The organism is Mucilaginibacter sp. P5_A6 (assembly GCF_056400585.1).
On record NZ_JBFUKZ010000008.1, the window covers coordinates 230,687 to 288,357 of the forward strand.

The following is a 57,671-nucleotide window of genomic DNA, read 5'->3' on the forward strand; positions in this document are numbered from 1 at the left end:
ACCAGGCCGCTCTCAACCATGTTTTTTGATAAAAGGATCATGTTTTTAATAGCCTCGGGATTTGATATGCCATGGCCAACAACAACGGGAGCATTTACACCCAAAATAGGGCTGCCACCGTATTGTTCATAGTTGAACCTATCGAAAAACTCATCCTTAAACTGTTTTTTGCGGGTGATAACATAAAACGTTTCGGCAAGCTTTAATATTACATTGCCTGTAAAACCATCGCACACAAAAACATCGGCCCCTTCGCTAAATAAGTCGCGTCCTTCAACATTACCAACAAAATTAAACAGCTTGGTTTCCTTCATTAAAGGATAGGTGGCCTGGCAAAGAATATTACCTTTCTCTTCCTCTTCGCCAATGTTAATGAGTGCTACACGCGGGTTATCAATATTATAAACCGCCTGGGCAAATAAGCTGCCCAATATGCCAAACTGCAATAAAACTTCGGGTTTACAATCGGCATTGGCGCCTACATCCAACAAAATACCCAAACCTCCTTCAAGTTTGGGTACAATAGTGGTCATTGCAGGGCGCACCACACCCGGAATAGTTTTTACACTAAACATAGAACCAACCAGCATGGCACCAGTGTTGCCAGCCGACGAGAAAGCCTGAATTTGTCCCTCCTTAAGCAGCTGTAAACCAACCGAAATACTCGAATTTGGTTTTTGCACAATAGCTTTTGTAGGGTGTTCGCCCATGCCAATCACTTCGGTTGTATGTACAAACTCGAAATGATCGGGGCTAACATTATTTTCCTGAAGAATAGTAGCAGCTACTTCTTTATCTCCAATAAGTACCAGTTTTTGGTCGGCAGATAAAGCCTTATAAGCTTCGATTGCTCCTAAAACAGTTGCTTTGGGAGCAAAATCACCGCCCATAATATCTAAGCCAATCTTCATTTTCAGAAAATAAACTTATGCTACAGCTGCTTTCTCAATAAGTACTTTACCGTTATAGTAAAGGTTACCATCAACAGTATAAGCTCTGTGCGGCAAATGTATGGCACCTGTAGTTTGGCAGGTAGTTAATGATGGGGCTACAGCTTTGTAATGAGTTCTGCGCTTATCTCTTCTTGATTTGGATATTTTACGTTTTGGATGTGGCATGATCCTGTTATGTTTATTATTTATTTATTTTTTTGAGTACATCCCACCGTGGGTCTGTATGCTCGGTTTGTTCTTCGTTTCCCGAAAGGTTTTTCAACTTTTCGAGCATTTCTGTATCACAATATGGGGTGTTACCCTCGTTGTCACATACCGATATAAATGGCATGGCAACGTTTATATATTCATATATTAACCCCGCGATATTGATCTCGTGATCATTTTTGCTAAGGGTGATAATCTCGTCATCCTCATCAATTGGCTCCTCGCTAAATTTAGCTATCTGTTGTTCGGTAATATCCAGCAATTGTGGATATTGGGCCAAACACCTATCGCAGTTTGCATCAACAGTGCCTTTGATCACAAAATTCAGAATGATCATTGTTTCCTGTTTATCCAAATCTACGGAGCACTGCAAGTTAGCCTTTTTAACCAGCGAATATTCAAATTCGTTAAAAAAAGCGTCATCAACAGTAAATTCAAACTGGTGTTTCCCCAGCTTAAGTCCTGTAAAAGGAATCGAATATGTTCTAAGCGATTTCAATGAGCAACAATTAGCCCGCAAATGTAGGGAAAAATACGATAAGTGGAAAGTGTTTTTTTCTTTTTGAGATGAAAGGCAAAAGGTGAGGATAAACCCATGTTTTTTGCCGCGCGTTAAAACGTTGGCTCCAATGCTGTAAAACCAATTTTATCAACCAGTTTACCTCAAAGCTGCTCCGCGATCTACAAGTTTTATTGAATTAATCCATCCGGCTTTATCTAAGCTGCCGCTGTTTTACACCGGGAAATCGTTTTTAAATTATTTAAAGGGTTAAACGCCAGAAAAAGCTATTAAATGAAATGGTTTGGCACCGAATATTGGCCATAGCGATGGGTTGACCTGGAGTGTTCGAAAGAAATAAAAGGGCTGGTGACTGCGCGATCCCTTAACTGGGAACTGGGAAAGTTGCGGTTAAATAGGGGAATCATCCGGTCTGGAACCTAAAAAGGTTTGCCTCTTGATAGCCGCTCTTTTTCGTCTGCTGTTACGGTTTTGTTGCGTTTTTGATTTTATGACAATTCGCAATCAATTGATTGTTAGATAGATGTTGTTTTTTACTGTTTCACCTGTTGCGAACGCAACAGTTTGGATATATAAAAATGGATACACACTGTAGCACCCGGAAAAAATCTTTCGGACACTCCAGGTTTCAAACGCATCGTTGCTTATGAAAAATAAATTATGGCGAAATATCTGCATACTCATTCACCTGTGCATTTATTTTACGCTCTTTTTTAGCACAATAAAATAACCCGCTATAAAAACAACCGCTCCTACCGCCAGGCTTACAAATACATCTTTAGTGAACACATCTATTTGTATTTCCGTTATCCGCTTGTCTCCGTGGCGCATCATGGTAGTTATAGCCACCATTGGATGCGAATAAGGAAAAAGGTAACAATACTCCCAGTTTTTGGATGCTAAAATTACACCCGTTATAGTACAAACAAAACCAATACCCATTGGCTTCAAAAAATCCGACCAAAGTAAGCTCAGCAGGAACTGTATTGATAATATACCTAATGATGATAAAAACAGCTTAAAATACATTTCTGCAAGTTGTTTCTCCATATGGTAATTATCAAACCTGAGGTCGGGCTTTACCACACTTAATAAATTACCAAAGCCAATGGTGAATAGTACAAATAGTGCAAGCGTTAAAAATATCAGGAAAATAGCATAGGTAAACTTAGCCCCATATACAGACCATCTTGATATTGGCAAACTAAATAAGCTTTTCCATATATCTGATTTATGTTCGACACTATTTACGGAGTACGCAATAAAAATGGTAAACATGGGCAACAGTAACGAGCCCATTATGCCCATTATAGCGCCGGCAAACTGCACCCATAGCATCATTGGAGACGCACCCGCAAGCTTTTCACTTTTAACAAGAAATCCTACAAAAAGCAGGGAGCATATGAGTAATGGCAGTAAAACAGAGGCCCAAAATCCCAAAGTTTTGCGGCTCTTATAAAACTCCGACCGGAACGATAATATAAATCCTTTCATATGGTTCAGGCATTTTGGGTAATATCCAAAAATAATCGCTCAAGGTCTTTTTGCTGCTTACCAATGCTGTATATAGCGTAGCCATTGCGGTGTAGTAAGGAATTGATTTCGGCGGTTTTTTCTTTACTTACATATGTTACATACAAGTATTTATCGGTAACGTCGGTAACCTTAAAACCGTTGCGGGTAAGTAAATTTGCGGCATCTACTGTATTATCGGCTTCGATGCATACCAACGGCTGGCTCAATGCCTGCAACTCGGCTATGCTTCCCTGAAAAAGCAGCTCGCCATTATTAATGATACCTACGTGGGTGGCCATGCGTTCCACTTCGGCCAATAAATGGCTTGATATAAATACGGTTTTGTTATGTTTAGTTACCAGTTTGATGAGAAGCTCACGTACTTCAATAATTCCGTTGGGATCAAGGCCATTGGTCGGCTCATCCAATATAAGAAGCTTGGGATCGGCAAGCAGGGCCAGCGCAATGCCCAGGCGTTGTTTCATACCTAAGGAATACTGCCCTGCTTTTTTATCGGCAGCATTGGTAAGCTGTACCAGGGCCAGCATTTCGTCAACCCGCTTTATGGATACCTGCAACAGCAGGGCACGATTAAGTAAATTTTCTTTCCCGCTAAGATGAAGGTAAATAGCCGGCTGCTCAATAAGCGAACCTATTTGTGATAGTATATTGATGCGGTGGTGTTGAATATCCTGTTCAAATATGCGGATGCTGCCACTTTGTACTTTTAGCAGGTTTAACAGGAGTTTGATGGTAGTGGTTTTCCCGGCGCCGTTTGGGCCAAGAAAACCATATATGCTTCCTTCAGGAACTTGCAGGCCCAATGATTTAACAACCTGCTGATCGCCGAAGTTGAAAGATAATCCTTCGGTACGGATTACCATACATCGTTACTTTTTGCTATAGAGCAAACAGTTTTAACAAGGGTTATACCTTTGTAAAACAACGAGGTAGCATGTACAGCTGAATTCCCCATTATGCATGATTCCTTTTTTTGTTCAAACTGATAGCTTACCCCTAAAATTAAGGCAAACATTACAGGTATCAGTAACATGATAAAAGGATTTGAATTTTTGATAAGCGTTTTCATTGCAAGTGATTTGATAGAACAAAGAAATACTTATTTCGTCACCCGCTAAAAAGTATTAGACCAACACACAGAGTTTATAGATGAACTGTTTTTTTAACACTTTAACCGGTTCATCGATCATAAAAGCCGGTTCATCGACAAAATAAATTACTATATATAAATATCCACTTGTATAACAATCAAAATATTAAATTACATGCCATTACCACTGGTATATTATAAGGTATTTAATCACAGCAATGCAGGATTCTATTTCAACAGATAAACAAACCCGTATAACAAAAACAGCCTGGCATATTTTCTGGCATTTACTTTTTTGGCTGGCCATGATCTCGTTTTTCGTGTTCCTGGCAACCCTCAATGATCACTTGAATACCAAACAACTGCTGGTTATATTTTTATTATACCCTGCAATCAATATCAGTTTGTTTTACCTTAACTTTCTTGTATACATCCCACAATTCCTTGATAAGAAACGTTACTGGGCTTATGCCTTTGTTATCGTGATCACTATTGTTGTTTATGGTATTGGGAAATATGGCATGGGCCTGCTTTTTAAGGATATTGTACTTACCCGTATGAAAGGTCAAACCATCAGCTTTACTGCCTATTTTTTCAGTACGGTTTTTGCCAGTTTGATATTTGTTTTCCTGAGTACTGTACTCAAATTTACAACCGACTGGTTCATGAACGAACGCATCCAGCGCGACCTGGAAAATCAACGATTGAGCGCCGAACTGGCTTTCCTGAAATCACAGATTAACCCCCACTTTTTGTTCAACTCGCTAAACAGCATTTACTCGCTTGCCTATCAGCGATCTGAAACAACGCCCGAAGCGATCCTGAAGTTATCAGAAATTATGCGCTATATGCTGTATGAGTGTAATGACAACAAGGTTGATTTGAGTAAAGAGCTCCAATACCTGCACAACTATATCGACCTGCAAAAGATCCGCTTCGGGAATAAGGCATTTATTGACTTTAAAGTGATGGGAGATGTAACCAACCAGCAAATCGTCCCTTTGCTGCTTATTGCTTTTATCGAGAACGCTTTTAAACACGGCGTGGCTAATGATGTAATGACGCCTATAAAACTGCTCATTAATGTTGAGGAGTGTAAGCTTCACTTTTACATTCAGAATAAAAAGCATACCCATAATCGTGACGCCATAGGCGGCATAGGTTTAACTAATGTGCAAAGGCGACTTAATTTGCTCTATCCCGGAAAATATACTTTAAATATCAGGGACGAAGCAGACACCTATACTTGCGAATTATCTATAGTTTTATAAGATAATAACCAAACCATGAACCAGTTAAAAACCACCTTACTTTTCATTTTGTTAGCCGTATGCGGATACAATGCTTCAGCTCAAAATGACCCTAAACTTACTGAAGTATGGGATCCGGAACCGGCTGTAGTATTACCGGGTGTAGGTAATAAAGCTCCATCGGATGCTATTATACTATTTGATGGAAAAACCCTTAACGAGTGGACCAATCAAAAAGGAATGCCGCCAGGCTGGACGATCAAGGATGGCATCCTCACCGTTAAGCCAGGCAGCGGATCTATCATCACCAGGAGAAATTTTGCGGATTGCCAGCTGCACATCGAATGGCGTACGCCAGCAATAGTTAAAGGTGAGGGCCAGGAGCGTGGCAACAGTGGCGTGATCATGCAAAGCCGTTACGAACTGCAAATATTGGATAGTTATAAAAACCGCACTTACTCCAACGGGCAGGCAGGCTCTGTTTACAAACAACACGTGCCTTTGGTTAATGCCTCGCTTAAACCCGGGGTTTGGCAAAAGTATGATATCATTTATACCGCTCCGCGTTTTAACCTGGATAGCTCACTTAAAACGCCTGCATACATCACTGTTTTGCATAATGGCGTATTGGTGCAAAACCATGTGGCAATAAAAGGCACAGTAGCGCATGTTGGTGAGCCTAAATATACCAAGCATAATTTTGCACAACCATTGTTATTACAGGAACATGAGTTCCCGGTATCGTTCCGCAACATATGGATCAGGGAAATCAATGTACAAAAATTGTTTAACGGCAAGGATAAAACAGGTTGGTATACATTTTTGGATACGCTGGGTAAAAACAATGATATCCATAACAACTTCGCGGTGGAAAATGGTGCAGTGCACGTAATGGGCAAGTACTTTGGGTATATGAGCACCTTAAAATCGTACTCCAATTATTACCTCAAAGTAGTATTTAAGTGGGGCACCAAACAGTACTTTCCACGCCAGAAAGGCAAGCGTGACGCGGGCATTCTTTACCATTTTGGATTAATGGAAAAGGATACAGTTTGGCCGAAATCAATAGAGTTTCAAATACAGGAACAGGATTGCGGCGACTTTTGGTGCGTAAAACATACCAATGTAGATTCGCCAAATAAATGGGAAGTAGCATGGGACCAGAAGCATGTTTTCCGCACGGCAGATTTTGAAAAACCCCGCGGCGAATGGAACACCCTGGAGATCATTTGCAACGGCAACCAGATAGAACATTATGTAAACGAACACCTGGTGAACTGGGGTACAGGTTCGGTGGCCGAAGGACGGATCCTACTGCAATCAGAAGGGGCCGAGATCTTTTATAAATCGGTAGAGTTAATGCCGTTTTAACAGGAATAAAAAAATTTAATTTTTAAATCATTTTAACATTTATTTTTACAGCATGATCAGATGCCTGGTAGTTGATGATGAGCCTTTAGCGCTGCATATATTGGAAGATTATATATCCAAAATGCCATTTTTGCAATTGGTGAAAGCCACAACCAATCCTATTGAGGCCCTTACACTGGTACAGGCAGGCAATATCGACCTGGTGTTTTTAGATGTGCAAATGCCGGAGCTTACCGGCATACAGTTTTTAAAAATTGCCAATGGCAAGGCCAAAGTGATATTAACAACCGCATACCCGCAATACGCGCTTGAAGGATATGAATTGGATGTGGTTGATTACCTATTAAAACCAATAGCTTTTGACAGGTTTTTTAAGTCGGTACAAAAAGCGCAAACTATTATACAGCCGGTTACCAAAACCGTTATCCAGTCGGAGCCCGCGCAACAGGATGATTTTTCGACAGACTTTATCTTCGTAAAAACCGAGCATAAAATACAAAAGGTTTACCTGCACGATATTTTGTTTATTGAAGGCCTGAAAGATTACATATCCATATTTACCCCTGCCGAGCGCATCATTACGCTGCAGGGGATGAAAAAGATGGAAGACGCCCTGCCAGAAAAGCATTTTGTAAGGGTACATAAATCCTACATCGTAGCCTTAAACAAAATTGACAGCATCGAACGTAGCCGCATCCAGATAGGGGAAAAGATTATCCCGGTAGGCGACACCTACAGGGATGAGTTTTTTAAGATCATTGATGATAAGAATGTTTAGCCCCCTAACCCCCTTAAGGGGAACTATGGTGGTTAGTCCTAGGACATGAGTACGGGGTTTTTCCAAGAAAAACTTTCTTGTCGTCCTGAACGCAGTGAAGAATCTATTGTTTGCCATGCTTCTTCGCCCGGTAAAGTCTGCGAATAGATCCTTCCCTGCGTTCAGGATAACAAATCTTTAAAACGTTATTTCCATTAGGAGTTTTGCTAAATTTTATACTTGCAACAAGGTGATGGTAACACCTTGTCGCTTGATTCAAAATTTGCACATCTGAAATTTACACATCTGAAATCCGCACCCTACTCTACCTCCACGGTAAGCTTCTCGCCTATTTGCTGGCGCCACATGGCATAGTAAAGGCCTTTCTGAGTTATAAGGTCAAGATGCCTTCCCTGTTCAATTATACGACCTTTTTCGAGCACATAAATGCAATCAGCGTGCATAATGGTTGACAGGCGATGGGCTATCAGGATAGTAATATGATTTTCCAGTTCGGATACGTTGCGGATGGTTTCGGTGATCTCTTCTTCGGTTATAGAATCTAATGACGACGTAGCTTCGTCAAACACCAGGATATCTGGCTTACGCAACAGCGCACGGGCTATGGAAAGGCGTTGCTTCTCTCCGCCGGATACTTTTACACCACCCTCACCAATTACGGTGCTCAGGCCTTTATCAGCCCGGGCCAGCAAGGTTTGGCAGGCTGCACGCTGTAATACGTTCATGCACTCCTCGTCGGTAGCATTGGGGCGTACAAACAGTAGGTTCTCACGAATAGTACCCGAGAATAACTGAGTATCCTGTGTAACAAAACCTATCTTTTCGCGCAATTGGTCAAGATCAATCTCTTTACTTAAAATATTGTTGTATAAAATATCCCCTTCCAATGGTTGATATAAGCCCACCAGTAATTTTACCAGTGTAGTTTTCCCGGAGCCCGAAGGACCAACAAAGGCAATAGTTTCGCCGGTATTGGTTTCAAAGCTGATGTGGTTTAACGCGTTGCGATTGGCCGTTAAGTGCTTAAAAGTAACATTACTGAAGGTTAAGGTATTCACCTTTTCGAGTAATACCGGCTTCTCAGGTTTTTTGTCAATAGGCGTACTCAAAATCCCCTTAAAGTTGCCCAGTGATACTTCTGCTTCGCGCCAGGACAGGATCACATTGCCTAATTCCTGCAAGGGGTTAAACAAAAAGAATGAGTAAAATAAAAAGCTAAAATATTGTCCTGGCGATATGGTGGTTTTGAATATGAGCATCAATAGTACAACCACCATTACACTGCGTACAAAGTTTACCGTTGTACCCTGCACAAAGCTCATGCTACGTACGTATTTTACTTTCTTAAGTTCCAGATCAAGGATCTTATAAGTAGTGTTATTCAGTCTTTCTATTTCCTGCTTGGCCAGGCCGAGGCTTTTTACCAATTCGATGTTCCTTAATGATTCGGTAGTTGATCCGGCAAGGGCTGTAGTTTCTGAAACAATCTTTTTTTGGATTGTTTTTATCTTGCGGCTCATGGCCATGCTCACAAAAGTGATGATGGGTATAGCTGCAAAATATACCAGCGTTACCTGGTAGCTAACACTTACCGAGTACACAATAACAAATACCATCCCGATAAGTGATACAAACAATATGCTGATAAATGCTGTAATAAACTTTTCACAATCCAACCGAACCTTCTGTAATATGCCCAGTGTTTCGCCGCTACGCTGGTCTTCAAAAACCTGGTAAGGTAATTCAAGCGAATGACGCAGACCATCGGCGTACATTTCGGCACCTACCTTTTGAGTAATAATATTGGTAAAATAATCCTGGAAGTTTTTTGCTATGCGAGATACCATGGCCACGCCAATAGCTGCACCAACCAGCAACAATACCTGGTGCAGGTATTCTTCATATTGAAGACTGCTGCGTTTCTCAATAACACGATCAACAATACGGCCGGTTATCCATGGATCAAGCAATGAAAACCCAATATTCATGGCAGCAAGAAAAAGCGCCATAACCACTATCCAGCGGTGTTTTTTCAAATAAGAAAGTAATATATTCATGTTTCGGCAGTAAAAATAAAAAAAGGGAATGGCTAAGTAGCTCATTCCCTTTTAATTTGACATAAGGTTAATATTAAACCGTCATGATATCTTTTTCCTTAGCATCTGAAAGCTGATCAACCTTGATAATATAGGCGTCGGTCAGTTTTTGAATTTCAGCCTCGCCTACTTTTATCTCATCTTCAGATACACCTTCGGTTTTTAATTTCTTAATCTTTTCGTTGGCATCTTTGCGGATGTTACGAACAGCTATTTTACCGGTTTCGGCTTCGGCCTTTGCTTTTTTTACCAGGTCGCGGCGGCGTTCTTCAGTTAAAGGCGGAACGTTTATGCGGATAATGATACCATCATTTTGGGGGTTAATACCAAGATTGGCTTCTTTAATGGCTTTTTCGATAAGCGGTAGTAATGATTTCTCCCAGGGCTGTACTATAATAGTGCGTGCATCAGGAGTATTTACACTGCCAACCTGGCTTAATGGAGTTGGTGAACCGTAATAGTCAACCATCACATCATCCAGCATAGATGGATTGGCTTTACCGGCACGTATTTTATTTAATTCGCTATCGGCATGATCAATGGCCTTATCCATGGACGCCTTTGCTTCAGTTACTTGTTTTTTAATGAGTTCGCTCATCGGTTTAAATTTTTCACAAAAATAATAAAATCTATCATTTTACCGCCACCGGATATGGTTAATCGGTTAGCCCCGGTAAAGGTTTGTCAATTAACGCACTTATTGCTGCTATGTTTTTAATAACAAATGTTAAATTACTTTTTTAATGCTGATTTTGTATCTATCCTAAAAGTCCTTATTCAAAACTTTTTCCAGCTCGGCAAAGCTGATATTCATTTTTACACGCCCCTGTTTGGCATATGATATTTCGCCTGTTTCTTCGGATATGATAATGGCTGTCGCCTCGTTAGCCTCTGTTACACCGATTCCTGCACGGTGGCGTAGTCCAAACTGTGCCGGCAGATCGGTCTTTTCGGTGAGCGGCAAAATGCAGCTTGCAGATTTAATCTTATTCTCAGATATTACAACAGCCCCATCATGCAGTGGACTTGTTTTTTGAAAGATGCTTTCCAGCAGCCGTTTGGAGATTTTGGCTTCAACAACCTCGCAGCTGTTTTGGTAAAACTGCTCATCATAATATTTTGCAAACACAATGAGCGCCCCGGTACGCGTTTGCTTCATGCTTTTACAGGCATCAATAATTGGTTTTATGCGAGCATAATTATTTTTCTCTACTTCTTTTTTACCAAAGAAATACTGCCACCAGGCCTTATTGCGCTGCAACGACGCATTCTTACCCACAAGCAGCAAAAAACGCCGTACCTCTTGCTGAAAAACCACAATAACGGCAATGATCCCTACATCAACAAATTTGCCTAGTATAGCAGTAAGCAGCTTCATATGCAACTGGTTAACTACCAGGTTCATGGCAAATATCACTGCAAAACCAATAAAAATATTGGCGGCTATGGTGCCCCTGATGAGGTTATAAAGTTGGTAAATGATAAAGGCAACCAAAACCACATCCACTATATCGAAGATCGTGATCTTTGGAAAGTTGAGAAAAAAGGAATGCATTTACGAAGTTAATAAGTTTCGGGAAGTTAAAAAGCGGTTATTTATCACCCAGATACGGCCCTCCAACCACGCCCCAGCCCCATTTCGGCATTGACGCATCAATTTCCTCAGTTGTTTCATCCATTTTTGAATTAATTACAGCAATACGGGTACCCCACTCCAGGTATGCCAAAAATGCCGAGCGAAATTCAGGGTCATCGGGCAGCAACAGCTCATCGGCGGTTTGCAGCAATAGTTCCATCCAGCGTTTACGGTGTGCCTCGGTGAGGTATTTCTGCAAGTGTTTGCTTATCATAATAAAATGACTTCCTTCCTCTTCGCTGTATATTTTAGGTCCACCCAAAACTTCCGCTACAAAGTGTGCCACATGTAGCCTGTGCTGCGCCGACATATGTTTAAATACGGGCTCCAACAATTCATCGGCCAAAACTTTGTCGTAAAACTTATCAAAAAGTGTTTCGAATGCTGTCATTCCACCCGCCCACTCAAAAAGTGAAGGAACTTGTTTATGATCTGTTGCCATACGTTTAATCCTGTTAGTACATGATAAAGTTAACAGAGATCAACAGAGATACACCAATAAATTTTAAATAAGGTGTTAAACGAGGTTTTATGTATTCCGTTCGGTTGTAAAGCGTACCAGTTGCTCCAACGCTTTGTGCGAGTCACTATCCGGAAAAGTGTTCAGTATGGCAAAAGCCTCGTCCTGGTATTTTTTCATTTGGGTTTCTGCATATTGCAGACCACCCGTTTCGTTCACAAATTTAATGATCTGGGCAATTTTATCCGGTTCATCATTATGGTTCTTAACCAGGTTGATGATTCTTTTCTTTTCGGACGACGTAGTATTTGCCAACGAGTAGATTAGCGGCAGCGTAACTTTCTTTTCCTTGATATCAATGCCAAGGGGTTTACCCACATCATCAGTACCAAAATCAAACATATCATCTTTAATCTGGAAAGCTATACCTATTTTTTCACCAAACAAACGCATTTTCTCAACCACTTCATCACTTGCCCCTGCAGATGACGCCCCACAGGCACAGCAGGAAGCAATAAGTGATGCCGTTTTTTGACGGATCACCTCGTAGTAAACCGGTTCGCCAATATCCATCCGGCGAACTTTTTCTATCTGCATCAGCTCACCTTCGCTCATTTGCTTCACTGCGTCTGACACAATTCTAAGCAACTGGAAATCATTATTTTCGATAGAAAGCAGCAATCCCTTCGACAGGAGGTAGTCGCCTACCAAAACAGCTATTTTATTTTTCCATAAAGCATTAATGGAGAAAAAGCCGCGGCGCTGATAGGAGTTATCAACCACGTYATCGTGTACCAATGAAGCGGTGTGCAGCAGCTCTACAAGTGCAGCCCCCCGGTGGGTCGACTCATTGATGCCACCACAAATTTTGGCCGCGAAAAACACGAACATAGGCCTGATCTGTTTGCCCTTACGTTTAACAATGTAATGGGTAATACGATCAAGCAATGGTACTGAGCTTTGCATAGAAGACTTAAACTTCTCCTCAAACGCATCGATATCAGCAGCGATAGGTTTCTTAATGTCGTTGATGCTCAGCATTTAAACTAAACAAGCTTTATAGTGTAAAACTGCCTTGTGGCAATATGAGGCAAACATAAGCTAAAATTGTTTATCTGCATTGGCACGAAATATTTTTTACGTTAATTAAACCTTTGGTCTTACCTATTGTCAATATAGACGAATGCCATAATTTTTAAGTTGAGTTAAAGTTTTCGTGCGAGCGGGCCCTGTAAAAAGGACCCGCTTTTTTATTACCGGCGAATGCAATAATATTTTACCTTTGCAATCCATTTAACAAACCGGAGAGGTGTCTGAGTGGTCGAAAGAGCACGCCTGGAAAGTGTGTATACTTCAAAAGGGTATCGAGGGTTCGAATCCCTCCCTCTCCGCTGATTTTGATATCAAATTATGTAAAAGCCTGCAAATCATATGATTGCAGGCTTTTGTTTTTTTATCAATACTCAAAATATCCACCGAATCGCATATAAACAGTGCGTAATTAGGTGAGTAAATTTTGAGATATTTAAACTCACCGAATTAGTCATATCTTTTTGACTATCAAGATGTTCAATACTTAAACATCTTGATTATGATTAGCTGCAAGCTTAGTTTTGTTTCACTTTTAATGTTATTTAACATGAAAACTAATTTCAGCTTACTCTTCTATTTGAAGAAACCAAAAAACTACACAGACGGCCCCGTGCCGATCTATCTTCGTATTACCGTTGCCGGTAAACGGTCTGAAACTACAACAGCACGAAGCTGCGATCCTTTACAATGGAATAGCAAAGCAGGGCGGTTAAAAGGAACCAAGGAAGCTTCCAGAACCTTTAACGCATACCTTGACCAGTTACAAGCTATGGTGTATGACGCGCATCAAAGCCTTACGGAGCAAAAAGCAGCCATTACAGCCGAACGGCTAAAAAGTAAACTCACCGGTAAAACGGAATCCGTCAGGATGATCCTTGATATATTTAAGGACCACAATGCACAGGTGGCAGCTTTGGTCGGTGCCGATTTTGCAAAAGGGACATTAGAGCGTTATCAAACCTCTTTAAAGCATACTTCCGAATTCATCAAATGGAAATATAATACCGCTGACATCGATATCCGTGACATTGATCATGATTTTATTACAAGCTATGATTTCTACCTTCGCTCTGTAAGAAAATGCGGGAATAATTCAGCAGTTAAATACCTTAAAAACTTTAAAAAGATTGTTCGGATCTGTATTGCAAGCGGTTGGTTAAACAGTGATCCTTTTGTCAATTACAAAGCGAAAGTTAAAGTAGTGGACAGGGTATTTTTAAATAATGAAGAATTGCAGCGAATGGTTGTTAAGCAATTCGCAACCGAACGTTTAGGGCAGATCAGGGATATTTTTCTTTTCAGCTGCTACACTGGACTATCTTACGCTGATGTATTTAAGCTTAAAGCGTTTGAGGTCGTCACAGGTCCTGACTGTGAGAAATGGATCAATACCAAACGGCAGAAAACAGCTACACCCACACGTATTCCCCTTTTACCATCGGCAATTGCTATCCTGAATAAATATAGTGATTCTCCGATTTGCGAAAATTCAGGGAAAGCACTTCCAGTATCCACCAACCAAAAGATGAACGCTTACTTAAAAGAAATTGCCGACATCTGTGCCATTACTAAAAAGTTAACCTTCCATATTGCACGGCACACCTTTGCTACGACGGTTACACTTTCCAATGGTGTACCTATTGAAAGTGTAAGTAAGATGCTGGGTCACACCAACATCAAAACGACCCAGCATTATGCAAAGATCCTTGACCTTAAAGTCGGTCAGGATATGTCTAAATTAAGACAACTTTATTAATAGCCCCCTACCCAATACCCATGAAGGCTCAAGCGGCTTCATGGGTATTCATTATATTCTTAACCAACACAAAAGGGAAAAACGAGATCAATCGTGTTCCCTTGGCCGATAGCTTACAGAATTAAACACTTAACGAAAATGAGCAATCAAAACAATGATATAATCGATTCGCTGGAGGAAGTTACCGACAGGTCAACCGAACATAGCAAAACGTATAATGACCGCATAGCCAACATGGAGAAGAACATTAATAACTATCCAAAAGTTTATTTGCCGGATTATACTTCCCAATTTGAACAGATCAGCGTGAAACTGGATAAGCTGGTTAACCGTCAACCGGATAACAAATTAGAAATTGCTATAGACAATTTGGAGAAAAAACTTGATAAAGTGCTTAAATCCTCTCCTGAACAAATAAAACTGAAAATGCTACTTGTTTATTTCGGCTTGGTTATCACAGCCGCAATTTCTTTCGGATTTGCATTGGCTTTAAAAATACAGATCAATGCGTTGGCAGGGTTACTACAAGAACAACAAGGCAACATAAGTAAGCCAACGCCTGTCCAATCTCAATCCAATAATATGAGGTTTCCCCATGGGGCAATTCAGCACAAAAAAGCGCTTCAGCATCACGCTATTGTTAAACAATAATTTGTAAAATCATGTATAAAACACTAAATTTGAAAGAGTTCATCGGTCAGGATACATTTAATATTGTTTACGACGAACAACAAAAGGCAACCGCTGTTCTTATTCCTGTGAGCCATTGGCACCCAGCAAAGGCGGCGGAACTACAAATTCTAATGGAGCAACTAACTTACATACCAGTTTTTGAATGTTCTTTAAAAGAGCTGGAAGAACGGTTGTGTCCTGAAATCCAAAATGTAGAAGCCGAAAACACTCATTTGGGTCTCTATAACGTTTATGAGGCAGCGGGAAATCAAGAGTATAATAATCACGTTATTCGTGAATATGCCGATCATCGAGAGTTGGTTAAAGTAAATACCACCACAGGTGACAGCCAGATAGTCAGCAGGAGATTTTAATGGAACAGCCGGAACTATTTGTTTTTGCCGGGCCAAATGGCGCTGGTAAAAGCACGCTGTCGTCCTCCATGGTACCACCTGGTACTCCTATTTTTGATGGCGATAAAGAATTTATACTTCTAAAAAAGCAATTTCCAGGTTTAGACAGCGGTAATTTATATGACGCAGTTAACGGGCATGTATTTTCGGGCTGGAAAGAAACCATGCAAGCCAAAAATGCAACCTGTGCTTTCGAGACGAACTTTCGAACAGAAGATATCATGAAATCAGTCAATGAATTTAAGCTTAAGGGCTATAGTACCCGATTATTTTTCTTTGGCTTGGATGAAATTGCTATGTCTTTTGAGCGCGTACGTTTAAGGGTAGCTAAAGGAGGGCACGATGTATCGGCAGATAACATCAAAGCTAATTATGAGCAGTCATTAATTAACCTGCAAAAATATTACCATACTTTTGATCAAGTTATCTTAATGAAAGCCGCATCTAAGGAAAAGGGACAAAATATTTCGGTATATCTGAAATATGCTGATGGTAAACTTGTCGAACAGGCTCCTAATTTACCGCAATGGGTTAACCGCATCGTTCAAGACATGGGAACATCCATGGAGAAAACGCAAGAGCAACAACGTATAGTAAAACCCGAACAGGATCAGAGTCCTGGGCGTTCATTAGGTAGCGGCGGCATCAAACGTTAATTTGCGAGGGTAATTATATGTGCCGTGCACCTCTTCTTCAACTGCACGCACTCAGTCATATCACCGCTTAAACAACCGGGAGCTTAAAGCATGAAAAGTGTCAAGGGCCGGCGATAGCCGGTTTATATACCCTTGACACTTTTCATGCGTGAGCTAATTTTGTGACCGCGGTGCTGTGACTAACCGATAACCCGCGGGCGGGAAAGGCAGGTGTGTATGAGGAACGAATACACTCCTGCACGTGCGGCGGCGAGACTGGCGGCGTAATGAAACCCGGAGCGCAGCGCGTGGTGTAATGAAGCCGCCTGCCGCAGCTGCATGGCCACTTTTATATATCAAAAGGACAAATATCTTTTCTATAATAACTCACTGCTTCAATGCGAGATCTGCTGGCCCTGGTATTTTTTCTTTCGTTTTTTCTTTGCCTCGGCCTCGCTTTCAGGGACAATATTAGCACCTCCTGTATACATCGGTTCCAGCATCACTTCTAGGAAGCTTGCGGCTGTCTTACCCGCTGCCGATAGCATATTCGCTGTTGTCGTAAATAAGCCTTCCGCAACTCCCTGAGCGAGTTCATTAGCCACCGACCTGCTTTTGTAATTTTGCGAAGCTCCTTCGGCCAACACACCTAATTGTTCCCGCTGTGATAGCTCCCCGTTCTTTTGAACATTGGCATATGCCATCGTATCTTTTAACTGCCTGTCAAATCCAAACAGGCTGTCGAAAAGAGATTCTCCGCTCTGTTTGAATGCTACCCGGTCAAACTGCCCCATCTTTTTAGAATGCTCTCCATTTTTTCCTCTTGAGGTGTTCATTGGGCTAAGCTTGATCTTATTGGTTATATCCTTACGGCTGACAATAACCTGCACATGCATCTGCTCACCCTCTTTACGTTCGCCCCGTTGTTTTAAACCTTGTTTTACTTCCGGATCAGTATGGCTGTAGTAACGGTAGTTTTCCAACTTGGCGAACCATAACAAGTCTTGGTTACTGTTCACACCATCCCGGTTAAAGTTTTTTGCGTAGGCATCCATCACCCTGACCGCAAAGCCTTTCATATGTTCTTTAGCACTTTCTTCGCCATACTGTTCTTTCAGAAACCTGATCTCTTTCTGGCTCGGGCTGATATTGATTAAGAAAAACTTAGCATCGTCTTTACCCAGCTTGGCGACATTACCATCTATGGTGCGCATGACCTCATAAGGCTCGATTCTGATCTGCCTACCATTGAACCAGTATTCAGGTTCCTGCTTATGATCAATCCTGTTTTCTTTTTCCAGGTAATTTACTAGTCCCGCGCTGCTGCCTTTGTTCGCTGCTTCTTTGCTGTCCGTGATATTGATAAACATAAAGCCCCCTAACCCCCTAAAGGGGGAATTAAAATATATGATTAAAGTAAACTTACCTGCGATCTGGTAACAGCGATCAACTCATCTTTTTCCCTGGCCGATGTCATCATCCCGAAAGCCTCCCGTGATTTGATGTAACCATCAAAGATGAACAGGAATTGTTTTTTCAGGTGTTCCTTACTTTTTTGATTTTTCGAAATCGTTTCCATCAGCGCATCCATTCCGGTTAACTTTTGCGCCATCACGTGCTGATTATTTAGCAAATCCGTATTCGCCTTGAGGATTTGCGTATTAAAACGTTCGATGATCTTGGCTTGTGATACAGATACCCGATCCATTTCTGTTTTGATCGGAATGAGCAACATATTCTCCTGGCTTTTGATAAAACCGATATACTGCTGGTGATTCTTCATCAGCGCATTTTTTAATAACTCATCATTCAGGTCCAGCGGGTCTTTCTTGCTTTTATAAAAGTAATCGACCATCTGGATAAACACCTGCCGCTTTGTCCTGCCCAGTTTAAGGGCGATCTTTTCAAACTTCTGATCTACCGTAACCGGGTATCTCACTGATCTTACATTGATATCTTCCATGCTATCCTTTCATATTGACGGCATAGCTGTTTATACAGTCATGCCTTTATTCCTATATACAGGATACCGCCGAGTATCCTGTTTTCTTTTATTTCACAGGCGGAAACGCCCTAAAGTATCCCCGGAGGATACGTAAAACCCCCGTAGCGAAGCGTAGGGCAAGCAAAGTAGGGCTCTGCCCAACTTCCGCTTGCTCCCTTCGCTTTCGCAAAGCGACCGCCGCTTTCCCTTCCTCATTTGCGAAGCAAATCATTACCGGTGCAGCCAAGGGCTGCACCGGATTGATATAGCTGGATATCTGTCTATCCATATATCGGAATAACCAGTTATTCCGATATGCAGCTATTTGTATAGCCCGGTATACAGATATACCGATACAAAGTATCGGGCTACACTTCCCAACCGGCTGGCCAGTATACCTGGCTGCCGAGTTTGGGGTGGTATGATGGCTCATAGCGGATGTAACCATATTCATCGAGTTCTTTGATACACTTGTGATACGTTGCAATTGACGCGACCTTGGAAAACGCCATAAGCGTTTTCCGGGTCACACTGAACGGGCTTGTAAAACCGTTCCGCTGCCAACAGACAAACAAACCTGTAAACAGGCTAAGATGCGTTGGCAGCAGCCGGTCGTCTTTTTCCATGCGCCTGACCAGGCTGGCATAACCGGCCAATTCTTTAACAATTTCCTTCTGCAACTTCATTTGCCTTCACCCTCCAGGATCTCGTTGATGTCTTCCAGTTTGTAATACATAATACTACCTACTTTGGTAAAACGCAGTGTTCCATTAATTCGTAGGTTCTGAAGTGTGCCGGGCGAGATGCCCAACAGCTTCCGCACTTCGACGCTCCTCAGCCATTTCTTAGATTGCCCTTGTCCGGGCTGCATCAGCTGTTTGATCTCCTTCAATAACTCTCCTTTAAACTCCCTTAAATCCTCCTTAGTGATCAATTCAATTGCTGTCATAGTTGATATTTTTTTCGTGAATAATTCTTGTCCAAATTTGGGCAAGCGCTATTTTATTAATTGGGGACTTTAATAGGGTGACCCCAAATGTTTGTATATTAAATCTTGTTTAGTTTCGCACCGTGATAACCTCCTTTCTTTATTAAACCCGTTCAGCGGAACAATAAAATACCAGCCACTAAATACAATGGTTCAAAAATGAGGGCTAAAACAGCAAAATGAATGACCATTGGAGGCGTTTGGTCACGAATGAAAAGACAAAAGCCTATTTTTTAGGCTTTTGTATAATTTTGAAGAGTTTGTCTTTTTCGGCGATGATCGTGTATTTCGGAGGTGGGTTTTCCTTATCGGCCGGGAAATAATTCTGAGCGGTGCCTATAGCAATAGGTTTATCTCCGTTTAAAAAATTCTTGGCGATCAATTTATACCAGGGGCTTGCCGTTTGGCTGTTTACCAATTTATTATCGTTCGGCAACTTCAAATCCCTTATTTGATCAATCAGGTCAATGAACACCGGCAGGCCGTCCTTGCTGATGACGATCTTTTCACCGGCTTCATATTTAATGTAATCTTTAATCTGGTTCTCCAGTTCTTTGATTTTTGCTTCTAACTGGTCAATCTGTTTATTTTTATCAGCGATAACTGATTCCAAGGGCTGTGTTTTGTGCCACTGATCAATACTTTCCAGGTATGCCAGAAACGCTTCCAGTTTGGCGGTAAATTTCAATCCCTGGGCGGACGGCTTAAGCCCTTTGTAGAATTTAATCCTGGTATTTACAATATCATAAACATGATCGAAAAAAGCCTCTTCCTGTCCGGCGTTTCCCTCAAGGTAGTGATTTAACTGGTAATTGTAAAACGTAGCGTACTCATCTTTTTTGATCTTATAAATCTTATTGACAAGGAAATTTAAACCGAAAATCCTGTCTGTAAATATTAGCCAACCGATATCATACCGGTGAGGATTTAACTCAAAGCGACCGCGAAACTTGAAATAGGTATCCGATATCATAAGATTATTATACGTTTTTAATAAACAATATATTATAATTTGGTTTATCAGATTTCATAGCAAATATTAATTATCGAAAGGGTTCGATCCCCTTTGCGTTAAGACAATAGTTGTTTTCCGGATTTTGGTTCTGTCGAGAGGGTATGATTAACAGACAGAAATACGTCGACAAAACTTTGTAGAAGTATTGACGAATGTCAAAATTTGATTTCATTCATTACGCAATCGTGGTTTCTATAATGTAAATATTAAAGCCAAGACTTGGCCTTAATTTATACGGCAATGCATCGTTATCAATTGGCTATCGGTAAGGGGGATATTTTGGCAGATCGCGAAATGTTTGAGTATGGCCGAACGGGGTGGTTTTTTCTATAAAAATTTAACAATAATCGTTGTTTAAAGCACTTTGAAAGCTATTTTTTAGACTGTCTCAAAATAGCTTTTTATAAAGTAGATACTTTTCGATTTTTCAGAACTTTTTGATGTGTTCTTCGCTTAATAGGGTAAGAAGGCATAATCATTTTTCAGATAATTGGTCGCCATTTAATCATTTAAAAAGGGATAATCGATATAGACTTGTTCTCCGCCACCAAACATACTTCCCTACCGGACAGTTTTCGAATGCTTGTAAATCATTTTTAGATTTCATCTCATTGATATTCAATATTTCTAACGTTTCAGTAAGTACCTTACCATCAGGTAAGTACTTGTGTAAACGTAACTCACAGCATACATTTACACAACCACTTAAGAAAAGAGAAAATGAAAGTAAAACTAATAGCAGCAATACTGTTTTTTGCGGTAAATCTAACTTGTGTACAGGCACAAAAAGTAAATCATTCTCTAAAAAATAAAAATAGTGTTATGAAACAAGAAGAAGACAACAAGAAAATAGCTAGCACAGCTTACCAAAGAATTTTTGGGGATCTGGATACTTCTGCGGTTGATGAGTATATGAGTAAGAATTTCTTACAACATAACCCAACAATAGCTGACGGCCCGGAAGGAGTAAAGGCTCTTGTAAAAATGCTTATCTCTAAAGGCATATCCCACCAGAAAATTGAGTTTAAACATATTGTTGCAGATGGCGATATTGTTATCCTTCATTCACGGTATGAAATGGCAGGGAAAGAATCAAGGTTTATTGATATTTATCGTTTAGAAAATGGAAAATTAGCCGAGCATTGGGATGCTATGATGCAGATGCCAGACAGGCGTGCCAATAACAATCCGATGTTCTAAATTAAATTCGAATTTCTGTAACTTACGACAATAAGGGGATAAAAAGGTCCCCTTATTGTCGTTAATAAGATTAACTGCTTAATCAATCCTGAACACAACGGATGTCGAGAACGCCATGTTCGATGGGCAGGTGACAGACAGCCCTTCAGCTTCCTGTTTCCATTGCAGTTTACCGTTATAACCCAACAGGGTCACAGATTTAATTTCCTTGGTAAGATGCTTTGAATCTGTTCCTAATGATCTTATCATCAAGCGTGTTCCGGGTAAAGGTACTGTCATGCAAAAAGCATACAACGCTCCATTTTTACCCCTGGTAAAACGAAAGTCCTGAGGACCGAATTTAAATTCAGCCTGCCTGTGTGTCAATGCCCCTGGGGGCAGCATCTTCAACTTGCCATTCACTTGTTCTCCTTCACCAGGGATGGCCCACGCATAGCTTCCATAAACGGCCTCGCCGTTACGGCGCATCCAAACACCCACTTCCTTTAATAGCTGCTGGCTGCCCTTATTCAGTGATCCATCGGGCAAAATCGAGATACATACTGCCGCGTTTCCGTCGCGGGCTATGGCCTCTATAATATAACGGATTACCATGCCCGAGTCATATGTAAATCCAGGTTCGTAAAACCAGTCGCCTACCGGCGCTTCTGCTATCCAGGGTTGATCTGTTTTTATATTCGCCGGAATTCCGAATTCCTCGGTATTTACTGTGCCATTTGTTTTATCGCGGAATTTTACGATGCTAAATGTGTTTACCGCCCCGCGCTTTTTAAGCGTACGGTTATAATAATCAGCAATAACCGTTTGCATGGCATCGGCTTTTAACCCGGTGCCTGTTCCATTACCTGTAAATGGCCCTTGAACCGTGCCGTCGGTGTAAATAAAATCCGGGTCGTAATGTTCTACCACATCCATCATCCTTAATGCCCATCGAGTGGCATACCATTTGGCATAGTCCAAATGATTATTGAAAATGCCGGCTGGCGGTGGGTTCCATGGAGAAGCCGCTTCCTTTTCAACGCCTTTGTATTCGCGCAGGTCAATTCCGTAAAGTAAACGCGGATCATATCCTTGCCACCATTTGCCTTTACCATCGGCTAAGGTGAGGTTACCATCGTAAGGAATGCCTTTTTTTTCGCCAACTTTGTCGCTCCCAAACGCTGTTTGCCACCACCACCAGGTATATTCGTGATGGAAAGTTACTCCATAACGCATACCATTTGCCCGGCAAGCTTTAGCCCATTCGCCAATTATATCGCGCTTGGGGCCAATATTAACAGAATTCCATGGCTGATAACGCGAATTCCACATATCATAATTGTCATGATGTACGCCCTGAATCACCAGGAACCGGGCCCCAGCATCTTTATATATCTTAGTCAATTTAGCAGGGTCAAGTTTGATAGGGTTCCAATCACGAAGCACTTCTTTGTATCCAGCTTCGGAAGGGTGACCATATTTCTTGAGGTGATTATTATAGGCTTTCGTCCCCGGCGTATAAAGCCTGCGCGCGTACCAATCGCCGCTTTCACCTGCCGCTTGCGGTCCAAAGTGAACCCATATACCAAACTTCGCCTCACGAAGCCAATCGGGTTCGCCTGGATAATTCTTTTCAATCGATTCCCAGTTTGGCTCAAACGGCCCTTCAGCAATAGGAATATCCAATTTAAATTCAGGAAACGATTTCCAATCTCCCATGGGTACACTATCAATTGGCAATCGCGCCGGAATGGCCGGAAATGGGGGGAGCTGTGTTTTTGATGTAGTTTTTGTTTCCCACTTAACGTTTTGGGCGCTTAGTTTAAATGACGCTACCACGATAAATAAAACAACTCCTAAAATTCTGCTCATAATTAATTACTGATTATTGTTATTTAAAAGTGGATTTTCCACGAAATACAAAAGCTATTCATTTAAATTCTTTAATCTGAAAAAATGATTTTCTTGAAATTTAGACAATACCCGGACAACAATCCCGTGGCTAATCCTTTTATTAAAGTTCTTCTTTTCATACGATTTTTCCTAAAAAGCAACATCAGGAAGGTGGCCCTGAAAAGGCCACACTTCCATCCGCTGCCGCCCTCAGGGCTACCAATTAAACCAAATTTATTACCTAATAACCCGGATTCTGCTTTAAATTAGGGTTAATCTGAATTTCTGATTGAGGAATTGGCCATAACTCATTTTTCCCGATAATAAAGGCCCGTTTTTTGTACAGATAAAAGCCATTAGCATCTACCGGGAATTGCGTGTAAGTTGATGGTGAATTAGTCAGTTTCATACCTGTAAATTGACGGTTGTTTTCTGACCCGATTATCCCCCAGCGTAAGCAATCATAATATCTAAGGCCTTCAAACGCAAATTCTATATGGCGCTCTCTTCTTATAATCGTACGCAATGCATCTTTATCTGTAGTGGTTACGGCCGGCATTTTTACAGCGGCTCTTCCACGCACTTTATTAATAGTTTGATCTAATAACGACTGCGTGATTGGGGCACCTGACTCCAATTGCGATTCCAAATAGCCTAAAAGCACTTCAGCATATCTGATGATAGGGAAGTTATTGCCATCGTTACTTACGTTACCAAGGGTGGGATCATCCTCAAGGAACTTATAAATTGCATATCCGCTCCACACACCCGGGTATTCGTCAAGCCTATCGGGCTTATTGGTCCCCGGATCCGATGAGTAAGAAGCACCCCTGAATTTAGTACGATTGTTGATCATGACAGTAAAATCTAACCTTGGGTCGCGATTATTGTAAGGGTTATTTTTGTCATATAATGGAGATTTGTCAATCGTCGAGCCATCCATACATTCATAATCCTGTACAAGCTCATTGAAAGGAGAGTATTGGTGCCATCCTCCCCAAGTCTCAGGTGTTAGATATTGAAGTAAGGAATGACTATAAGTGTTTTGAATATACTGCATAGACATAATGACTTCATGGCTTAACTCACCTGCATTCAAAAATAATTCACGGTATCTTGGATCTATAACATAGTAACCAAAATTAATGATGGTTTGGTAACTTTGAGCAGCGTCCGTCCATTTTTTCTCTGCCATTTGTAAACGGCCAAGTATGGCCAAAGCCGAGGCAGCAGTCATGTGTCCCTGCTGCGAATCTGAAACACTGGGTGGCATAAGCACAGCGGCAGCCTTTAACTCGGTCTCGCAAAAGGCATATACGCCTGCCTGGTTAGTTTGCGTATTGCTGTTGGACTGCTCAACTGTTTGTACATGCTGTATCAACGGTATGTTGCCGAAATAGAGCGCGAGGTTGAAATAATTATAAGCCCTGATCGTACGCACTTCACCAATCATTACGTTTTTTGCGGTAGCGTCCATAGTCACACCGTCTATGTGATCCAGAAAATTATTACACTTGGTAATTTGATTATAGGCCCCAGAATAGTAGGAACCGACAAAACCATATGAAGCATTCAGGGTGCCGTCAGTAAAATGGTCTGGGATCGATTCTTTTTCCGAGCCATCACCTGCCATCAGATCGAGGTTTACCATTGAAGTACCTGCCCAGAAATTGTAACCGGTATATCCGGCTCCTGAATTATATACACCTGCAAGGGCCAGCTTTGCATCTGATGCTGATTTCCAAAAAGAAGCATCTGATAATGCGGATAAGGGCTGTTTATCTAAAAGATTTTTCTGACAGCTTGAAAATGAGCATGCAATAACTGCTGCTATAATTAACCATGTTTTGCTTCTGCCGAAGCAGAATTTAATATTTTTCATTTGTGTTGAATTAATGATTTAATAAAACAGCTTAAAATTTAAGGTTTAAACCAAAGGTGTATAATTTGGTAAGCGGGTAGTAGGAAGGCCCGTCATTATATCCTTGTGGCACTTCCGGATCAAATCCAGGGAAGAATTTTTTCCATGTATACAGGTTTTGCCCGCCTACAAATAGTCTTAAGCGTGCAACATGTAACTTTTGTAAAACGCCATTGCTGAATGAGTAACCTATTTGTGCATTCTTAAGTCTTACAAAGCTGGCGTCCCTGATAAAGAAAGTAGAAGACTGTACGTTTTCGCTTCCCTGGCTTAAATTGGTAATTTGCGGATATTTGGCATTTGAATTTGGATTGGCAGGAGTCCATGCATTATCAACCTGCCATTGCTGTATATTACCACCATTGTAATAAGCAAAAGTATTATAATAGCTTATTTGCCTTGAGAAACCGGCTAAGCCCTGAAACAGCGCCGATGCATCAAACCCTTTGTAAGAAGCATTTAATGTAAGGCCGAATGAGTATTTGGGATTAGTATTTGCAATGATTTTGCGATCGTTGGTGGCATCTACTTTACCATCGCCATCGAGGTCTTTAAAGCGGATTACTCCAGGTTTGCCGGCAATTGGCTGGGTTGGATAGCTGGCAACGTCGGCTGCATTGGTAAAGATACCATCAGCCACATAGCCGTAAATGGTATTAAGCGGTTGGCCAACAAATAAGCGGGCTCCTATATTTTGCTGTAAATCGCCGGCTATTTTAGTTACAATGCTTTTAGCATAGGAGAAATTAGGCGCTATGCTAAAATTAACCTGGCCAATATGGTCGCTGTATTTCAGATTGGCTTCAAAACCGGTATTGCGCATAGAGCCCGCGTTACTTGTCGGAGGATTTAAGCCCAGCGTAGCGGAAGCCGGTACCACATATAGGATCCCGGTTGTTACCTTATTGTAAAGTTCTATTGTTCCGCTAAGTTTGCCTTTAAATAAATCAAAATCCAAACCAATATCGCTGGTAGTAGTCGTTTCCCATTTGATATTTATATTAGAAAGATTTGTTAGCGCAGCCCCTGGAGCACTAACACCACCAAAAGTATAGTTTTGGCCAAGTGATATTAAGTTTTGGTAAGGATAATTTGGTACTGCCTGGTTACCTAAACTACCTGTTGAAGCACGGAATTTAAGCTGATCTATCCAGGTGAAATTGTCTTTAATAAATGATTCTTCAGATACTCTCCAACCTACTGAAACCGATGGAAAAAACGCGAACCGGTTAGATGTCGGAAACCGCGATGATCCGTCATTTCTAAAACTGGCTTCCACAAGGTATTTGCCTGCAAAATCATAATTAAACCTTCCAAAATAGGATTGCAAGGCATTTTGAGACCCCGAACCGCCATTTTGCTGATTTGTGGAAGCACCCACATCCAGTTGGTACAGTAAATTATTCGGGAAGTTATCCCGTGAGGCAGAGAAGCCCTGGTTAGCCTCATTTTCCTGCTGATAGCCGGCAAGAATAGAAAAATTGTGCTTTTTATAAGACCGGGCATATTTTAATATGGAGTTCAGGGTAACAATAGATCCGTCAGCGTTACTCTGGTTAAGGTTATTAGGCCCGATATAGGTATTTGCATCAAACTGAACTGTTGGATAGAAAGATTGAGATTGATTGTTATAGTATCGATAACCGGCCTGGCCACTCAAGGATAATCCTGGAACAATTGTCCAGGATAAACTAACGCTTCCTAAAAAGTTTTTGCTTGCAAATTTAGAGAAAGACGGGCTTGCCAACCAACCTTCGGGGCTAAAAGCGTCCTGGTGACCAAACGTACCGTCAGATTTTAAACCAGCGTAGGTATTTGGTTCACGGGCAGCATAACCAATAATACCGTTTATGCCGCCACCGGCACCAATTGGCTGTGTATTATTTTTAGAGAAGCCTGATAAATTAACCTTTAAAAGCAGGTTATCTTTCAGTTTACTATCAATATTCAGCAAAAAATTGTAGGTTTTGGCATTAGTTTCTGCCGTGATACCGTTCTGGTTACGGTAGGTTGTGGAGAACAAATAGGTGCTTTTCGCATCGCCGCCTGAAAAACTCAAATTGTGATCTGTTTGAAATCCGTTGCCAGAATTCAAAAGATTCTTTAAGTGATACACATTTGGAAAATTGTCGGGGTCTGCTCCACCCTGGTATTTTGCAACCGTTGCGTCTGACTGGCCGGTTAATTTCGCATAAGTTGCAGAACTAACAAATGTTGGCAGGTCGGTAGCGTTTTGCCATCCAAAATAATTATTGTAATTAATAGCCATTTTTCCACTCTGCCCACGTTTGGTTTCTACCAAAACAACGCCGTTAGATGCACGGCTACCATAAATAGCAGCGGCAGAGGCATCTTTTAAAATGGAAACGCTTTTGATATTATCAGGGTCAATATCATCTAACGAGCTAACAGCTAAACCATCCTGTAGGATAAGTGGCGCACTTCCGGCACCAAATGTACCGATACCGCGAATGGTAATACCGGCAGCATCGCCACCCGGACGGCCACCACCCTGTTGTATCTGAACACCGGTAACCAGGCCGCTGAGCACCTGCGATCCTGATGTGAATGGCCTGTTTTCGATATCTGCGGAGCTTGCGGTTGCTACGGAACCGGTGACGTTTACCTTCTTTTGTGTACCATAGCCCACAACAACAACGTCGTTTAAAGACTGATTCATCTCTTCAAGCACCACGTCAATATTCTTTTGATCATTTATAGGAACTTCTTTAGTAGCATAGCCTACTGATGTAAATACCAGTATGCCGCTATTTCCCAAAACCTTAATGGAATAGGCACCGTTGGAATTGGTTACAGCACCAGTAGACGTTCCTTTCAGTTTGACGGTAACTCCCGGTACCGGCTGCCCTTTTTTATCTGTTACCCTGCCCGTTATGACAATTTCATTTTTAGTTGTTGCCGGCGAGGGCTGCCTTTCTTTAATGATTATCGTATTCTTATCGAGAAATACATAAGTCACAGGCTGATCCTTAAAACAAGCATCTAAAACATCTTTTAAAGGCATGTCCTTAACAGAAAGTGAAACGGGCTTAGTTTCATTCAGCATGTCGCTGTCATACAAAAAATTATACCCGCTCTGCTTGCGCAGGTCCTTAAAAACGTTTTGTAATGAGGTGTTTTTTACATTTATACTGATTTGTTGTGCGTACGATGATGCGCTTACATGCAGACAGGTGGCTATCAATACGATGATGGTAAGTTTCATGACACACAGGAATTTATTTACCGCACAGGAATTCCACCTGTATGGAAATTCAATAGAATCTTTATACATTTGAATAGGGTTTATTAAAATTGGTTAGTCGATCAATTCATGATATATCCTTTAAATTGCCCGCAAAGGCATGCTGACCGGGAGCGCTACAACGCTTCCGGTTTTTATTTAGAAGATATAATGATTTTAATTGGAGATAAAAGTACAGTTATGGCATTACGGTAATCCTCCTTCCTTCAACATTAAAGTGAACAGATCCTGTTAATTCAAGTGCTTTCAGCACGGTTCCTACATTTTCGTAACGGGATACGGAACCGCCAAAATTTCTCCTCATCATCTTTTCGCTAAAAGCAACATCTACATCATACCATCTGGATATTTGCCTCATGATGGTTTCAATACTCTCATTGTTAAACGCAAAGAAGCCGTTTTTCCAGGCTGTTTCATCATCTACGTTTACATCCTTAACCTCAAACAATGAGCTTTGGTTATTTAAGACTCCCTGTTCGCCTGGTTTTAAAACTGCCTCGTGCCCATTCTTGAATAATCTTACCTTTCCTTCCAGCAGGGTGGTTTTGACCACTTTTTCGTTATCGTAAGCCATTACATTAAAATGTGTCCCCAGTACCTGCACTTCTAAGCCATTTACAACTACCTTAAAAGGTTTAGTTGCATTTTTTGCGACTTCGAAGTACGCTTCTCCTGATAACTCAACTTTTCGATCCTTTCCGGAAAAGCTAGTTGGATATTTCAGCGCAGTAGCAGCATTCAGCCATACCTTTGTTCCGTCGGATAACACGATTTGGTATTGCCCTCCGCGAGGTGTAGTAACTGTATTTTGATCCGGTTCATTAATGTCGGGTTTTTTATTGCCGGCAGTTCTATTGTCTTTGTACACCAGCAATCCTTCTTTGGTTTTACTGACCTGAACACCTGCTTGCGTGGCGATTTCCCCATTTTTTATATCGTTAAGCACAACAACAGATCCGCCGGCCATAGTTAGATAGGCTTTATTGCCGCCGGGGCGTATTATTGACTGGTTATGCCTGGCAATTAAAGGCGGATTATTTTTTGAATGGTATTGCAATTTCCATATTAACAATGCCGAAGAAACACAGACAAAGAGAACCGCGGCGATTTTCAACCAGAAAAAGACCGGAGCCCTTCCAATCTTTGTTTTTGATTGACTCCGTTTAAACTTGCTGTAAACATCAGCATATATAGCTTTCTCATTACCGAGATCTGGATCCCATTGGTCATCCGGAAGTATCATATTGTCCTGGTAGTTATCCAGCAATGCTTTTTCTTCTGCTGAACACGCTCCGGATAAATACTTTTCGTATAAAGACAGGTATTCCTCTTTGGTCATCGTGAAATGATAATTGTTGGGTGGCTTACAATCATTAAGTGTAGATTTAACAACCAATTTCACACACTTTTAATTTTATTTTTTTAGAGGTGAATGCTGCGGTTATAATTGATCGCATTATGCTATATTCTTACAACGTCCCGTACCATTAAGGTAACTAAAAATATGAGTGACGACTTTCAAATAGCAATTCCCTTTTAATGCATTTATCCGGCTTAAAAAGTTCAAGAGGAGATAAGAAATGTAAAGTTTTTATTAATTTTATCCAACCAATTATATGTCTAAAAAGCATCTTGAGGATTTTGAATTATGGGAGTTCATTCGTACAGGTAGCGAATCGGCTTTTGACGTGCTGTTTAAACGCTATTGGATAAGTATGTACAAATTAGCTTACAGCTATCTGAAGGATCCGGAGGTTAGCAAAGAAATTGTCCACGATGTTTTTATAAGCATTTGGAATAGAAAGGAAGACCTGGAGATCCACTCATTCCGTAACTTCCTGCTTACAGCTATCAGGTATGAAATATACAATCGTATGAGGTCTGCAAAATTGCAGGTCATTTACACTCCTGACTACGCAAATGCGGACTGTTTGTTTGATCAGAATTCTGGTGATGAGCGTATCCAGCAACAAGAATTGGAGCAAGATTTAAATCAATATCTGGAGCAACTACCCAAGCGGTGTAATCTCATTTTTCAGATGAGCAGGAATAAACATTTAACCAATGACGAAATCGCAACTATCCTGGGTGTATCTAAACGAACTGTAGATAATCAGCTTTCTTTAGCAGTAAAACATTTAAAAACCTGTTATAAAAGTCATTCAAAAACTGCTTTTATGGTCTTATTTGTATTGCTATCATCAGCAATATTTGAAGGGTTTAAATTTATCTTTGCATCTTAGAAATTATTTGATGATGCATTGTAAGCTCTTGTTTGCTAATGAGTTCATGCTGGAAGATTGTGGGGTAAATGACTGTACCATTATTATCTAATTACTGCGATATAGGTGTTGTTAGCTAAAATTGAGTATACAAAGCTAACTGCGAAACATTATTTATCGCCTAAGAATCTCGATGTCTTATGTATTGATTGAGATAACCTTTTTCTATGCCCATTTTTTTGCTTAACCGGTAGCCAATGGCTACATATGCCCTGTTTTGATCAAAAATTCGGCCGTTAACTTTGCTTTTATTCCGAGCATTAATAAAAACCTCATTTTGGAGGCTGATAAAAGGCCCTTGGGTAAAAAGGGTATCGTGCCTGAGGGAGATAACCGCACGTGCAAAATACCGGAAACGCTGCGCAAAATATTGATCGTTTCGCAAGGTAGTATTACCAACAAAACGCTGTTCCAGCCTCAAACGGTGTTGTAATATGGTTGCTTTACCCAGTTTTTGATTAACAATAAATTGCTCCCAGATCCTGCTCTCTGGCCGAAAAGTAGGCGCTCCGTCCGCATTTCTGCCATTGTTAGCAGCGTAGGCATATCCCAAAGCTGCTATTTTATTGTTTGCAAAGTAATAGTTAACAGATGGTCGCAGAAGGATGTTACGCAAATAGTCGTATTGATCGGCTGACCTGAATTGAGCATCAAATGATGCTCCCAGCGTTCGGAGAAACGCTGGGTTGAAATAATGCCCCCCAGCCCGAGACATGGCTCTCCTGCGCTGATAGTTTACAAGGCACCCAAAGAAAACTTAGCAATAAAAAGAATCTAAACTTCATTTTCATCGTCGGTAAGGCTTATTTAGATTTCTTTTCCGGAAGATCGTGCAGGGTTTCTTTTAAGAATTCTACTTTTCCGGTGTGAATATCATAAACGGCGCCTACGATCAGTATCTCGCCTTTTGAATATTTTTTATGCAAAATAGGATCTAAATTCCTGAGGGTATTTACCTGATCAATTACATTTTGTCTTACGGCATTATTCACTGGATCACCTGGCATGTGTGCAATCTTGGCTACAGCAGGTTTAATTTCATTTATTAAAGTAACTATGTGGCCGGGAACATCTTCTGGTCTTTGCACTGCAGCCGCCACAGCTCCACACTCAGTATGTCCTAAAACAACAATTAACCTGGTGTATAATTTTATTACCGCATACTCCATACTTCCATAAGAGGCTGCCGATGATACTTGCCCCGCCGTTCTGATAATAAATAAATCACCTACACCCTGGTCAAATACAATTTCATTTGGCACGCGTGAATCAGAACAGCTTACAATGGTTGCAAAAGGTTTTTGACCAAAGCCTAATTTTTTAATGGTTTCAGCATCCTGCCTCGGGCGGATGGATTTGTTTTCGACAAACCTTCTATTGCCTCCCATCAGCTTTTTTATAGCTACTCTTGGTTCAGTAAATGCCGAATCTCTATTTACAATATAGTGATCCGCCCGCCATTTTAAGGAGCCGGGAGCTGATTGATCATGCTTTTTGATGACGGCTGATGATTGTACGTTCTGTGCATCTGCAAAATAATGCAGCGTAAACAATGCAATGATTACAAGTAGTAATTTTTTCATTTAAATAGGTACTAAAAGAGATTTAATGTGTGTTTTTTGCTAGTTAGGCGAAGAAGTTTAAGGCTACACTTATACTATTGAATTGAGATAATTTAATCCTGAGTGTAGGTATCGATAATTGTAAGTACCGTAATTATTCAAATAGGAGAAAGTGTCTCGTGGACTGGAAAGAATGGTACTCAGCCTGCAATGAAATACCTGCGTAGTTTTTTTCAAAGATAAAGAGCATCCTTTTGAATGTTCTTTATCTTAAAAATCCATCATTATTGAATACATGGAAAAAATTATTTCCCCCAAAAGTTATCTTCCAGCTCCTGGTCATCAGAAAACAACCATACACCTGTTATCTTCCCTTTATTTACTTCAAAAAGGTCTATTCCTGTCATATCGATGTTCCGGTCCTCAATTGTACCGCTGAAGCGAACTGGCAGTGCGGCCATATTGCCGTTGACCATTAAATTGCCGTATGGCTTCAATTCAAAAGTTCCCTGGGTTGCTTCCATCATACCACCGAGCATTTTTCCGATCGCCTCGATTCCTGATTTTACTCCTGAAAATTTGTGGGATCCTGGTTGATGCCATTGTGCGTTGGGACTAAAGAATGAAAAGGCAAGGCCTACATCGCCTTTTCCTAAGGCCTCCAAATAAGCTGAAATTATTTCCTTTGGCATCATAATATTTGATTTTTTTTAATGTTTACTTTGCAAAGTAATGTGATATCTTACTTTTGCACAAGTACTTACTTACCGGTAAGGTACTTACCTATAGGTTAGATATATTGATAATCAAATGGAAGAAACTCCAAAAATAATCATGCAGTCGGATATAAACTGCCCGGTTAGAAAATCTTTAGTATTGTTGGGTGGCAAATGGACGTTGTTAATACTGTTCCAGATAAATGAAAGGACTATCAGGTACGGCGAGTTAAAAAGATGTATTCCTGGAATCAGTGAGAAGGTGCTAATTCACGAATTGAACGTCTTGGTGGCAAATGAATTTGTTGCTAAGAAGTCGTACGCGGAAGTTCCCCCAAGAGTTGAATACCGACTGACCGACAAAGGGTTGAATACTTTGCCAATCGTAGATCAACTTGCAGCTTTCGGACTGCATAACCTTTTCTGATATTTAATTTTTAATAGCTATATATCAATTTCATCGCTCCGCAAATCTCTTCTTATTTAACTTTGCCGATGTAAATTTACATGAGAAACACAGCGGGTACAGTTGGTTCCCCGATATAATTTTAACTAAATCACGCAAACTGAACGCGACAATTACTTTGAAACTAAGACTCGACACGGCTGACTGGTTTTTAAACGGCGTAATGATATTTAGGCACTAAAACTACGTTTGGCTTTTCTATATACAAGGCAGGTCTGTAAGTTACGGAAGTGCCCGGATCCGGAATGAAAAAACGGTGTCAAATTCAAATTCTATTTTAGGTGAATCTTGTGGAGTATACACGCCGAATGTGTTTGTTGGCGACGGGAGCAGACCTTATCAGAGAACTACAGAAATCCACGAAGCTCAAAGAGGATGTCAGTTATAGTTAAACCAAAACATATATTTTGCAAACAATTATAAATAACTATTTTCGTCGAGTCAATTGTAAACGAAACCAGTAAATTTCATTTTGGCGATTTTAATGATTCGTTTCAGTACACTTGTGATGTATTGAACGCAATTAAGATCGTAGTAATTATTGCCAAACCGGAAATAAAAGGCGACCTCTTTTATTCACTTTATGTTTAAAACTTTATAAGCCATGGCGTCCATTTACGGAGCTTTTGATGATCATCAACTTGCTGATCTTTTAACGTCAGATGATGAGGCTGCATTCGTTGAAATTTATGAACGCTATTGGAGTAAGCTTTATATAGTGGCACGAAACAGATTAAATGACTCCTGCGAAGCAGAAGAAGTCGTTCAAGATATATTTTACAGCCTTTGGCGGAATCGAAGGTCGTTCGAATTGATAAAGGGATTTGATAATTATTTTTTATCAGCAGTAAAGTTTGGCGTAATTAACCGGTTATCAAAAAAGGCCCGGCGAGTGACTTATTCTCAGGAGATTGCTGAAAGGGCATCAGAAATTGATGAAAGTACAACTCACCAGCTGGACTTACTTGACCTTCAACAACACATACAAGTATCTTTAAGCAGTTTACCTGACAAATGCAGGGAAATTTTCAACTTAAAGTACGTTCAGGGATATTCACAACGACAAATTGCCGAGGAACTGACAATTTCCGAAAAAACAGTAGAAGCTCATTTATCAAGGGCCCGTAAAAAGCTCAAGGGGACATTTTTTCATATCTCATTATTCCTTATCTCAATTTTTCTTTTGTTCTCGCAACAGTAATATTCAATACCTGCATGTAGGCAGCAATTTTTTTTTGCTGCATAGGGATTTGTGCCTTTGCTTTGTCTATATATAAAACGACATCTTTAATGGCTGCAAAGGAAAACCAGGAACGCATATGGGAACTTGCCAGGAAATGGCAGGATGATAGCATTACAGAAGACGAACGTAAGGAATTCAATGATTGGTATAAATCCTTTGATGACACCGGTATGCCCGATCTCCTGGGTGATAGCCCCGAGGCATTAAAGGAACGAATGCTTCGGTCTGTTATGAAAATGAAAAGCAATTCTGACGGGGCAGCTGCACAAACGACGTTTTTTTCTTATCGCGTTGCTGCCGCAGCAATTGTCCTTCTTTGCTTATCTGTCGGTGCATATTTATTTTTAAGGCCGTCAATAAAATACAGCGCTCACAAGATTGCTTTTATAAAAACCGATGCCAGTCCCGGGCGTAATAAAGCAATACTTACTTTATCAAACGGCGAAAAACTCGACCTTGATCAAGCGCAAAGCGGAATATTGGCCAGAGAAAAAAGCGCTATTGTCAAGAAGACAAAAGATGGGCGGTTAGCCTATAACAATACAGCTTTAGGAGCTGGCCTAAACAATGGCAAAATGTTATATAATACGGTAACTACGCCAAGGGCGGGACAATATCAAATTACACTGCCAGACGGATCGGATGTTTGGCTTAATGCCTGCTCGTCCATTAGTTTTCCGCTTGCTTTTGGGGAAAATGAGCGGCAAGTAAAAATAACGGGAGAGGCTTATTTCGAAGTTAAAAAAAATAAACATTTACCGTTCCGTGTAATCAGCAACAACCAAATAGTAGAAGTACTTGGTACACATTTCAACATTAACGCCTATGTAGATGAATCGGTTGTAACAACAACCTTACTCGAAGGATCGGTAAAGATATCTCAACTTAACCAGTCCGGCGCCAAGTTTCTTAAACCCGGGCAACAATCAACTATTCAACCCGGTAAAGCGGCTATTAATATACAACAAGTAGATACTGAAATTGCTGTTGCCTGGAAGAATGGTTATTTCCGCTTTGAACATGCTGACCTGCAATCATTGATGCGGCAGTTTTCCAGATGGTATGATGTTGATGTAAGTTATGAGGGCGCAATAAGTGATGATTTTTTTGAAGGGCAGATACCGCGAAGCTCCAAATTATCTGAAGCATTAAAAATATTGGAATTGGGAGATGTCCACTTTAAAATAAAAGACAAAAAATTAATAGTGCTGCCTTAAATGACCTTTTTAATCAAACAATTGTTAAACCAAAAGCTCAATGATATGAAGAAATAGCTATACAATTACCCACATGCCTAAAAAGAGCCGAAAGTGCTTCCAACACTTTCGGCTAATTACGTCGGGCCAGTCAAAAAACGAATCCATTACTAACCCAAGCTTAACAAAAGTATGAAATTTAAACTATGTGGCAAATTAGCTGCCATTGGGTGGATTTTTCCATCTAAAATCATTCTGGTGATGAAACTCACTACACTCCTTTTAATTATTGCCTGTGTGCAAGTATCCGCCAAAGGATACGCGCAAATGGTTACGCTCTCAGAAAAGAACATCCAAATAGCTGAAGTGTTTACCAAGCTGCATAAGCAAACCGGTTACAGTTTTTTTTACAAATACAAGTTTGTCAAAAATATAAGGGTATCTGTTGAATTACAGGATGTAAATATTGAACAAGCCCTAAACGCGATTTTAAAGGACCAGCCGCTCACCTATTCTATTGTCAATAAGACTGTGGTTTTAAAAAGAAAGGAAGGAACTGATGCTACAAAAGACATCGGTATTCCGCCTGTAACAATAAAAGGTAAAGTCCTCGATGAAAACGGAAAAACCTTGCCAGGCGTCACAATTAAAGTCAAGGGATCGAATACTGGGGTCGTCACCGATTCAGAGGGTTTATTTACGTTCACGGTTCCGGAACATGCTACCATTGTTGTATCCTTTATCGGGTATGAATCGCAGGAAATTGCGTTAAACGGAGAACTAAACTTGACTGTCAAACTTACGCCTTCCCTTAAATCCCTCGATCAGGTTATCGTGATTGGCTATGGCGCTCAAAAGAAATCGGACATTACCGGCTCAGTTGCACGTGCCGATTTGGAGTCATTCAGACAATCGCCCAATACTAATTTAGTACAGTTGTTGCAAGGAACGGTGCCCGGTTTAAATATCGGACAGGTATCATCTGCGGGCCAGTCGCCTACGATTCAAATCAGAGGACAATCTACAATTTCCGGATCCCAAAATGTTTTGATTGTTCTGGACGGAATTGTTTATAGTGGCGATATATCAAGCATTAATCCAAATGACATCGCTTCCATCGATATCTTAAAGGATGCAAGCAGTAAAGCCATTTACGGTGCATCAGCAGCAAACGGCGTATTGTTGATCAGCACAAAAAAAGGGAAAGCAGGCAGCAAGCCGGTTATTAACTTTTCATCTTCCTATGCTACACAGAACCCAGCTAGCCAGTTACATCCTTTAGACAGGAATGAGTTTATACAAAAAGTAAAAGATATCAATTGGCGACAAGCTTATTTAGCGCCTGATTACCTTACACCAAATCCGGCCTTCGATCTCCGGTCAAAATTAGATGCTACGCAGGTATCGGGTTATGACAATGGAACCGATTACAATTGGTACAAAGCAGCCACTAATCCGGGCCTGTTGTATGACCAGCAGCTAAGTGTGAGTAACGCTACCGAAAAAACCAATTTTTTCATTTCCGGCGGCTATACCAAACAAAAAGGCTTTGTTATTAATGATCAGTTCAACAGGAAATCGGTAAGAATCAATCTGGAAACGAAAGTTTTCGATTGGCTTACTGTCGGAGCGCAGGCATTTACTTCACTAGCTGATTATTCCGGTAACCCACCAGATTTACGAAGCATCATGCTTTACAGTCCTTTGAACACTCCATACAGCCCTGCCGGAGCCATCAATTTGACACCCAATGCATCCATTAATAATCCCTTTTTAAGTACCTATGGAAGTGATTATAACCACAGAAATACACTGTCAGGTAATTTTTACGGGATTTTCAATATTCCTCAGGTTAAAGGACTTACCTATCGTTTGAACTATGGTAACGGATATTATTGGAATCAACATTACATGGCTAACCAATACTCCGCTAATTTTACAGGGGCGGTTTCAAAAGTTAATGATGCCACTTACGATTATACTTTGGACAACATTCTAAATTATAAACGAACTTTTGGTACTGATCATTCAATTGACTTAACCATGGTTTATGGCGCAAGAGAGCGTAAGTATGAAACCACATCTGCTTCAGGCGCGGGATACAACAATATATCGTTGGGTTATAATAGTTTACAACAAGGACTTATCCAGCAAATATCATCCAATGCTTATAGCGAGACTTATAATTATCAAACTGCCAGGCTGAGTTATGACTATAAAAGCAAATACCTGTTAACATCTACGATCAGGAGGGATGGATTTTCCGGCTTTGCCAGTAATAAGAAATTTGGTGTTTTCCCATCAGTGGCAGCTGCATGGGTAGCCAGTAATGAGTCCTTTCTTAAAATCAACTGGCTTGATAATTTAAAGTTACGGGTGGGTTATGGCTCCAATGGCAATTTAACCAACCGTTATGCTTCTTTGGCTACTGTATCTCAGGGCGCTGCTTATGTTTTCGGCGATGCCGGCAGTACCTTATTTGGCCAACAGGTAGCTACATTAGCCAACAACAACCTATCATGGGAAACGACAACCGGTATTAACATTGGTGTAGATTTTTCGTTATTCAATGGACGGATAAGTGGGGCTGTGGATTACTACAATACCAATACCAATAATTTGCTTTTTAGTGTTAACATCCCTACAATTACAGGATTCTCGTCTATCAATACCAATGTTGGGGAAATAAATAATTCCGGTGCTGAATTTACATTAAATACAATAAACGTTAAAGTAAAGGATTTTCAATGGAGCACTGTACTAAATTATGCAACCAATAAAAACAAGATCAAAAAATTACTGGGCTCCGGTGACCTTGTATCCAGCAACCTGTTTATCGGACAACCTTTGGGTGCTATCTACAACTATAAAACCGATGGTTTATGGCAAATTGGAGAAACGCCCCCGGGCGGTTATTACACAGGCGGCAATAAGCTGGTGGATGTCAATGGCGATGGTAAAATAACATCAGATGACCGGGTAATTTTAGGGCATACCGAACCCGCTTACAGGTTTAGTATAGGCAATACGTTTTCTTATCAACAGTTTTCGTTATTTGTATTTATCAACTCTGTACAGGGTGGAAAAAATGGCTATTTGGGCTACAATAATCCATGGAGCGATGGTGGTATTCAGCAGGGAGATAATGCCATAAGAAATAACTGGTTTAAAGAAGTCAATTACTGGACACCTTCAAATCCAAATGCAACTTACCGCATCACGGGCAGTGTGCCTGCTATCGATCCAGGCATCTATCAGAATAGAAGCTTCGTAAGGCTCCAAGAGGTTTCACTCAGCTATAATTTCAGTAGCGCACTGATCAACAAAGTGGGAATAAAAAATCTGCGTGTTTTTCTGAGCGGTAAGAACCTTGCAACTTGGACGAAGTGGAAAGGATGGGACCCTGAAACCATCCAGGGCTTTGCTTATGGAGCATCCCCGGTTATTAAAGCGTATTCCGCAGGATTAAATGTTACCTTTTAATTATTAAAACATGAAAAATCTATATAAAATTTTGATGTGTACTGTGTTACTGAGTACAATATCATGTAAGAAGACATTCCTCGATGAAAAACCACTCGATTTTGCAAGTACGGTCAATTCATTTAGCACTTTAAAGGACTTTAACGCTTCTGTTTATAACTTATATAATTTAGTTCGTACCGAGTTTTATACTTACGATGAACAAAGTCCATTTGATTACATCTACGGATTGGACCTGGTATACGACGGCCAGCCAAGCGGCCCTCAGCGGTTTAGTGATTACGCGGTTTCAACCAATCCGAGTAATGGTTATTTAACAATCCATTGGACTAACCTCTATAAAATCATTTCAGAAGCGAACACCATTTTAAACAGGTTGCCATCCTCATCAGTAACTGGTGCGGATGCTAATATTGTTCAGGCGAATGCCAGGTTTTTTCGAGGTTTTGCCTATCGGACACTGGCCTATTTATACGGTGGGGTTCCGTTAGTGTTGAAGGAAGTGACTTCGCCTAAGACGGATTTCGTAAGGGCGAGTCAGGCTGATGTTTATAAACAAGTGATTGACGACCTGATGTTTGCCGCTGCCAACCTGCCGGCAATTTCGGCAGTGCAAGATGGCCAAATATCCAAAACGGCAGCTCAGCATTTGTTAGCTGAAGTTTATTTAGCCGCAGGGCAGTTTAATAATGCGGTTACAACGGCCAGTCTTGTAATCGATGATGGAAATATGGCTTTAATGAAAACAAGATTTGGGTCGCAAAGCGCAGACCCGGGAGATGTTTATTGGGATTTATTCAGGCCGAAGAACCAAAATCGTAGTTCGGGTAATAAAGAGGCTATCTGGGTAATTCAATTTGAAAACGATGTGCCGGGAGGCTCTTCATCCGCTACGTCTATTAACGGTAGCTACCGTTTGGAAAGACAGCACGCACCTTTAATCAGGGATCTTACATTAAGCGGTGGCGCAAAACCGTTTTTATGGCCGGTATCCGATTATACCGGTGGAAGGGGCATCGGCTGGGCCATTTCTACAAGATATTTTACCAATTCCATCTGGACCAGTGATTTTAGTAATGACATGAGAAACTCAAATTATAACTTTGTCCGGACTTTCACCTACAACGACCCGGCTAAACCCGCGTATTTTGGCCAGAACGTTTCGACAGAAAATCCGCCAGCGGGAGTTACCGTCCCAAGCAGGGCATTTTACGCCTATCAGTCCAAATGCACAACTCCGGGAAAACACCCGGATGGATTATTCATCAATAAGTCCACGTTTTTACTGAGTTCTGCAGCAGGCGGTACATATTGTAATCAATATATGTTTCGTCTGGCCGAGACCTATTTAATACGTGCCGAAGCATACCTCGGTGCCGGATCGTTGGAAAACGCTGCAAAAGATATAAATGTTGTCAGAGCGAGGGCAAATGCCTCACCCGTATTATCTTCTGCGGTCAATATTAATTACATATTAGATGAGCGGATGCGCGAATTAGGTGTTGAAGAAAAGCGACGGCTTACTCTGGCCCGGCTTAATCTGGTTTACGATAGGACCGTAAATGTAGCGCACAATCCGGTTGCTGCCAATATCAAACCAACCAACAATCTTTGGCCGATACCTCAAAGTGAAATAGAAAGAAACAAAGACGCCAAATTAATTCAAAATCCTGGCTATTAGTGTAATACTAAATAAAACAAAGCTTATTTTAAATGGATAATTTTAAGATAAAAATTAAGTATCTGACACTAATTGCATGCCTGTCCATAATGATTGGACAGGCATTTGCGCAGTCAGCTGTTCAGCCACTTCCATACATTCTGGACATGGTGCATAATAACCCCGGGGAAGTACCTTATGTAACAAAGTATAATGATCCGGTTTACATGAAATCGCAGGGTTTTAATGGAATGGTAACCCATTGGTTTGTCAATTGCGCCATTACTTATGATAATTACGAAAAAGGCATTGTTCCTGAAAATAGTAAAGAGCGGGAATGGATAATGGCGAAAGCTGCGGAAATCGATAAAAAGTTGAATGCCTGTAAAAAGGCCGGTATGTGTGTTTATCCATTTACCGACTTCATTGTTTTTCCAAAATCTTTGTGGACAAGATATGGCAGCGAAATAACGGGACAAGGTAAGGTAGCCGGGACTGGCGGCATGGACGAACGGTCGAGAAAGCCCGATATGCAAAGCAAAAGAACCCAGGATATGCTCCGTGCACAGATCGCCGGCATTTTTGAACGGTTTCCTCAACTGGACGGTTTGACACTTCGCTTTGGCGAAACATATTTACAGGATGCCCCTTACCATATGGGAGGCGGGCCTATACGTGATGGCAAGAGTGGTATAGAAGACCAGGTGACCTTGATAAACATTTTACGGGATGAGATTTGTGTAAAGCGCAATAAGAAGCTGTTTTATCGTACTTGGGATTTTGGATATAATTTCCATAATAACCCCGATTATTATCTGGCAGTTACCGATCTAATAAAACCGCATCCTAATTTAATTTTTGTCATTAAATATCAGCAGGACGATTTTCACCGCATGACACCATTTAATCCTACACTCGCCATCGGCAACCATGCACAAATAGTGGAGGCGCAATCAAGGATGGAAGCTTATGGGAAAGGTGCGCATCCGTATTATACGGCCAAAGGCGTAATAGACGGCTGGCCGGAGACGAAATATGAAATCGTTTTTGGGCGACACGAATTCAATGGAAAGCTTAACGATCCAGACAAACCGCGGGGAATAAAAGATATTTTGGGTAAAGGACTATTAAAAGGAGTAATGACATGGTCAAATGGAGGCGGATGGGACGGTCCGTATATCACTAATGAGTTATGGGCAGATTTGAATACATACGTGCTTTCGCAATGGGCGCAGCATCCCGAAAAGTCCGAAGAAGCCATCTTTTATGAGTTCGCTAAAAGGCTTGGGTTAACTGGTTATGAAGCCGATCTGTTCAGACAGTTAAATCTATTGACCATAGAAGGGGTGCGGAAAGGACAATTGAACAGTTATACGTCTAATGCCGTTTGGTGGAGTCGTGATCAATATTTTTCAGCGGCAGAAAACAAAAATATAGTCGATGAAATCATTAATAAAAAGAGAGAGAGAGAAATGTTGGCTGAAAAAGCAGAGGCTTCAGCCATATGGAGGCAGATTGAAGCGTTATCGAAACAAATCCATGTAAACAATGCAGCTGATCAGGAAGCTGTTGAAGTGTCCTGTACTTATGGCCGGATAAAATATGAACTGATCGAGCAGATGTGGATATTGATGATAGAAAACGGCATCGCAAAACGGAGCGGCAGTTTCAATATAGGGATAATTAAGCAGGCCATTAACCGTTACGACCATTTATGGTCGGAATGGAAGGCTCTAAAATCATCCAGTAAATATTGCGCTACTCTTTATACCGATTTGGCTTTTAGAAATCAGCAAAACGGAAGTATTGGAGAGCTGGTTGACAGTTTAAGAAAGGTTTTATGACGATCGTTATGTTTATGCTTATCGTATCAGCTTTAATATAGGGACACTGATACACGTTACACAGTTGATATTTAGTGAATTACTGAACTCCTTTATAAAACTCTGCCAAATAAACTTCTCGAGAAATTTATTTCAATTCAAAGAATATGGAATGGGTTTAATATCTGTTATTGCATTCCTCCGGTGTTAGTGACTTTAATGGTTTTTAAAAGACGATTTACTGATTTAAGGACGGGAGTCAATCTATCATTGGTTGCCTCCGACTATAGGGGGCTTTGAGTAATCCATTCAATTCGAACAGGCGTTTTCATGAATAAAGAGAATTATTTCCCCCCTTTTTCGTATATTTGAATATAGCATTTGCAGCTATATACTTATAAATAAAAATTGGTGAGTAATTCGGTGAGTGCGAAATTGAAAACCATTCAAGATATCAAATAAGCGCAGAAAATTAGGGTTAAAACAAATCCCTCCCTCTCCGCAAATTCGATAACAAAACACAATAAAAGCCTGCAAATCAAACAATTACAGGCTTTTTTGTATTTTAAAGCAAATCCCTTATTTATTCATCAAATCCCTATAAATAGCCGAAGAGCTGATTATCTATCCTGATAATTATGATTTGTTACATTGTTTTCGATAAACAAGGGGTGATTGGCCGGTAATTATTTTGAATTGTCGATTGAAATTGGATAGATTGTTGAATCCACATTCATAGCATATTTTGGCGACGCTTTGGTTGTTATCGTGTAAAAGGGAGGTGGCATGAATAACCCGCACTTGATTAACAAATTGAGAGAACGTTTTTCCTGCCTGCCTTTTGAAATAGCGGCAAAAGGCAGCTTCGTTCATGAATACCAATGCGGCTGCTTTTTGGAAACTTACTTCCTCTTTGAAATTCTCCAACACATACCGGTAAACGTCGTTCAGTTTTGAGAAACCATGTTGCTTTTCAATGGTTCCATATGGCCCGAGTGGCAACATCTTTACCTTATTATCTGGGAGCAGTGTTATACGGTCTAACAGATCCAGTAAAAGCAAAATCGGTTTCAATCCTGGTTTGGTTAATTCAGTAAATAATCCCTCTGTAGCTTTGTTCGGTGAAGTGAACTTAAACCCGGATGATTGAACAATCTGCAATAACTTTTTCACCTTATGAAATTCAGGTTTTTCAAAAACATCTCTGCCTAAGAAGTCGTGTTTAAACTGAATAATAACCGCGTGAGCTTCTTCACGTCTGAGCACAGAGGATCGTTCTACTACAAAACAATGGGGAAACATCGGACCGAAAAAATAGACATCCCCTTCGGTAAAATTCATTACCATATTGCCGCCATAAAATTTCCCCCGTCCGTGTATAATATAGATAAATTCGTAACCATTATGAAAATGAAACCGGTCGGAAAATTGTGTCGCAATCTCTTGTTTTACAATAAAACTGACGTCAATTGGCTGAGCGAGCTCTTTAAAAACTTTCTTCATTGAAAACGGAACAAGCTGGTGTTATAAGTAGCTATTCGAATACGTTATTCAAATATAAAATAATTATGCTATCATAATACGAGGTTGCCAGGTGAACAGGGGCGCGATCAAAGTAACGAATATCTATTGATATACTTGTCTACCCGAAGTCCCGACGATCCCGGAAAAAATTAAAAGAGATTTTCGGATTCGTAACAAATAGGATAGGATGATATGCATGGATAACCATAGTTCTTCTTTAAATTAAGGGATGTAAATAGTGTATCAAAAATGGCAAAAGGAGTATTTTTTTAAGTTTTCAATTATTAAGATTTTGGGATGGGACTAAGCAAAGGTAAAATGGTGCAATTTAATAGTGAATCCTTCTGTTTTCCGATTGGGCAAATTTCATTGTTATTGGATTGTGGAATTTCCGATGAGAAATAATGATAATTAAAAAGTAAACCAATAAAAATCATTGTGTATGCGATATATAAATTTTTATAAACTATTATTTTGTCTGGCACTTACCTATTCTTCTGTTGTTAAGGCACAAAACAATCTGCCACAGTTAAGCCAGGAACTTGCTAAAAATTTCAAAACAAAAGATTCGCTTTTCAAAGAACCCTTTGTGGACTTGGACGAATGGCGGGATAAACCTGTACGCCACCGTTATGTTCACGGAGGCTTCAAGGGGACTGAAACCCGTTTCTCTTTTTACTTTCCGACAAAAGAACAGTATCAAGGAAGGTTTTTTCAATACTTTACTCCTTTCCCGGACAATGAAAACCTTGCACAAAATGCAAAGGGAGAGGACGACATGATAAGCTTCTCCAGTAATAGTGGTGCATATTTTATCGAGACGAATGGTGGCGGAAAAATTGATTTTTCTAAGCCTAAATTTAATGCCGACCCTACCATCGGAGCTTACCGTGCCAATGCAGCTTCAGCCCAATTTTCACGGGTGGTTGCGGGCCAGGTTTATCGCAACGAAAAACGGCCATACGGCTATGGTTTTGGTGGTAGTGGCGGTGCTTATCGGACACTTGGCAGCGTTGAAAACACCGAAGGTGTATGGGACGGAGTTGTTCCGTTTGTTATGGGTTCGCCTGTTGCTATCCCCAACGTCTTCACCGTACGCATGAATGCGATGCGGATACTACATGACAAACTTCCAGGCATTGTAGACGCGTTGGAACCTGGAAGCAGGGTGGCAGTAGACGCCGGGCTCAACGCCGAAGAAAAGGGAGCATTGCAAGAGGCAACCAAAATGGGTTTTCCGCCAAAGGCCTGGTTCGCATATAAAACAATGGGCGTTCACGGTTTTTTAGTTCTTTACCAGAGTATAGTCAGGTTTGATTCAAAGTATTTCAAGGAGGATTTCTGGCACGTTCCCGGCTATCTGGGGGCTAATCCGCCCGCATCCCTTTTAAAAGCACGAATACAAAAAGTAAGTAGGATAAAATCCGGTGTAACGAATGACGAAGCTGTCAAGTTAGGATTAACCGAATCACTTTCAGCTCAGGAAAAAGGGACTGCCGATGCTGCCTGGAAGAGCATGGGTGAAAAGGAAGGAACAATGCCTGTTGCATTTCAGTTGGAGGACATACTGCCTGATGTTAATTTTATCGGTGGGGATTTAATCATAAAAAGTGGAGCAGCTGCCGGTCAGGTTTTGCAATTGACCAAAACCGCGAATGATAAAGTTGTTCTTAGCCCTACCAACAGCCCCACTTTGCTTGCCCGGGTAAAGCCAGGAGACACTGTGCAGGTAGATAATTCGAATTTTCTCGCGGTACAAACTTATCATCGTCACCAGGTGCCCGGTAAAGAATATTATGTATGGGATCAGTTTCGTGATTCTGCCGGCAAGCCCATATATCCGCAACGTCCCGTTTTGCTGGGGCCAATATTTACCCAATCTGCTTCCGGAGTGCTGCCCAAGGGCAAATTCAAGGGCAAGATGATTTTGGTGGAATCGTTGTGGGACAGCGAAGCTTTCCCCTGGCAAGCGGACTGGTACCGGACCAAACTGCAGGAAAACATGGGCGCCAGCCTGGATAACAACTTCCGGCTATGGTTTACTGACCACGCCAATCACGGCGACTTATCAAATCCCGATGCTCCAACCCACGTGGTCAGCTACGTCGCTGTGTTACACCAGGCCCTGCTTGATTTAAGTGCCTGGGTGGAAAAAGGACTTGCCCCTGCAGCAACTACAAATTATAAAATAGTGGATGGGCAAGTTGTCGTACCTGCTTCTGCAGGGGAGCGCAAAGGTATACAGCCGGTTGTAACGTTGCAGGCCAACGGCACCGACCGGGCTGAAGTGAAGCCGGGTGAGCCAGTGGCTTTTAATGGCACAATTGAAGTGCCTCCGCACGCCGGCAAAGTGATAGCAGCAGCGTGGGATTTTGAGGGGAATGGCACCTTTCCGGTTAAAGGCACGCTTATACCAACGAATAAAACAGGTTCAAATGTAACACTGAAGGCCACCTACACGTTTCCCAGGCCGGGAACTTATTTCGTTACATTGAAGGGTGTGTCACAGCGGCAAGGCAACGTCACAAATCCTTTTACCCGTATCCAAAACCTTGCACGAGTACGGGTGATAGTTGAATAGGATGGCTGATAGTAACTCAAATGTACTGGCAAGAAAACCAGGGGAAAAAGCCAAAATAGGTTTGCCTCAATGACTTAATATTAACAACGATAAACGAAATATATGAAACGATTTGAAGGCCAGGTAGCAGCGATTTCATGAGGCGCAGACGGCCTTATAAAAATTAAAGTTGAACTACAGGGATTTAATTTTGATGTCGACATGGGCTCGAATCAGGGATCAAAAATTTATCTTATGCACTTTAAATTGATAAATAGCACAATATTGACTGCCTTTGAACATAGCATTTGCAGCGATATCAAAGTAAATTAAAAGTGTTGCGTATTTCGGTGAGTAAGAAATAAAATCCGCATAACATATTGAATATCAAAGCAATTTAAGGCAAACAAATCCATAGCTCTCCGCCAGGTACATTCTATTAAAAAAACGCCGTAAATAAATTATTTACAGCGTTTTCTTTATAAAGCTTATAGTGTTCACTTTTTCAGGAGCATCCGTTCAGATTAAAATAGGTTAACGCTTAAAATTATTTACAATCAGGAAATACGTTTTAAAGGCTTATTAATTATTTTTAACCACAAAGTGATATCTACCAGAAGTTAGATCATACGCTAATTTGTTATCTTCTGATTTGGAAAATTTGACACCAACAGATTCAGATACAGGTTTATTGCTTTCAAAAACCTGCTTTGGTTCCGAAGCTGGCAGGTATAGTAGCGCATGGGTATTTTCCGGGACAATTACATCCACCTCTAAATGGCCGGCAATCCTTTTCCACGCTACGCTGATATCTCCGCTTATAGAAGTAAAACTACCTTTCACCCAATTTAAATCATCTACAAAATCTGGTTTGATTACAAATTTCCGGAAACCGGGGCCATCTTCTGCCGGGCTGATCCCTACCAGGTTATTGAAAAACCATTCATTAATCTGCCCGGACATAAAATGATTTTGTGAGCCAAAATTACCTACTCCTGCATCCCATTTTTCGGTAAGGCTGGTGGCTCCCATCTTAATCTGGTAACCATAACCCGGTTTATCAGATTGATTATTCATAGCATAAACCACATCCGAACGACCGTTATCGGCCAATGCGCGAAGCAGAAAGCGGTAAGCAACCTCCCCTGTTGTAAAACTATCCTGATGATTGTGAATATCATCAACCAGCTTTTTCAGTAAGTTTTCGCGGTTATCCGGTTCTGTGAAATTAAAGAAAAGAGCCATGGCACTGGTGGCCTGCGAACCGGTTGAATAGGTTCCGGTTGCCTGCTTGTAAAATTCCTTATTAAAAGCCATACGAATCTGCTCCGATGCATTCTTAAATAGTCCGGCATCCGCAGTTTTATTCAGCTTTTTAGCGATATTATACATGATCCAGTTATCATAATAATATATTGCCGTTCCGGTATATGATACCGGTGTAAGTTGTGAACCCCAGGGTTCTTTGGGGCCTATGTCATACCAATCACCCAAACCAGTGTGAATGATATTATTGACGGATTCTTTGGATAAAAATTCAACGTATCGTTTCATGCGGTCATAGTACCGCTCTAACAATGACACATCTCCCGAGAACAGGTATTGCTGCCACGGCACAATGATAAAGGAACTTCCCCACTCCGGTGAATTCCTCATCCCGTTGGTTAACGATGGGGAGCCTGCTATAAAATATTCAGGGGCAATGTTCGGCACAAAACCGTTCTCCAGTTGCGCATCCGCCATATCATTCATTGTTTTCCTGAACAACAAGGCCATATCATAATTATACCTTAACGCAGGACCGTTGAGGTGATTCTCTTCCAGCCAGCCCATTTTTTCACGCTGTGGGCAATCGGTCATCAGGCTCATCATGTTGCTGCGCTGTGCCCAGCGTACCAGGTTGTAAATTTTATTGAATAAGGTATTGGAGCATTCAAAATTGCCTACCGGCCTGGATGATGAGTGAACAATCACGTCGGTTAACTGTCCAACCTTTGGCAAATTCCCGCCCTGTTCCGGGGCGTACAATTCCACCTGTAGGTAACGGGCTCCCTGGTAAAAATATTTAGGAAAGTATTTTTCATCCCCAGTTCCAGCCAGCGTATATTCCCACCAGGCGGGCCTTACCCCATCCTGTGTTGCAGAACGCCTGTCAACCAGGCTGTTTTCTCCCAGCAGCTCTGATGGTATCATACGAACCCTTGATCCTTTAGGCCCGCTAACCCGGAGTGCCGGCATCATGGAGGCATTCTGACCAAAGTCATAGATCCAGACATGATCGCTGATCTTGTTTATTTTAACGGGGGAGATAGAATCAATGGCTTTTACAGGAGGCGAAGCTGCAGAAAGGCCTTTTAACGTGCCTCCCGGACCGGAAGTTTCCAAAGCAGGCACCCAGTGTTTGCCTGCTATAAAACCTGCGTTGTTCCATCCATGCGGTTCAAGATTTGCATTGAAATCCTCACCGCCGTATAAGTTGGAATAAGTTACAGGTCCGGGCGATGCTTTCCAACTTTTATCTGTTATCACGGTCTCGGCATAACCATCAGCATATTCCAGCTTTAGCTGTGCTATAGCCTTGGCAGGGCCAAATGTTGTCAGGAACTTCACATACCTTGTTGTATCCGGCTGTATATTATAAACGCTGTTACCCAACATAATGCCAATAGCATTGTCGCCTTTTTTTAGCTGTTGGGTAACATCGTAGGTATCGTACAAATTTGTTTTACGATAATCTGTCCATCCCGGTGTAAGCAGGTAATCACCAATTTTATGGCCGTTAATAGTCAGTTCATATGCCGAAAGGCCACTTATATTGATGGTTGCCCGAACAAGGGCCGGCTTCACGCTGAATTCCTTCCGCAAAAGCATGGAGGAGTAATTGGGGAAATCTTTGTAATCGCTAACCCGGTCTGTAAGGTTTATTTTGGAAAATCCATTACTGTCATCACTGTCCAGGGCAGCTACCGGTTTACCGGCAGCTATGTTCTTCCCTCCTGAAAGCACTTCAATTTGTCTTAAAGCAAAGGAATAACCGGTTTCCTTTTGAGCAAGCTGGGTTGCAGTAACGCGTACATACCTCCCGGTGATATCTTTTGTTGGAAGATGAACCGGGGAAAAACGGGGATTCTTAAAATCCTCCCTGGTAAAATCGGCTATAGAGGTTTCTGTTTTAAAGGATGGGTCATCAGAAGCTGATACTTTATATCTCACGGGGAAAGCATAACCCGCCTGATCAGCGAAAAACATGGGATACAGCATTACTTCAGAAAAGGAGGAAGACTTACCCAGGTCAACCTGGGCCCATTTGTTTACACCCGCTGATTCAGCATTAGCAGATTTAAAACCAACCGGGCTTAAGGCATATTTTTCTGCGCCAGGTGCGCTTATCCAGCTGGCTTTCCAATCATTGAGGCTGAGGATGCCCATAGTCCAGTTTGCCGTTTTGCTCCAGGAAGATTGATGACCAGCCTGATCCCAAATCCTTACCTTCCACCAGCATTTCTGTCCGGATGTTAACGCTTTACCTTTGTACTGGATGTATGCCATTTGATCGCTCGTCACTTTTTTTGAGTCCCATAAATCGCCCCCCTTTTTGAAACCAGGAGTGCTGGATACCAATATTTGATAGGCTGTTTGATGTACACCTCTCTGGTTTTTTTGAAATGATTTTAAAATATAGCTCAGGCCGGGATTTTTTATGTCAATACCTAATGGATCGGGCATTAATTCACAAGCTAACTTAACGGGTAAAGTTCCCGCTATTATTTGAGCATATAAGTAATGCGTATTGAGCAGGCATAACAGAAGGAGAAGCTTAATTTGTTTTTGCATCATGTCTTTGGTATCCATTTAGAATTTTATAAACAACCAACAATTCTCTTTTCCAGGAAAATTGAATAACAGCATAGGTTCCGGAATTTTCGGGTATAATGGCTTATCAAACCTAAACTAATCTGATGGTGTTACTATCCTTATCTGTCTTATCGGATATTAAGGGAGATGCAATTGTACTCCTTAGGTTCAATATCATAATTAAACCGATGAAAATTTATTATAAAATAAGAAACCCTGCAATATTGCTATTGACAGGGTTTCGCCCTACTAATTTAACCAACAAACATTTTTTAACGACAGTGCAAACTAAATTTTGCGGTAATATTTAAGGTATTGCTGCCTGTATCGTATATGGCCGAGCCGTTTATCCCATTAATTGACGGGAACAAAAAGTTTCGGGGCGCCATTGTAAACAGCGGCGATTCGTACCATATATAGCTATTATAAGCGTACATATAATACTGGTCGCCGTTAAATAATTTGATGCTGTATTTGCCATTGCTTCCGGTAATACCCGTACCAAAGGCATACCGGATGACTCCCCTGTTTACATAGGCATAAGTCCATGCGTTTTGATTGATTTTTGCAGCACCTGCATCATACAGAAAAAACCATCCCGAAGGCAAAAGATTCACATTTTTATTGCTGCAATAACCCATAATATTAAGGTTTACATTAATAAGCGAAGGAGAAGCAGGAACACCAAAAGTTAAATCGACCGAACCCTGGCTACATGGATTAAATAACCCTGTTTGTGCAAGTATAGGTAAACGCGGATTAAGATATAAGTTGAAGCTGCTGATCACTACCTTACATTGTGCAATATCAGGTACATAAGGAAACACTACTACATCACCATCATGCACAAATTCGCCATGGGCGCCCGCCAGGTACTGGTTATTAGGTGTAACTATGGTTACATCGTAAATACCGCTGTTGCCTGCTCCGCAATGGATGCGTACGGTTAAAGGCTTATAACAAGTGCCGTATGAACGCCCGGCAACTGCCCAGCTCCAGTCGAGATTAAAGCAGCAGAGGTGCGAAGTTTCAAAATTGGCCGTTAGGTTACCATTGTCATCGTTTGTTATAGTTACATTCCCTTCGCTTTTCCACTGGCCTGTTTCCTCTGTAAGGCTCCACAAAGGAACAGTGTCCCCTGCTTTTATATTGCTGCCTGTAACAAAATTTGTGGTATTTGGGTCAAGCTTCATGCTCACTTGTATTGGCTTTGAAAAGCCCCTAACCTGTGTACCGGCTGCCGACATTTTTATAGATATTAAGCCCGCTGACACAAAGTTAATGGCATTGCCGTCATTAACCTGCCTGCCCGATTGATCTAAAACGTTGGTAGGACTAAAGCCTCCGGGAAATGATCCGTACGAAGTAGGAGAAACCGCGCTGTAGTCAACAATGCTTGATGTTAGTTGCGCTGCACTTATGCCCCCGCCACTGGCATCAAACATTTGGGTGCCCGGCTGAATTTTAATTTGAGCGGTTTCAACCATACCGGCCCTTTGAGGCACATTCAGGGTGGCGCCATCAGAAATTCCGCCCGATAATGGCGAAGTAGTAACCAAAACAGCTGTGCCGCCGGGTGGATTAGCGTATTCAACAACACCAACATCAACAATTGTAGCCGTATCTTTTGTAATAGTAACAGTTTGCACTATGGGAGCAAAGCCAGGAATTTCGGCCGAAACATTAAATGTAACCGGTGCCGATGTCGATGGAGCGGCATTCCCGGTAAGCGATAATGGCAACAAGCCATGCGAGGCTTTAAAGTTTGAAGTAGCCCCTCCATCCATTTGTACAAGCGCAGCATCCTTACCGGATATTTTAACATCAAAATTTCCCGGCTGATTGCCTGAGTTGCTGTTTGCGTTTGCAAAATGCAATAATACAGGCGCTTTGGTGAGCCTGCTCTCGTTAAGGGTGAGAGATATCCCCTCATTAGGTTTTTTGCAGCTGTTAATTGAAAGAATTAATAATGGTAACATAATCAGTAAAAAGACAGTTATAAGAAACCCAGTCTCCTTTCCTGAACGGAATTGCGGTTTAAGCTTAAAGGTGATTTTCATAGTGATATTATTTGATTCTGAAATTAAAGTTGAGTTGAATTACAGGCAGCCAGCGGTAGCTTTGCATGTTTTTATTAAATTGCTGAGCATTAGTATCATTTTCTGATAATAATGCTGTTCCGCTAAATGAAGTGCCGGGGCTGGAAATGTAATAAGTGCCAACATCAAGGTTGACGTTTAAAAGCCTGTGTGGAAAGCTTCTGAAAAGAGCAAAGCCTAAGTAGGGCGCAACACCTTTCCATGTTACATCAGCATGTATTACACCAATTTGATCTTTGGTGAGCGACCGGCTTCCAATATTATAACCGCCCGATGGTGTTATTATGGCAGTGGCCTTACCTTTTGTAAGGTATGAGGCACCGCCCACAAACCGGAAGCTTTGGCTTTTAAAAGGCGAATAGTCGGCCAGTAAATGCAGGTTAGAGAATCTTGTTGATAAATTACCTTGTACCGGAAATGACGAAAATGAAAAAGCCCGGCTTGCATTTACCGGGATAATGCCAAAACCCAGCCGGCCTGATAGATTTGGTAAAAACCCATATTTAACATCAGCCCCTATACCCTGGCTGCCAACGAGGATCTGTAAAGACATAGGCGAAACAAATTTAGGAGCATCGGCATATGCTGTTACCGGGTTTTCCTGTGGTTTGACAGGTTTTAATGGTTTAGTTTCAGGCCTCGACAGGATTATTGTATTTTCTGAAGATTTCTCCTGGGCAAGGGCTGTTATACAAAACAGCATTATTACAATTGTAGTGATAAAGTATTGCATTGCTTTTTGAGGTTAATAGGTTCTTATTAAATATGATAGGTGAATGTGTATATTGTACCCATGGTTTACAGGCTTCATCCGGGAGTAAATAAGTGCGATTTTTTCATGGTATCTTCTCTGTTTTTAATAACACAATTTTATGGAGCAGCGGCAAGGCACACAATACAAAGCAGTTGGTATTTTTTTGCATTGGTGAGAAAGCATAGATTTATAAATAAATAGCACCATGGAAATGACAGCTGAAAAATTAACAGTGATCATAGCAGATGATCATACTTTATTTATAAACGGGCTTTGTATGCTACTGCAAAATGAGCCTGATATCGAAATCATGAATATTGCGGCCAATGGCAAGGAAGTGCTGGGGTTATTACATACCAGCACACCCAACCTCATTTTGCTTGATATAAACATGCCGGGTATTAATGGCTTTGAGGTGCTTAAACGGGTAAAATCTTATTATCCGAAAATTAAGGTGATCATGCTTTCTACCTATAATGAAGAGCATCTGATTGAAAAAGCAAAAGCCGGGGGGGCCAACGGTTATATATTTAAAAATGCCGAAAAGAGTGAATTGTTAAAGGTAATGCGTTTAGTGGGACAAGGCCAGTTATGTTTTCCATACAAGCCACCTGTTGTAAATTCAACGTTTGATGAATCAGACCCATTTTTAAAACAATTCCAGCTAACCAAAAGGGAAACCGAACTATTACAATTTATTAAACAGGATTTTACCAATCAGCAAATGGCTGATCATCTTCACCTGAGCATTTATACAGTTGAAACGCACCGGAAAAACATCATGCAAAAGCTGAATTTGAAAAACCCGGTAGAGCTTTCCAGGTTTATGTTACAGTATAATTTATAGGGTTTTACTGGTAACCGGAATATAAACTGATACCAGCGTGCCTTTACCCACCTGCGAATCCAGTTCAACCTTACCATTTAAAAAATTAATTCGCGATCGCAGGTTATTCAGGCCCATTCCCTTGTATATTTCGGGGTTGGCTGCATCAAACCCCTGGCCATTATCCTCAATAGTTAAGCTAATGCTCTCTTTGTCTCTAATCAATGAAATATCAAGCCTGCCTGCATTTGCATGTTTCATTACATTATTTACGCTTTCCTGTAACACCCTGTATAAAATAATTTCTGTAGTATCATCAAAAGGCAAATCAAAGCCCGTGCTGAAAAAATTTATAACAATGGCATCATTCTCAATGTTCTCAATAAATTGTTTAACTACCTGGGCCAGGCCTGTTTTATGAAGCGCCCAGGGCATCATGTTATGTGATATTGTTCTTACTTCCCTAAAACCGTAATCAACCAGGTTAATTGCTTTCTCAAATCGTTTTCTTTGTTCATCGTTTACAAAAGGCAATTCGCCGCCAATAACGGTTAAGTTAATTTTGGCGGCAGACATCGTTTGGCTTACACTGTCGTGCAGGTCCTGTGCAATTCTTCTTCGTTCGCTTTCTTCGGTTTTAATTATGGCCTGCATAGCAATGTTGCGTTGCTTTAGCTGCATTTGCTTATAATAAATAAAACCTATTAAAAGCATCAACAGTATAACAACAAATATGCCCGTCATCCAATAATTACGTTTTGTTATCTCAAACTGCTGTTGCAATAGCTGGTCTTCCCTTTGTGTTATCTCATATTTAGTTTGCAACTCATCAATGGTTTTTGAATTTTTGTTGTTACCCAAAGCATTTAATGCCATACGCTTTTTTAAATAAACAAGCGATTGGCGGTAGTCACCCGTTTGCCCGTACAAATCAGCAATCTCATTTACAGCGCTGCTTTGCATGTCTGCATAATTTATTTTAGTTGCATATTGTAAGCAGTTTTGTAAAGCATCCAGCGATTGGGGGTACATTCTTTTACTCTTGTATAACAACCCCAGGTTAAAGTAACTGATGGTAAGCGCCAGGGTATCATTCAAAGCTCTTTTTGTATCTATAGTTTTTAAAATATCCCCTACCGATTCATTTTTTTGTTTAATACTTCCCATAACATCCACCATAAAATTATGGCTGTAAGCTTCGGATGTATTTTCTTTCGCTTTTTTAACAAAATCCAAAGAATCACTTATATCAAAGGATTGTCTGAAATAATTTAAAGCCTCCCGGTAGTTGTGTTTGGCTTCGTATAATAATGCAACCTGGTTTAAAGCAGCTATCAGCATACTCCGCGATCCGGTTTTAGGAGCATATGAAATTACCCTGTTGTAAAATTCAATAGYCTTATCGTAATTCTTTAATTTAACATATTGCGTTGCCAATTGAGTATAGTTATCTGCCAAAACATCTTCCTGGTGTATTGTACCAAGAACGCCTGCGGCCTTATCATAATAATTGGCCGTAGAATCGTAGTTGCCTTCCAGGTAATAAGCTTTTCCTACATCTCTTAGTATTAAACCAGCAGCTTTTCTATTATTTAGTTTGGTCGCAAGGCTTAACCCCACCTTTGCAATTGCAATGGTTTCGTTCGGCTTTTTTGGGGATGAATAACTTGTAATTTGTGTGGCAGCGTTTAAACGTTTTTGAGCGGAGGATTTACTGAAAACTATTTTTTTTAAACTATCAATATTTTGACCGGAACACGGAATTATAGCCAAAAGAAGCAAAAGAGAAAAAAGGTATTTCATATCCGGGTATATGTTCCCAGTTAAAGATAGTAAATTCAATCCTACCCGCAAAACCGCAATGGCTACCAGCGATTTATAGGTTTTACAGGCTTATGCTGCCAACAGGTATGTTCCCTTTACTTACCTGCTTTTGTATAATAGTTGAATAGCCGCGCTTTTTTTTACAAAGCCGGATATTCGTTTTGCGAAAAAAAATCAAACTTTGTAATAATTATGATCAATGCAGATAATATAGCCAGGGCTAAAAATAAGCTTTGCCGCTGTTTGGCGCCAATAATATAGGTCACCTTGCCTGTACCCTTTAACCTGTTGAATTTAAGTTTGTACATATGCGACAATACAATAAAGATAAGGGGGATGCAGTAAATTAAATAATCTGAATAGCTGTTCATATGCTTTTATTTTTAGGTAAAACAATGTGAATCAAAGTGTTTTAGCATAAAGTGTAAACTAAGTCAACACTTATTTCATCGTGATTTTTTTTTGTTTTTAATTACACAATTTTATGGAGCAGCAGTGAGGCACACAATACAAAGCAGTTGGTATTTTGTACCCGGGCGAGAAAGCATACATTTACAATTAATAATTACGATGGAAATGATTGTCCAAAAAACCACCTGTGAGCATCAAACGATCATATAAACTGGCGGAAGCAGGCATGGGGCCATCAATATTTGGAAGTATATCCTACGAATTAATAAAAAAGTTTAACTTTAATATGGAATGAATTTGGAGCGCTGCCGGATATCAAAATATTTAAAAACATTGACTATTGGTGTTGATATACAAAACTTAACAAGATATTTTTTGGATAAAAAAATTCAGGATTTATAATGCTATCCGCTTTTATAAAAAGATAATTATTGAATGAACACGTCATACATAATCAAAAAAACAGAAAAAAAAGGGAGGCGCAGTAAATTACTGCCAATCTTAATTTTGATGTTAATAGTGGTTGCCGGTTGTTTAAATGAAGTATTGGCACAAAGCAGGAACAACCAATCGGATTGGAACGTACCTCCGCCTTTGGCGCCTCGCAACATAAAAAAGGGAAATACTCCGTCGGGTAAACAAATTGTACTAACCCTTAGTGATATACCTGCAATTTC

47 protein-coding genes and 1 tRNA gene (2 of these 48 running past the window's edge) are annotated in these 57,671 nt (G+C 40.8%); 19 read left to right on the plus strand and 29 right to left on the minus strand.

Annotated features, from left to right (window positions below):
• The 6 genes from plsX to AC1DO4_RS11230 all read right to left on the minus strand — a co-directional run.
• Positions 1–911 carry the 5' portion of a phosphate acyltransferase PlsX gene (gene plsX / locus AC1DO4_RS11205; RefSeq protein WP_477415792.1) on the minus strand. It extends 28 nt beyond the left edge of the window, so only the first 911 of its 939 coding nucleotides appear in the window; it begins with the start codon at positions 909–911; its stop codon lies beyond the left edge, outside the window.
• A 15-nt stretch (positions 912–926) separates the two neighbouring features.
• On the minus strand, positions 927–1,118 hold the full coding sequence (gene rpmF / locus AC1DO4_RS11210) for a 50S ribosomal protein L32 (RefSeq protein ID WP_295716420.1): 192 nt from the start codon (positions 1,116–1,118) through the stop codon (positions 927–929).
• A gap of 16 nt (positions 1,119–1,134) precedes the next feature.
• Entirely contained in the window at positions 1,135–1,659 is a 525-nt protein-coding gene (locus tag AC1DO4_RS11215; RefSeq protein WP_477415794.1) for a YceD family protein, read from the minus strand.
• Positions 1,660–2,376: 717 nt separating this feature from the next.
• Positions 2,377–3,174 (minus strand): ABC transporter permease, encoded by a 798-nt coding sequence (locus AC1DO4_RS11220; protein WP_477415796.1) that lies wholly within the window; start codon positions 3,172–3,174, stop codon positions 2,377–2,379.
• Between the two features lie 5 nt (positions 3,175–3,179).
• Positions 3,180–4,079, minus strand: coding sequence for an ABC transporter ATP-binding protein (locus AC1DO4_RS11225; RefSeq protein ID WP_477415798.1), 900 nt, complete (start codon positions 4,077–4,079; stop codon positions 3,180–3,182).
• Entirely contained in the window at positions 4,073–4,285 is a 213-nt protein-coding gene (locus tag AC1DO4_RS11230; protein ID WP_477401020.1) for a hypothetical protein, read from the minus strand. Before AC1DO4_RS11230 ends, AC1DO4_RS11225 begins: the two co-directional genes overlap by 7 nt.
• 239 nt (positions 4,286–4,524) lie before the next feature.
• On the opposite strand from AC1DO4_RS11230, the gene AC1DO4_RS11235 reads away from it, so the two are divergent.
• Genes AC1DO4_RS11235 through AC1DO4_RS11245 form a run of 3 tightly spaced genes read left to right on the plus strand, consistent with a single transcriptional unit; the run spans position 4,525 to position 7,705 of the window.
• Complete coding sequence (locus tag AC1DO4_RS11235) at positions 4,525–5,577, plus strand: sensor histidine kinase (protein ID WP_477415800.1); 1,053 nt, start codon at positions 4,525–4,527, stop codon at positions 5,575–5,577.
• 15 nt (positions 5,578–5,592) lie between these two features.
• Positions 5,593–6,927: a 3-keto-disaccharide hydrolase gene (locus AC1DO4_RS11240; protein ID WP_477415802.1), complete on the plus strand. Its 1,335-nt coding sequence runs from the start codon at positions 5,593–5,595 to the stop codon at positions 6,925–6,927.
• A 52-nt stretch (positions 6,928–6,979) separates the two neighbouring features.
• The gene (locus AC1DO4_RS11245; protein WP_477401016.1) at positions 6,980–7,705 is read left to right on the plus strand and encodes a LytR/AlgR family response regulator transcription factor; all 726 of its coding nucleotides are present in this window, start codon (positions 6,980–6,982) and stop codon (positions 7,703–7,705) included.
• Between the two features lie 299 nt (positions 7,706–8,004).
• Here the strand turns inward: AC1DO4_RS11245 and AC1DO4_RS11250 are convergent, their stop codons facing one another.
• From AC1DO4_RS11250 to AC1DO4_RS11270, 5 genes are all read right to left on the minus strand, one after another.
• Positions 8,005–9,762 (minus strand): ABC transporter ATP-binding protein, encoded by a 1,758-nt coding sequence (locus AC1DO4_RS11250; protein WP_477415804.1) that lies wholly within the window; start codon positions 9,760–9,762, stop codon positions 8,005–8,007.
• Between the two features lie 73 nt (positions 9,763–9,835).
• The gene (gene frr, locus AC1DO4_RS11255) at positions 9,836–10,399 is read right to left on the minus strand and encodes a ribosome recycling factor (RefSeq protein WP_477409043.1); all 564 of its coding nucleotides are present in this window, start codon (positions 10,397–10,399) and stop codon (positions 9,836–9,838) included.
• 165 nt (positions 10,400–10,564) lie between these two features.
• Positions 10,565–11,356 (minus strand): diadenylate cyclase CdaA, encoded by a 792-nt coding sequence (cdaA, locus tag AC1DO4_RS11260; RefSeq protein ID WP_477409045.1) that lies wholly within the window; start codon positions 11,354–11,356, stop codon positions 10,565–10,567.
• A gap of 37 nt (positions 11,357–11,393) precedes the next feature.
• Positions 11,394–11,879: a group II truncated hemoglobin gene (locus AC1DO4_RS11265; RefSeq protein WP_477415806.1), complete on the minus strand. Its 486-nt coding sequence runs from the start codon at positions 11,877–11,879 to the stop codon at positions 11,394–11,396.
• Between the two features lie 87 nt (positions 11,880–11,966).
• Positions 11,967–12,938 carry a polyprenyl synthetase family protein gene (locus AC1DO4_RS11270; RefSeq protein ID WP_477415808.1) on the minus strand — a complete coding sequence of 324 codons (972 nt, stop codon included), beginning with the start codon at positions 12,936–12,938 and terminating at the stop codon, positions 11,967–11,969.
• A 262-nt stretch (positions 12,939–13,200) separates the two neighbouring features.
• Between AC1DO4_RS11270 and AC1DO4_RS11275 the strand changes: the two genes are divergently transcribed.
• The 5 genes from AC1DO4_RS11275 (at position 13,201) to AC1DO4_RS11295 (ending at position 16,486) form a co-directional block, all read left to right on the plus strand.
• Positions 13,201–13,288 (plus strand) — tRNA-Ser (locus tag AC1DO4_RS11275).
• 248 nt (positions 13,289–13,536) lie between these two features.
• On the plus strand, positions 13,537–14,745 hold the full coding sequence (locus tag AC1DO4_RS11280) for a site-specific integrase (RefSeq protein WP_188834301.1): 1,209 nt from the start codon (positions 13,537–13,539) through the stop codon (positions 14,743–14,745).
• Between the two features lie 234 nt (positions 14,746–14,979).
• A complete protein-coding gene (locus AC1DO4_RS11285) occupies positions 14,980–15,396 on the plus strand; it encodes a hypothetical protein (protein WP_188834300.1) in 417 nt (138 codons plus the stop codon).
• Between the two features lie 11 nt (positions 15,397–15,407).
• Positions 15,408–15,791, plus strand: coding sequence for a hypothetical protein (locus tag AC1DO4_RS11290; protein WP_188834299.1), 384 nt, complete (start codon positions 15,408–15,410; stop codon positions 15,789–15,791).
• Positions 15,791–16,486 (plus strand): ATPase, encoded by a 696-nt coding sequence (locus tag AC1DO4_RS11295; protein WP_188834298.1) that lies wholly within the window; start codon positions 15,791–15,793, stop codon positions 16,484–16,486. The genes AC1DO4_RS11290 and AC1DO4_RS11295 overlap by 1 nt, the downstream gene beginning before the upstream one ends.
• Before the next feature lie 374 nt (positions 16,487–16,860).
• Here the strand turns inward: AC1DO4_RS11295 and AC1DO4_RS11300 are convergent, their stop codons facing one another.
• From AC1DO4_RS11300 to AC1DO4_RS11320, 5 genes are all read right to left on the minus strand, one after another.
• A complete protein-coding gene (locus tag AC1DO4_RS11300; protein ID WP_188834297.1) occupies positions 16,861–17,835 on the minus strand; it encodes a DUF5712 family protein in 975 nt (324 codons plus the stop codon).
• 41 nt (positions 17,836–17,876) lie between these two features.
• On the minus strand, positions 17,877–18,428 hold the full coding sequence (locus tag AC1DO4_RS11305; protein WP_188834296.1) for a BfmA/BtgA family mobilization protein: 552 nt from the start codon (positions 18,426–18,428) through the stop codon (positions 17,877–17,879).
• Between the two features lie 389 nt (positions 18,429–18,817).
• Entirely contained in the window at positions 18,818–19,135 is a 318-nt protein-coding gene (locus AC1DO4_RS11310) for a hypothetical protein (RefSeq protein WP_188834295.1), read from the minus strand.
• The gene (locus tag AC1DO4_RS11315; protein WP_188834294.1) at positions 19,132–19,398 is read right to left on the minus strand and encodes a helix-turn-helix domain-containing protein; all 267 of its coding nucleotides are present in this window, start codon (positions 19,396–19,398) and stop codon (positions 19,132–19,134) included. Before AC1DO4_RS11315 ends, AC1DO4_RS11310 begins: the two co-directional genes overlap by 4 nt.
• A gap of 265 nt (positions 19,399–19,663) precedes the next feature.
• The gene (locus AC1DO4_RS11320) at positions 19,664–20,410 is read right to left on the minus strand and encodes a hypothetical protein (protein WP_188834293.1); all 747 of its coding nucleotides are present in this window, start codon (positions 20,408–20,410) and stop codon (positions 19,664–19,666) included.
• 762 nt (positions 20,411–21,172) lie between these two features.
• Here AC1DO4_RS11320 and AC1DO4_RS11325 point away from each other — a divergent pair.
• Positions 21,173–21,652: a nuclear transport factor 2 family protein gene (locus AC1DO4_RS11325; protein ID WP_188834292.1), complete on the plus strand. Its 480-nt coding sequence runs from the start codon at positions 21,173–21,175 to the stop codon at positions 21,650–21,652.
• Positions 21,653–21,730: 78 nt separating this feature from the next.
• On the opposite strand, the gene AC1DO4_RS11330 is transcribed toward AC1DO4_RS11325, so the two are convergent.
• The 4 genes from AC1DO4_RS11330 to AC1DO4_RS11345 all read right to left on the minus strand — a co-directional run bounded on the left by AC1DO4_RS11330 (position 21,731) and on the right by AC1DO4_RS11345 (position 30,049).
• Positions 21,731–23,503, minus strand: coding sequence for an alpha-L-fucosidase (locus AC1DO4_RS11330; RefSeq protein WP_188834291.1), 1,773 nt, complete (start codon positions 23,501–23,503; stop codon positions 21,731–21,733).
• A 262-nt stretch (positions 23,504–23,765) separates the two neighbouring features.
• Entirely contained in the window at positions 23,766–25,406 is a 1,641-nt protein-coding gene (locus tag AC1DO4_RS11335) for a RagB/SusD family nutrient uptake outer membrane protein (protein ID WP_188834290.1), read from the minus strand.
• Between the two features lie 31 nt (positions 25,407–25,437).
• Positions 25,438–28,671, minus strand: coding sequence for a TonB-dependent receptor (locus AC1DO4_RS11340; protein ID WP_477415812.1), 3,234 nt, complete (start codon positions 28,669–28,671; stop codon positions 25,438–25,440).
• 217 nt (positions 28,672–28,888) lie between these two features.
• Positions 28,889–30,049: a FecR family protein gene (locus AC1DO4_RS11345; RefSeq protein ID WP_477402626.1), complete on the minus strand. Its 1,161-nt coding sequence runs from the start codon at positions 30,047–30,049 to the stop codon at positions 28,889–28,891.
• Between the two features lie 277 nt (positions 30,050–30,326).
• Here AC1DO4_RS11345 and AC1DO4_RS11350 point away from each other — a divergent pair, with 277 nt between their 5' ends.
• Positions 30,327–30,953: an RNA polymerase sigma factor gene (locus AC1DO4_RS11350; protein WP_188834287.1), complete on the plus strand. Its 627-nt coding sequence runs from the start codon at positions 30,327–30,329 to the stop codon at positions 30,951–30,953.
• Positions 30,954–31,113: 160 nt separating this feature from the next.
• Here the strand turns inward: AC1DO4_RS11350 and AC1DO4_RS11355 are convergent, their stop codons facing one another.
• From AC1DO4_RS11355 to AC1DO4_RS11365, 3 genes are all read right to left on the minus strand, one after another.
• Positions 31,114–31,707, minus strand: coding sequence for a DUF2490 domain-containing protein (locus AC1DO4_RS11355; RefSeq protein WP_188834286.1), 594 nt, complete (start codon positions 31,705–31,707; stop codon positions 31,114–31,116).
• An 88-nt stretch (positions 31,708–31,795) separates the two neighbouring features.
• Complete coding sequence (locus AC1DO4_RS11360) at positions 31,796–32,575, minus strand: carbonic anhydrase (protein WP_229701735.1); 780 nt, start codon at positions 32,573–32,575, stop codon at positions 31,796–31,798.
• Positions 32,576–32,859: 284 nt separating this feature from the next.
• A complete protein-coding gene (locus AC1DO4_RS11365) occupies positions 32,860–33,249 on the minus strand; it encodes a nuclear transport factor 2 family protein (RefSeq protein WP_188834285.1) in 390 nt (129 codons plus the stop codon).
• 115 nt (positions 33,250–33,364) lie between these two features.
• Between AC1DO4_RS11365 and AC1DO4_RS11370 the strand changes: the two genes are divergently transcribed.
• The 6 genes from AC1DO4_RS11370 (at position 33,365) to AC1DO4_RS11395 (ending at position 43,162) form a co-directional block, all read left to right on the plus strand.
• Positions 33,365–33,697 (plus strand): winged helix-turn-helix transcriptional regulator, encoded by a 333-nt coding sequence (locus AC1DO4_RS11370; protein ID WP_229701733.1) that lies wholly within the window; start codon positions 33,365–33,367, stop codon positions 33,695–33,697.
• A gap of 643 nt (positions 33,698–34,340) precedes the next feature.
• Positions 34,341–34,937: an RNA polymerase sigma factor gene (locus AC1DO4_RS11375; protein ID WP_188834284.1), complete on the plus strand. Its 597-nt coding sequence runs from the start codon at positions 34,341–34,343 to the stop codon at positions 34,935–34,937.
• Between the two features lie 89 nt (positions 34,938–35,026).
• Positions 35,027–36,196: a FecR family protein gene (locus AC1DO4_RS11380; protein ID WP_188834283.1), complete on the plus strand. Its 1,170-nt coding sequence runs from the start codon at positions 35,027–35,029 to the stop codon at positions 36,194–36,196.
• A 171-nt stretch (positions 36,197–36,367) separates the two neighbouring features.
• Positions 36,368–39,658, plus strand: coding sequence for a TonB-dependent receptor (locus tag AC1DO4_RS11385; RefSeq protein WP_477415815.1), 3,291 nt, complete (start codon positions 36,368–36,370; stop codon positions 39,656–39,658).
• Between the two features lie 10 nt (positions 39,659–39,668).
• The gene (locus AC1DO4_RS11390; protein ID WP_188834281.1) at positions 39,669–41,339 is read left to right on the plus strand and encodes a RagB/SusD family nutrient uptake outer membrane protein; all 1,671 of its coding nucleotides are present in this window, start codon (positions 39,669–39,671) and stop codon (positions 41,337–41,339) included.
• A gap of 32 nt (positions 41,340–41,371) precedes the next feature.
• Positions 41,372–43,162, plus strand: a complete 1,791-nt coding sequence (locus AC1DO4_RS11395; RefSeq protein WP_477403912.1) for a hypothetical protein — start codon at positions 41,372–41,374, stop codon at positions 43,160–43,162.
• A gap of 615 nt (positions 43,163–43,777) precedes the next feature.
• Here the strand turns inward: AC1DO4_RS11395 and AC1DO4_RS11400 are convergent.
• Complete coding sequence (locus AC1DO4_RS11400; RefSeq protein WP_477415817.1) at positions 43,778–44,644, minus strand: AraC family transcriptional regulator; 867 nt, start codon at positions 44,642–44,644, stop codon at positions 43,778–43,780.
• Positions 44,645–45,107: 463 nt separating this feature from the next.
• Here AC1DO4_RS11400 and AC1DO4_RS11405 point away from each other — a divergent pair, with 463 nt between their 5' ends.
• Complete coding sequence (locus tag AC1DO4_RS11405; RefSeq protein ID WP_477415819.1) at positions 45,108–47,246, plus strand: PKD domain-containing protein; 2,139 nt, start codon at positions 45,108–45,110, stop codon at positions 47,244–47,246.
• A 561-nt stretch (positions 47,247–47,807) separates the two neighbouring features.
• Here AC1DO4_RS11405 and AC1DO4_RS11410 read toward each other — a convergent pair.
• The 3 genes from AC1DO4_RS11410 to AC1DO4_RS11420 all read right to left on the minus strand — a co-directional run bounded on the left by AC1DO4_RS11410 (position 47,808) and on the right by AC1DO4_RS11420 (position 53,912).
• Positions 47,808–51,077 carry a family 78 glycoside hydrolase catalytic domain gene (locus AC1DO4_RS11410; RefSeq protein ID WP_477415821.1) on the minus strand — a complete coding sequence of 1,090 codons (3,270 nt, stop codon included), beginning with the start codon at positions 51,075–51,077 and terminating at the stop codon, positions 47,808–47,810.
• A gap of 275 nt (positions 51,078–51,352) precedes the next feature.
• Entirely contained in the window at positions 51,353–53,059 is a 1,707-nt protein-coding gene (locus AC1DO4_RS11415; protein ID WP_477415823.1) for a hypothetical protein, read from the minus strand.
• Between the two features lie 88 nt (positions 53,060–53,147).
• Positions 53,148–53,912, minus strand: a complete 765-nt coding sequence (locus AC1DO4_RS11420; protein WP_477415825.1) for a hypothetical protein — start codon at positions 53,910–53,912, stop codon at positions 53,148–53,150.
• A gap of 226 nt (positions 53,913–54,138) precedes the next feature.
• Here AC1DO4_RS11420 and AC1DO4_RS11425 point away from each other — a divergent pair, with 226 nt between their 5' ends.
• Positions 54,139–54,780, plus strand: coding sequence for a response regulator (locus AC1DO4_RS11425; protein WP_477415827.1), 642 nt, complete (start codon positions 54,139–54,141; stop codon positions 54,778–54,780).
• On the opposite strand, the gene AC1DO4_RS11430 is transcribed toward AC1DO4_RS11425, so the two are convergent.
• Entirely contained in the window at positions 54,775–56,562 is a 1,788-nt protein-coding gene (locus AC1DO4_RS11430) for a tetratricopeptide repeat-containing sensor histidine kinase (RefSeq protein ID WP_477415829.1), read from the minus strand. The two genes, AC1DO4_RS11425 and AC1DO4_RS11430, sit on opposite strands and share 6 nt — an antisense overlap.
• A 161-nt stretch (positions 56,563–56,723) precedes the next feature.
• A complete protein-coding gene (locus AC1DO4_RS11435) occupies positions 56,724–56,954 on the minus strand; it encodes a hypothetical protein (RefSeq protein ID WP_477415831.1) in 231 nt (76 codons plus the stop codon).
• Between the two features lie 550 nt (positions 56,955–57,504).
• On the opposite strand from AC1DO4_RS11435, the gene AC1DO4_RS11440 reads away from it, so the two are divergent.
• Positions 57,505–57,671, plus strand: the 5' end (the start) of a protein-coding gene (locus AC1DO4_RS11440) for a hypothetical protein (protein ID WP_477415833.1). It continues 472 nt past the right edge of the window; only the first 167 of its 639 coding nucleotides appear in the window; its start codon is at positions 57,505–57,507; its stop codon lies off the right edge, out of view.

What these genes read in the sequence shown, in the direction of transcription:
- AC1DO4_RS11330 (WP_188834291.1), bottom strand. Translation starts at nt 23,503, where the DNA reads ATGAGCAGAATTTTAGGAGTTGTTTTATTTATCGTGGTAGCGTCATTT.
- AC1DO4_RS11400 (WP_477415817.1), bottom strand. Translation starts at nt 44,644, where the DNA reads ATGAAGAAAGTTTTTAAAGAGCTCGCTCAGCCAATTGACGTCAGTTTT.
- AC1DO4_RS11320 (WP_188834293.1), bottom strand. Translation starts at nt 20,410, where the DNA reads ATGATATCGGATACCTATTTCAAGTTTCGCGGTCGCTTTGAGTTAAAT.
- AC1DO4_RS11310 (WP_188834295.1), bottom strand. Translation starts at nt 19,135, where the DNA reads ATGAAGTTGCAGAAGGAAATTGTTAAAGAATTGGCCGGTTATGCCAGC.
- AC1DO4_RS11265 (WP_477415806.1), bottom strand. Translation starts at nt 11,879, where the DNA reads ATGGCAACAGATCATAAACAAGTTCCTTCACTTTTTGAGTGGGCGGGT.
- AC1DO4_RS11420 (WP_477415825.1), bottom strand. Translation starts at nt 53,912, where the DNA reads ATGCAATACTTTATCACTACAATTGTAATAATGCTGTTTTGTATAACA.
- AC1DO4_RS11435 (WP_477415831.1), bottom strand. Translation starts at nt 56,954, where the DNA reads ATGAACAGCTATTCAGATTATTTAATTTACTGCATCCCCCTTATCTTT.
- AC1DO4_RS11390 (WP_188834281.1), top strand. Translation starts at nt 39,669, where the DNA reads ATGAAAAATCTATATAAAATTTTGATGTGTACTGTGTTACTGAGTACA.
- AC1DO4_RS11425 (WP_477415827.1), top strand. Translation starts at nt 54,139, where the DNA reads ATGGAAATGACAGCTGAAAAATTAACAGTGATCATAGCAGATGATCAT.
- AC1DO4_RS11360 (WP_229701735.1), bottom strand. Translation starts at nt 32,575, where the DNA reads ATGAAAAAATTACTACTTGTAATCATTGCATTGTTTACGCTGCATTAT.
- AC1DO4_RS11245 (WP_477401016.1), top strand. Translation starts at nt 6,980, where the DNA reads ATGATCAGATGCCTGGTAGTTGATGATGAGCCTTTAGCGCTGCATATA.
- AC1DO4_RS11285 (WP_188834300.1), top strand. Translation starts at nt 14,980, where the DNA reads ATGGAGAAGAACATTAATAACTATCCAAAAGTTTATTTGCCGGATTAT.
- AC1DO4_RS11325 (WP_188834292.1), top strand. Translation starts at nt 21,173, where the DNA reads ATGAAAGTAAAACTAATAGCAGCAATACTGTTTTTTGCGGTAAATCTA.
- AC1DO4_RS11335 (WP_188834290.1), bottom strand. Translation starts at nt 25,406, where the DNA reads ATGAAAAATATTAAATTCTGCTTCGGCAGAAGCAAAACATGGTTAATT.
- AC1DO4_RS11395 (WP_477403912.1), top strand. Translation starts at nt 41,372, where the DNA reads ATGGATAATTTTAAGATAAAAATTAAGTATCTGACACTAATTGCATGC.
- AC1DO4_RS11235 (WP_477415800.1), top strand. Translation starts at nt 4,525, where the DNA reads ATGCAGGATTCTATTTCAACAGATAAACAAACCCGTATAACAAAAACA.
- rpmF (WP_295716420.1), bottom strand. Translation starts at nt 1,118, where the DNA reads ATGCCACATCCAAAACGTAAAATATCCAAATCAAGAAGAGATAAGCGC.
- AC1DO4_RS11345 (WP_477402626.1), bottom strand. Translation starts at nt 30,049, where the DNA reads ATGACCAAAGAGGAATACCTGTCTTTATACGAAAAGTATTTATCCGGA.
- AC1DO4_RS11280 (WP_188834301.1), top strand. Translation starts at nt 13,537, where the DNA reads ATGAAAACTAATTTCAGCTTACTCTTCTATTTGAAGAAACCAAAAAAC.
- AC1DO4_RS11250 (WP_477415804.1), bottom strand. Translation starts at nt 9,762, where the DNA reads ATGAATATATTACTTTCTTATTTGAAAAAACACCGCTGGATAGTGGTT.
- AC1DO4_RS11220 (WP_477415796.1), bottom strand. Translation starts at nt 3,174, where the DNA reads ATGAAAGGATTTATATTATCGTTCCGGTCGGAGTTTTATAAGAGCCGC.
- AC1DO4_RS11385 (WP_477415815.1), top strand. Translation starts at nt 36,368, where the DNA reads ATGAAATTTAAACTATGTGGCAAATTAGCTGCCATTGGGTGGATTTTT.
- AC1DO4_RS11315 (WP_188834294.1), bottom strand. Translation starts at nt 19,398, where the DNA reads ATGACAGCAATTGAATTGATCACTAAGGAGGATTTAAGGGAGTTTAAA.
- AC1DO4_RS11305 (WP_188834296.1), bottom strand. Translation starts at nt 18,428, where the DNA reads ATGGAAGATATCAATGTAAGATCAGTGAGATACCCGGTTACGGTAGAT.
- AC1DO4_RS11405 (WP_477415819.1), top strand. Translation starts at nt 45,108, where the DNA reads ATGCGATATATAAATTTTTATAAACTATTATTTTGTCTGGCACTTACC.
- AC1DO4_RS11240 (WP_477415802.1), top strand. Translation starts at nt 5,593, where the DNA reads ATGAACCAGTTAAAAACCACCTTACTTTTCATTTTGTTAGCCGTATGC.
- AC1DO4_RS11410 (WP_477415821.1), bottom strand. Translation starts at nt 51,077, where the DNA reads ATGGATACCAAAGACATGATGCAAAAACAAATTAAGCTTCTCCTTCTG.
- AC1DO4_RS11290 (WP_188834299.1), top strand. Translation starts at nt 15,408, where the DNA reads ATGTATAAAACACTAAATTTGAAAGAGTTCATCGGTCAGGATACATTT.
- AC1DO4_RS11295 (WP_188834298.1), top strand. Translation starts at nt 15,791, where the DNA reads ATGGAACAGCCGGAACTATTTGTTTTTGCCGGGCCAAATGGCGCTGGT.
- AC1DO4_RS11300 (WP_188834297.1), bottom strand. Translation starts at nt 17,835, where the DNA reads ATGTTTATCAATATCACGGACAGCAAAGAAGCAGCGAACAAAGGCAGC.
- AC1DO4_RS11355 (WP_188834286.1), bottom strand. Translation starts at nt 31,707, where the DNA reads ATGTCTCGGGCTGGGGGGCATTATTTCAACCCAGCGTTTCTCCGAACG.
- AC1DO4_RS11380 (WP_188834283.1), top strand. Translation starts at nt 35,027, where the DNA reads ATGGCTGCAAAGGAAAACCAGGAACGCATATGGGAACTTGCCAGGAAA.
- AC1DO4_RS11375 (WP_188834284.1), top strand. Translation starts at nt 34,341, where the DNA reads ATGGCGTCCATTTACGGAGCTTTTGATGATCATCAACTTGCTGATCTT.
- AC1DO4_RS11230 (WP_477401020.1), bottom strand. Translation starts at nt 4,285, where the DNA reads ATGAAAACGCTTATCAAAAATTCAAATCCTTTTATCATGTTACTGATA.
- frr (WP_477409043.1), bottom strand. Translation starts at nt 10,399, where the DNA reads ATGAGCGAACTCATTAAAAAACAAGTAACTGAAGCAAAGGCGTCCATG.
- AC1DO4_RS11415 (WP_477415823.1), bottom strand. Translation starts at nt 53,059, where the DNA reads ATGTTACCATTATTAATTCTTTCAATTAACAGCTGCAAAAAACCTAAT.
- AC1DO4_RS11370 (WP_229701733.1), top strand. Translation starts at nt 33,365, where the DNA reads ATGGAAGAAACTCCAAAAATAATCATGCAGTCGGATATAAACTGCCCG.
- AC1DO4_RS11365 (WP_188834285.1), bottom strand. Translation starts at nt 33,249, where the DNA reads ATGATGCCAAAGGAAATAATTTCAGCTTATTTGGAGGCCTTAGGAAAA.
- AC1DO4_RS11350 (WP_188834287.1), top strand. Translation starts at nt 30,327, where the DNA reads ATGTCTAAAAAGCATCTTGAGGATTTTGAATTATGGGAGTTCATTCGT.
- AC1DO4_RS11340 (WP_477415812.1), bottom strand. Translation starts at nt 28,671, where the DNA reads ATGAAACTTACCATCATCGTATTGATAGCCACCTGTCTGCATGTAAGC.
- AC1DO4_RS11225 (WP_477415798.1), bottom strand. Translation starts at nt 4,079, where the DNA reads ATGGTAATCCGTACCGAAGGATTATCTTTCAACTTCGGCGATCAGCAG.
- cdaA (WP_477409045.1), bottom strand. Translation starts at nt 11,356, where the DNA reads ATGCATTCCTTTTTTCTCAACTTTCCAAAGATCACGATCTTCGATATA.